This window comes from Bacillus sp. ISL-47 (assembly GCF_018613175.1).
Taxonomy (GTDB): domain Bacteria; phylum Bacillota; class Bacilli; order Bacillales; family Cytobacillaceae; genus Cytobacillus.
This window is the reverse complement of sequence record NZ_JAGGQS010000039.1, coordinates 1-57671: the sequence shown is the minus strand read 5'-3', so window position 1 is coordinate 57671 and position 57671 is coordinate 1. Positions and strand designations below refer to the sequence as shown.

At 35.8% G+C, this 57671-nt stretch carries 45 protein-coding genes and 1 pseudogene (1 of these 46 running past the window's edge); 10 read left to right on the top strand and 36 right to left on the bottom strand.

Features of this window, described 5'->3' with window-relative positions; all coding sequences use genetic code 11:
- Window positions 1-689 carry the 3' portion of a FadR/GntR family transcriptional regulator gene (locus J7I93_RS13735; RefSeq protein WP_214726429.1) on the top strand. Its footprint begins 7 nt before the window's first position, so 689 of the gene's 696 nt are visible here — the last part of the coding sequence; its start codon lies beyond the left edge, outside the window; the stop codon is at window positions 687-689.
- A gap of 260 nt (window positions 690-949) precedes the next feature.
- Here the strand turns inward: J7I93_RS13735 and J7I93_RS13730 are convergent, their stop codons facing one another.
- Window positions 950-1762, bottom strand: coding sequence for a uracil-DNA glycosylase family protein (locus tag J7I93_RS13730; RefSeq protein ID WP_214726428.1), 813 nt, complete (start codon window positions 1760-1762; stop codon window positions 950-952).
- A 145-nt stretch (window positions 1763-1907) separates the two neighbouring features.
- On the opposite strand from J7I93_RS13730, the gene J7I93_RS13725 reads away from it, so the two are divergent.
- Window positions 1908-2276 carry a hypothetical protein gene (locus tag J7I93_RS13725; protein ID WP_214726427.1) on the top strand — a complete coding sequence of 123 codons (369 nt, stop codon included), beginning with the start codon at window positions 1908-1910 and terminating at the stop codon, window positions 2274-2276.
- Between the two features lie 112 nt (window positions 2277-2388).
- Here J7I93_RS13725 and J7I93_RS13720 read toward each other — a convergent pair whose 3' ends face one another.
- From J7I93_RS13720 to J7I93_RS13700, 5 genes and pseudogenes are all read right to left on the bottom strand, one after another.
- Window positions 2389-2676 carry a hypothetical protein gene (locus J7I93_RS13720; protein WP_214726426.1) on the bottom strand — a complete coding sequence of 96 codons (288 nt, stop codon included), beginning with the start codon at window positions 2674-2676 and terminating at the stop codon, window positions 2389-2391.
- Window positions 2669-3073, bottom strand: a complete 405-nt coding sequence (locus J7I93_RS13715) for a hypothetical protein (RefSeq protein WP_214726425.1) — start codon at window positions 3071-3073, stop codon at window positions 2669-2671. Before J7I93_RS13715 ends, J7I93_RS13720 begins: the two co-directional genes overlap by 8 nt.
- Entirely contained in the window at window positions 3070-4053 is a 984-nt protein-coding gene (locus J7I93_RS13710) for a hypothetical protein (RefSeq protein WP_214726424.1), read from the bottom strand. Before J7I93_RS13710 ends, J7I93_RS13715 begins: the two co-directional genes overlap by 4 nt.
- Before the next feature lie 327 nt (window positions 4054-4380).
- Window positions 4381-5829, bottom strand: a pseudogene (locus J7I93_RS13705) (YifB family Mg chelatase-like AAA ATPase).
- A 44-nt stretch (window positions 5830-5873) separates the two neighbouring features.
- Complete coding sequence (locus J7I93_RS13700; protein WP_214726423.1) at window positions 5874-6464, bottom strand: transposase; 591 nt, start codon at window positions 6462-6464, stop codon at window positions 5874-5876.
- Window positions 6465-6706: 242 nt separating this feature from the next.
- Here J7I93_RS13700 and J7I93_RS13695 point away from each other — a divergent pair, with 242 nt between their 5' ends.
- The 3 genes from J7I93_RS13695 (at window position 6707) to J7I93_RS13685 (ending at window position 9387) form a co-directional block, all read left to right on the top strand.
- Complete coding sequence (locus J7I93_RS13695) at window positions 6707-7714, top strand: DUF3231 family protein (RefSeq protein ID WP_214726422.1); 1008 nt, start codon at window positions 6707-6709, stop codon at window positions 7712-7714.
- Window positions 7715-7724: 10 nt separating this feature from the next.
- Window positions 7725-8204 (top strand): hypothetical protein, encoded by a 480-nt coding sequence (locus tag J7I93_RS13690; RefSeq protein ID WP_214726421.1) that lies wholly within the window; start codon window positions 7725-7727, stop codon window positions 8202-8204.
- Between the two features lie 592 nt (window positions 8205-8796).
- Window positions 8797-9387: a hypothetical protein gene (locus J7I93_RS13685; protein WP_214726420.1), complete on the top strand. Its 591-nt coding sequence runs from the start codon at window positions 8797-8799 to the stop codon at window positions 9385-9387.
- 190 nt (window positions 9388-9577) lie between these two features.
- Here the strand turns inward: J7I93_RS13685 and J7I93_RS13680 are convergent, their stop codons facing one another.
- Entirely contained in the window at window positions 9578-10129 is a 552-nt protein-coding gene (locus J7I93_RS13680; protein WP_214726419.1) for a DUF7713 domain-containing protein, read from the bottom strand.
- Between the two features lie 948 nt (window positions 10130-11077).
- Between J7I93_RS13680 and J7I93_RS13675 the strand changes: the two genes are divergently transcribed.
- On the top strand, window positions 11078-13327 hold the full coding sequence (locus J7I93_RS13675) for a P-loop NTPase fold protein (protein ID WP_214726418.1): 2250 nt from the start codon (window positions 11078-11080) through the stop codon (window positions 13325-13327).
- 417 nt (window positions 13328-13744) lie between these two features.
- Here the strand turns inward: J7I93_RS13675 and J7I93_RS25540 are convergent, their stop codons facing one another.
- The 3 genes from J7I93_RS25540 to istA (J7I93_RS13665) all read right to left on the bottom strand — a co-directional run bounded on the left by J7I93_RS25540 (window position 13745) and on the right by istA (J7I93_RS13665) (window position 16408).
- Complete coding sequence (locus J7I93_RS25540; protein WP_353050273.1) at window positions 13745-13969, bottom strand: DUF6037 family protein; 225 nt, start codon at window positions 13967-13969, stop codon at window positions 13745-13747.
- Between the two features lie 218 nt (window positions 13970-14187).
- Entirely contained in the window at window positions 14188-14907 is a 720-nt protein-coding gene (gene istB / locus J7I93_RS13670) for an IS21-like element helper ATPase IstB (RefSeq protein ID WP_214726417.1), read from the bottom strand.
- Entirely contained in the window at window positions 14900-16408 is a 1509-nt protein-coding gene (istA, locus tag J7I93_RS13665) for an IS21 family transposase (RefSeq protein ID WP_214726416.1), read from the bottom strand. Before istA (J7I93_RS13665) ends, istB (J7I93_RS13670) begins: the two co-directional genes overlap by 8 nt.
- A 196-nt stretch (window positions 16409-16604) precedes the next feature.
- Between istA (J7I93_RS13665) and istB (J7I93_RS13660) the strand changes: the two genes are divergently transcribed.
- Window positions 16605-17312 carry an IS21-like element helper ATPase IstB gene (istB, locus tag J7I93_RS13660; RefSeq protein ID WP_214726415.1) on the top strand — a complete coding sequence of 236 codons (708 nt, stop codon included), beginning with the start codon at window positions 16605-16607 and terminating at the stop codon, window positions 17310-17312.
- Between the two features lie 580 nt (window positions 17313-17892).
- Here istB (J7I93_RS13660) and J7I93_RS13655 read toward each other — a convergent pair.
- From J7I93_RS13655 to J7I93_RS13550, 22 genes are all read right to left on the bottom strand, one after another.
- Window positions 17893-18207, bottom strand: coding sequence for a transposase (locus J7I93_RS13655; protein ID WP_214988083.1), 315 nt, complete (start codon window positions 18205-18207; stop codon window positions 17893-17895).
- 292 nt (window positions 18208-18499) lie between these two features.
- On the bottom strand, window positions 18500-19273 hold the full coding sequence (gene istB / locus J7I93_RS13650; protein ID WP_214726414.1) for an IS21-like element helper ATPase IstB: 774 nt from the start codon (window positions 19271-19273) through the stop codon (window positions 18500-18502).
- The gene (gene istA, locus J7I93_RS13645) at window positions 19270-20802 is read right to left on the bottom strand and encodes an IS21 family transposase (RefSeq protein WP_214726452.1); all 1533 of its coding nucleotides are present in this window, start codon (window positions 20800-20802) and stop codon (window positions 19270-19272) included. The genes istB (J7I93_RS13650) and istA (J7I93_RS13645) overlap by 4 nt, the downstream gene beginning before the upstream one ends.
- A 417-nt stretch (window positions 20803-21219) precedes the next feature.
- Entirely contained in the window at window positions 21220-22200 is a 981-nt protein-coding gene (gene galE / locus J7I93_RS13640) for a UDP-glucose 4-epimerase GalE (RefSeq protein WP_214726413.1), read from the bottom strand.
- A 130-nt stretch (window positions 22201-22330) separates the two neighbouring features.
- On the bottom strand, window positions 22331-23422 hold the full coding sequence (locus J7I93_RS13635) for an acyltransferase family protein (RefSeq protein WP_214726412.1): 1092 nt from the start codon (window positions 23420-23422) through the stop codon (window positions 22331-22333).
- Window positions 23423-23636: 214 nt separating this feature from the next.
- Window positions 23637-24932, bottom strand: a complete 1296-nt coding sequence (locus tag J7I93_RS13630; RefSeq protein WP_214726411.1) for an O-antigen ligase family protein — start codon at window positions 24930-24932, stop codon at window positions 23637-23639.
- A gap of 227 nt (window positions 24933-25159) precedes the next feature.
- On the bottom strand, window positions 25160-26437 hold the full coding sequence (locus tag J7I93_RS13625; protein WP_214726451.1) for a lipopolysaccharide biosynthesis protein: 1278 nt from the start codon (window positions 26435-26437) through the stop codon (window positions 25160-25162).
- A 79-nt stretch (window positions 26438-26516) separates the two neighbouring features.
- The gene (locus J7I93_RS13620) at window positions 26517-27497 is read right to left on the bottom strand and encodes a glycosyltransferase family 2 protein (RefSeq protein ID WP_214726410.1); all 981 of its coding nucleotides are present in this window, start codon (window positions 27495-27497) and stop codon (window positions 26517-26519) included.
- 12 nt (window positions 27498-27509) lie between these two features.
- Window positions 27510-28514: a glycosyltransferase family protein gene (locus tag J7I93_RS13615; protein ID WP_214726409.1), complete on the bottom strand. Its 1005-nt coding sequence runs from the start codon at window positions 28512-28514 to the stop codon at window positions 27510-27512.
- A 77-nt stretch (window positions 28515-28591) separates the two neighbouring features.
- The gene (locus J7I93_RS13610; protein ID WP_251025837.1) at window positions 28592-29032 is read right to left on the bottom strand and encodes a serine O-acetyltransferase; all 441 of its coding nucleotides are present in this window, start codon (window positions 29030-29032) and stop codon (window positions 28592-28594) included.
- Window positions 29033-29176: 144 nt separating this feature from the next.
- On the bottom strand, window positions 29177-30193 hold the full coding sequence (locus J7I93_RS13605) for a glycosyltransferase (protein WP_214726408.1): 1017 nt from the start codon (window positions 30191-30193) through the stop codon (window positions 29177-29179).
- Window positions 30194-30215: 22 nt separating this feature from the next.
- Entirely contained in the window at window positions 30216-31622 is a 1407-nt protein-coding gene (locus J7I93_RS13600; protein ID WP_214726407.1) for a phenylacetate--CoA ligase family protein, read from the bottom strand.
- Window positions 31623-31854: 232 nt separating this feature from the next.
- Window positions 31855-33075 carry a nucleotide sugar dehydrogenase gene (locus J7I93_RS13595; RefSeq protein ID WP_214726406.1) on the bottom strand — a complete coding sequence of 407 codons (1221 nt, stop codon included), beginning with the start codon at window positions 33073-33075 and terminating at the stop codon, window positions 31855-31857.
- A gap of 22 nt (window positions 33076-33097) precedes the next feature.
- Window positions 33098-33955 (bottom strand): NAD-dependent epimerase/dehydratase family protein, encoded by an 858-nt coding sequence (locus tag J7I93_RS13590; RefSeq protein ID WP_214726405.1) that lies wholly within the window; start codon window positions 33953-33955, stop codon window positions 33098-33100.
- A 13-nt stretch (window positions 33956-33968) separates the two neighbouring features.
- Entirely contained in the window at window positions 33969-35186 is a 1218-nt protein-coding gene (locus J7I93_RS13585) for a glycosyltransferase family 4 protein (protein ID WP_214726404.1), read from the bottom strand.
- Window positions 35183-36961 (bottom strand): heparinase II/III family protein, encoded by a 1779-nt coding sequence (locus J7I93_RS13580; RefSeq protein ID WP_214726403.1) that lies wholly within the window; start codon window positions 36959-36961, stop codon window positions 35183-35185. The genes J7I93_RS13585 and J7I93_RS13580 overlap by 4 nt, the downstream gene beginning before the upstream one ends.
- A 34-nt stretch (window positions 36962-36995) precedes the next feature.
- The gene (locus J7I93_RS13575) at window positions 36996-37622 is read right to left on the bottom strand and encodes a sugar transferase (RefSeq protein ID WP_214726402.1); all 627 of its coding nucleotides are present in this window, start codon (window positions 37620-37622) and stop codon (window positions 36996-36998) included.
- A 190-nt stretch (window positions 37623-37812) separates the two neighbouring features.
- Window positions 37813-38691, bottom strand: a complete 879-nt coding sequence (gene galU / locus J7I93_RS13570; protein WP_214726401.1) for a UTP--glucose-1-phosphate uridylyltransferase GalU — start codon at window positions 38689-38691, stop codon at window positions 37813-37815.
- Window positions 38692-38704: 13 nt separating this feature from the next.
- A complete protein-coding gene (locus J7I93_RS13565; RefSeq protein WP_214726400.1) occupies window positions 38705-40525 on the bottom strand; it encodes a polysaccharide biosynthesis protein in 1821 nt (606 codons plus the stop codon).
- Between the two features lie 363 nt (window positions 40526-40888).
- A complete protein-coding gene (locus J7I93_RS13560; RefSeq protein WP_214726399.1) occupies window positions 40889-41653 on the bottom strand; it encodes a tyrosine-protein phosphatase in 765 nt (254 codons plus the stop codon).
- Between the two features lie 98 nt (window positions 41654-41751).
- On the bottom strand, window positions 41752-42456 hold the full coding sequence (locus J7I93_RS13555; protein ID WP_214726398.1) for a CpsD/CapB family tyrosine-protein kinase: 705 nt from the start codon (window positions 42454-42456) through the stop codon (window positions 41752-41754).
- On the bottom strand, window positions 42449-43195 hold the full coding sequence (locus J7I93_RS13550; protein ID WP_214726397.1) for a YveK family protein: 747 nt from the start codon (window positions 43193-43195) through the stop codon (window positions 42449-42451). The genes J7I93_RS13555 and J7I93_RS13550 overlap by 8 nt, the downstream gene beginning before the upstream one ends.
- 622 nt (window positions 43196-43817) lie before the next feature.
- Between J7I93_RS13550 and J7I93_RS13545 the strand changes: the two genes are divergently transcribed.
- Window positions 43818-44597, top strand: a complete 780-nt coding sequence (locus J7I93_RS13545) for an SGNH/GDSL hydrolase family protein (RefSeq protein ID WP_214726396.1) — start codon at window positions 43818-43820, stop codon at window positions 44595-44597.
- A gap of 37 nt (window positions 44598-44634) precedes the next feature.
- Here the strand turns inward: J7I93_RS13545 and J7I93_RS13540 are convergent, their stop codons facing one another.
- Both J7I93_RS13540 and J7I93_RS13535 read right to left on the bottom strand, forming a co-directional pair.
- Window positions 44635-48561 (bottom strand): S-layer homology domain-containing protein, encoded by a 3927-nt coding sequence (locus tag J7I93_RS13540; protein WP_214726395.1) that lies wholly within the window; start codon window positions 48559-48561, stop codon window positions 44635-44637.
- Between the two features lie 288 nt (window positions 48562-48849).
- Entirely contained in the window at window positions 48850-51651 is a 2802-nt protein-coding gene (locus J7I93_RS13535; RefSeq protein ID WP_214726394.1) for an S-layer homology domain-containing protein, read from the bottom strand.
- Window positions 51652-52156: 505 nt separating this feature from the next.
- Here J7I93_RS13535 and J7I93_RS13530 point away from each other — a divergent pair.
- On the top strand, window positions 52157-53164 hold the full coding sequence (locus tag J7I93_RS13530) for a C40 family peptidase (RefSeq protein ID WP_214726393.1): 1008 nt from the start codon (window positions 52157-52159) through the stop codon (window positions 53162-53164).
- Window positions 53165-53196: 32 nt separating this feature from the next.
- On the opposite strand, the gene J7I93_RS13525 is transcribed toward J7I93_RS13530, so the two are convergent.
- Complete coding sequence (locus tag J7I93_RS13525) at window positions 53197-54876, bottom strand: S8 family peptidase (RefSeq protein ID WP_214726392.1); 1680 nt, start codon at window positions 54874-54876, stop codon at window positions 53197-53199.
- A 54-nt stretch (window positions 54877-54930) separates the two neighbouring features.
- Window positions 54931-56307 (bottom strand): N-acetylmuramoyl-L-alanine amidase, encoded by a 1377-nt coding sequence (locus J7I93_RS13520; RefSeq protein WP_214726391.1) that lies wholly within the window; start codon window positions 56305-56307, stop codon window positions 54931-54933.
- 338 nt (window positions 56308-56645) lie between these two features.
- Between J7I93_RS13520 and J7I93_RS13515 the strand changes: the two genes are divergently transcribed.
- Window positions 56646-57653, top strand: coding sequence for an LCP family protein (locus J7I93_RS13515; RefSeq protein ID WP_214726390.1), 1008 nt, complete (start codon window positions 56646-56648; stop codon window positions 57651-57653).
- Window positions 57654-57671: the final 18 nt, after the last annotated feature.

Here is a 57671-nt window from a genome sequence, read left to right as displayed (position 1 = left end):
TTAATCGGGTTCAATATAACAGATTATACGAACAGGTTTTAGAACAAATTGAAAATCAAATCGAATCAGGTGATTTAAAGCTCGGTGACCGGCTGCCAACTGAAAGAGAATTATCTAATAAAATAGGTGTTAGCAGAGGTACTTTAAGAGAGGCATTTCGGATTCTTGAGGAACAAGGAATAATTGAAACGAAACCAGGCGGGGGCAGATACTTAAGGAACATCCAAACGAATGCGTATACGAAAATGAATAATTCCATCATTTCGGAACTGCAGAAAGCTGCAATCATTGACCTCTTGGAAATTCGAGAAATACTAGAGCTCAAAATGGTTGAACTTGCCTGCGAACGAATAACAAAAGAAGAAATTGATCAATTAGAAAAGGGACTAAATGAAAATCAAGAAAATCGGTCATTGGATTATGATTTTCATATTGAGCTTGCACGGGCATCTAAAAACATCGTGATTGTTAACTTTATGAAGCTAAATATCAATATCATTAAAGAAGCCAGGAAAATGAGTTTCAATAATACAACGAATTTTACATCAGCTATACAAGAACATCGTGAGATATTAGATGCTGTCAAAAACGGGGATAAAAACCTTGCTAAAGAAAAGTTATTAATGCATCTTTCCAAAATAAGAGTGAGAATGAATCAGGAAGAAGTTAATCTGCCACAGGAATTTTAGGAATTATTCTATAAATAATCTACCTGATATTGGGGACAGAGTGGGACAGAGGGACAGGTTCACTGTCCCAGTCCTACCTCAAATCTTAATGGGACAAGGGACCTGTCCCCGTGTCCTCTTGATGGGACAAGGGACCTGTCCCCGTGTCCCACCCAACCACGATTCTATATTTTAAGTACATGATATCAGAAAGTGCTATAAAGGGAAGGATTTACTTATTACTAAACCTTTTAAACTCCCTAGAAATGATAAAATAGATTCTAGATTTTAGAAAAGCACCACTCGATCGATTCGATAAGTAACTTCTCCCTTATAGAGGCTTTATTGGCTTTTCCTAAACATCTATTTGTATTGTAAAACCAGCTAGGGTGATAGAGATGAATATTTTTTATTGTTGTTGTTTGTCCATTCGGGTATTTGTAATCAAAGTCATAAACCTTTCCATGTTCTTTTATGGAAGTCCTGCAGAATTGCTGATAGTATTCTAAGTCGTATTCATATAATAAGGTTCTTAATGCTGGACCTTGTTTAACTAGTCTGCCTGGCCCTTTCATTTCAACTAATGTATTTAGTGCTTTATTTGCCCAGTTCCCAAAAGAAACGATTAGTTTTAAATTAGTTAAACGATCTAATTCCTGTTTTAGAATAGTATCACTACAAAGCTCTGTGCAGCTAAAGCCGTTCATATTCCTGTAATCTTCAATTTCCTTTTTATCTCCTCTGCATTTCACTGCATCTGTTATATAGATTTCTTTCATTATGTCAGTACCAAGACGATTTGGATAATTTCCTATGTATCCTTTATGATGCAAAGTTTTACATAGCTCTCTAAAGATTAGATAATAATTGCTAGGCCAAGGGTCAAAATTCTTTCTATGTTCCAAAGTAACCTGCTCAGGTGTCATTCTATTTAATTCTTCTAATTTTTCTTCAGTATCTATTTCGCCTCCAGGGCTTTCAAATAGAAACATTACTTTCAAGTCTTCTTTGTTTTCAGAGGTATCATAAAACACCTTTTGTTGACCATTATTTAGTTTACATTCACCACATTTAAAAACTCTCTCAGCTATCAAAGCCAGTCCCCCTGCCTTTAAAGTATTGAGTATTATTATATGGGCCAAAATTCCCTTTAGAATTTACTGACAGGATTTTTTTTAATAGCAAAATATCTGACTTCCTAGAATATACATATTAAAAATATCAACTGGAGGAGATTTTGTGCCAAAGCGTTGGACTGAAAAAGAGGAAAGATACCTTCAAAAAGTAATACCTGATTACCGAAAGAGTATTCTAAAAAAGAACCTCAAAGAAGCTAAATCTACTACTTTAAAGTTGGCGAAAGAAATTCACCAAGATAACCCAGTCATTCAGAATCGTACAGTCAATGCCATTTATGAACGTCTTCCATATCTGGAGAATCTTCTTGCTGGTGTTTTTGAGAAGCGTCATTATGCTAGTAAGGATCAGAGGTTATATAACACGCTTCCTAGAGAAAGCAAATGTATAACTCCCAATCTATGTAATACTAGACATCCTTATAATGGAGCAATGAAAGAGTATCTCAAAAGAACAAAGAGAGACACTTAAATGAAGAAAAGGCCTTTGCAAAGGATGATTGCGAAGGCCACGGTAATACCTAAAATAAATGTTTTTCCCCTGTCTTAAGAGGACTGAGATCCACCCAGCCCCCTTCAAAAACTCATTTAATTGTCTTTAACAGCTCCTGGATCCTCAAAGCATCTCCCGCTTCTGTTGCCTTTTTAAATTCATGCTGCCATTGCTCCAATTTATTTCTATTATCCTGTTCCTTCTGGTGCAGCTTCTGCCGGATCGATTCCTGCTTTTCTTTTTCTTCCTGAAGGAGCAGCTCCTTCATCCCTTTGATTCTGGATCGCTTCTCTTCTTCTTTTTCTAAAACCTCATGGTACTCGTCGCTCGCTTGTGTTAATTTTTCTTTGATTTGCTTGTTCACTTCTTCCCTATTCATGCTTACCGCTCGCCATTTTAAGTTCCGCATTCTCGGAGTATAAGAATTTTATCATGTCCGTAATGGTTTGTAACATTTGAATATCACCGTTGGAGATGGCGATTTTCATTCCTTCTTGGAGGCTTTTGTACAAATCCATCCGCTCTGTATGTTTGACCTTCAAAAAGTCCTGAAAGTTTGCACGGTCATTTTGCAGTCTTTTTAATCCGACCTCCAGCATAGATTGGATGTGTTCTCTTTGTGTTTTTTCCTGTTCCTTTGCAATCGAATAGTCTTTCATAGCTGTTATCACCTGGCCGATTACTTCTACTCCACTTCCTGCAAGCATCGCAGCTTCAGGTGATAAACTGGCTTTAGCTTTAGGAATAACGGTGGTTAATGGCTTTAAATTACTCATATGTTTTCTCCTCCAATTTGGTCCAGCATATTTTCAAACTCAGTTTCATATTGATTTAAAGTTTTGTGTAGCTGCTCAGCTTTTTTGCTAACCTTTCCTTCCTTCGTGACAAGCTGAATCAAAGAAACAGTATAAATAGCTGACACAAGCAAGTATGATATTTCCATTTTGGACTGTAGTGATGGATCTTCTTTTGGAACTTGATTTAAATCATCAAGCATTCCCTTTAACAACTGACTGTACATGGAAAGAAGCGTTTCGCCTTCTTTGATTTTCCGATTCACTTCAGTTAGTTCCATTTTTTTAACCTTCATTTTTTCGACAGCTAAGAATGCTTTTTGAGAATACCTTTCTGCTTCTTCCAGATAGGCATCGGCTTGCTCCACCCGCTTTCTTTGCTGCTTCATTTTGTAAATGGCAGTAGGGATTGTTAACAAAGGACTCGTTATAAGAATGGGGAAAGGCATCTCAGATTCTCGAGATGGTCCTGTTGGTCTCTCTCCTAATCTTGAATTGGTGCTATTAATAATCTGATCCCCTTGCTTTTGCAACTCTTTTATTTCTGCTAGAGACAGAAACTGAAGTTTATTAAACTGCTTATATTTTTCGGACGAGAACTTGTCAAAATCAATCTGGTTGCTTTCAAGCATGTTCAACCATTCCGAAACTTCCTTTTGCTGAACAGATAATTTCAAGAGGTTAAAGGCTTCTACCTTTTTGGATGTTTGTTTTGCCTTTGATTGAAACGATTTTATTTCTCTTTCAATACGATCTTCTGCTTCACTAATAAGATCATATGCCATCTCGTTCTTTTGAAAAGATGTTTTGTAATCACTATTTTTCTTAATCACCATCTCTTTGAAGCCATCAGTTGTAAGCTCTCGAAACTCGTCACCTGCATCCCGAAAGATCTCGTTAAATTCTCTTCCACTGTCGACGAGTATATCCCCTAATTCCTTAAGTGTTCTGAAGAAACCCATGTTTCATCTCCTATTACTTTTTGTATAGAGCATCTATTGCACCAATAGTCTCTTTCATCTCTTTACGAAAAGTTACCGGTTCAGACGCCTAAACTGTCATCTAGATTAGTTAGCTACTCTTCTTATAGGAAAATAATAACATATAATGCAATCATAGGGTGTTTCTTTAGACCTAAAACATTTATAAATAAAATAACCCCCAACGCAATAGCATCGGCAGTTATTTATTGTAAAACATTTTATATTCAAGAAGCATGCTATAAAAATGCTTACAGTCACGGAGTTAAATGGTAATTTGCAACATTCTAAAATAGTACTTGATATTAATTAACTGCCATTCACCTTTATTCCAACTACATCCTTCCTCTCCACCAAACTATTCAACTTCACTGCCTCCCATATACTTTGATCAGTAATCCCTACACTCCCCTTCAAATCCGAAATGGTTCGTGCCAACCGAATAATTTTAATTTGGGTGCGATTACTCCAGTTTTTTTTATAGGAGAACAGCTGCAGCGTTCGCTGCTGTTCAGCTGTTAAGGGACTTGTTTTCAATAAAGTGTCATAGGATACTCTGCCGTTGCCTATCTCTCTTCTATACCGGTCATACTGCATTTCTCTGGCTGCTTCTACTCTTTTTCTTATGGCAGATGAGGACTCTTCTTTTCTTGTATGAACAGATTTCAGGTTAACAGGTGACAATGATAAATTGATATCAAATCGGTCTTTCAGTGGACCTGATAGCTTATTTTGATAGGCAGCGATTTGTTTAGGGCTACAGGTACAATAATGAGTATTTGAACCTGCATAACCGCATGGACATGGGTTCATGGCTCCAATCAGAATGAAAGAGGCTGGATAAGTTACGGTTGCCTGTGTCCGGCTAATGCTGACTTTTCCGCTCTCTAAAGGCTGTCGAAGCATATCAAGTGTTTTCTTAGTAAATTCTGCAATTTCATCAAGGAATAACACACCGCGATGGGCCAGCGATATCTCGCCTTGGATATTGTCCTCCTCCAACAATTGAAACACCAGACGCAGAATGATGAGGATTCCGGAAGGGCGGAATATCAGTATACTCCCATGAACTTCCGCTTAACTGGTACAAACTAATCATTTCTAACTGTGCTTCTTTCGAAAGAGGAGGCATAATGGATGGGAAACTTTCTGCCAAGAGGCTTTTACCGCAGCCTGGAGGCCCCGTCATAAACACATGATGTTCTCCTGCGGCTGCTATCTCTAAAGCATATTTGGCATAAGAATGGCCCACTATTTCTTTAAAATCAGTAGAGTAAATTTGGTTATCGACTACCTTGGTTTTAGGAAACAATGGGATTGATCCTTGCCCGTTAAGGTGGAGGATAACCTCATTCAATGATGATATATAAACAATCTCCAATTCTTTAAATTCTAAAGCGGGTAGCCTTTCATCAAAAGGCATATATAACTTTTTCAAGCCCAGTTTTTTAGCCGCCAGTACAGCTGGCAGCATCCCTTCCACCGGCTGGACTCGTCCATCCAATGAAAGGGCTCCGACGAAGCCAGTATGATCGGGGATGTTAACTTTTAGTTCCTTAAAACTGATTAACACACTAATCGCCATGGCTAAATCAACATTGGGCCATTTTTCTTTAATTCTGCTGGTGATAAATGAATAATAATCTTTTGACTGGAGAGTGAATACCCCAATGAATGTAAAGCAGCTGCGACCCGTTCTTTTGATTCTTTCACAGAGGCATCAGGCAACCCAACAATAACAATTGAATCAACCCCCACTACTGCTTTGACTTCCACATGAACTAAATATCCCTCCATTCCTCTTAATCCAATACTAACTGCTCTGGCACACATAGCTGCCCCTCCTCATTCTTTTTCTTGTTTTTTTCAACAAATTTTCTATATTGCTCTTCAACAGGTTCTCGGAAAAAGGACAAAGTTTTACTGTGGTCAACATGAGGATTAAACGGAAGAAGATTTACATATGAGGCATAACTGCTCCACCGGTAATCCTCCAAGTGAGAGACCATTTTGGCCTCCAACGGATTACGATGGATATAGCGACTTACTTCCAGAAAATAAGCATCTGTTTCAATTAATTTTGCTCCATAGCGCCCCTGAAAAACATGGCCGTCTGTTCTTAAACGCTGATTAAGGTATACTGCATATCTGGAATGCATTTCTTTCATGATATATTGAATATGATGATGAGTGGTTTCAAGCTGAAGATGAAGGTGGTTGGTCATTAAGCAGTAGGAGTGTAAAACAAAAGGCATCATGCTGCGGACATCTTCCAAAATGGCCAAATACGTTTGAAAATCCACTTGGTCATGAAAAATCGCTGCTCTGCGATTTCCTCTGGCAACAATATGATACATCGCACCAGGAAACCAAATCCGAAGTGGCCTTGGCATTATATAACCTCCTTAAAATATTTAGGAACACATGTTCGTTAAAATGATTTTAAACCATCTTTCATTAGCCGTCAATATCCTACATAAAAAACTAGCTCAGCAACGCCAAGCTAGTCTTTAACGCTTCACTGTATGTGGGGTCGGGCACCGGATTTTTAGGAGTATTTACCCTAAAAAAACACTGAATTACTTTGCGGTTTTATGTTCATCCTAAAATAAAGATAATTTTAGGAGGAATACTTATGCCAGAAAAACCTGCAATTACGTCATCAGAACTAGGAGTATTATGGCTTACATATCAAGAAAAAACAATGATTTTACGAATGTTAGAGTATTTTATAGCGAAAGCAGATGACGAAAAAGCCAAGGATATTATGGCTAATTTGCATGAAGAACTTGAAATATATGTTGGTAAAATAGTTCAGATATTTGAAGAGGAAGGTGCTGTTATACCAGTTGGATATACAGCACAAGATGTAAATAAGGATGTCCCAAAGCTATATGATAATGGTTTTGACATTATGTTTGTTCGTCTTTTAAAAGAAATCAGTATGGGTTTACATTCATTAAATGTAACAATGACGTTTCGAGAAGATATTAATATACTTTTTGAAGACCTTACTGCTCTCACCCAAAAGTATTTCAGGATATGCTCTCAATATTTGTTGGAAAAAGGATTACTTGTTAGAACACCTTATGTATCGATGCCAAAATCAGTTGAGTTTATTAAAAATAATAGTTATTTAGGTGGGATAGCTCTTAATCCATTTAGTCAAAAAAGAACATTGAATACGGTAGAGGTCGCTCACCTTCATAAAGCTATTGAATCAAATCTTTCAGGATTGCAGATGATCTTAGGTTTTGGTCAGTGTGCTAATGATACTGAGGTGAAAAAGTTCTTTAATGAAGGTGCAGAGCTTGCTAAAGGTATTATAAAAGAAATAAGTGAAGTCATGATTCAAACAAATCTTTCAATTCCTCAAACCCCAGGAGGGAATGCGACTAATTCAACAGTGGCTCCATTTTCTGATAAGCTAATGATGTATTGTACAAGTCTTTTTTGTAGTTTTTCATTGGGAAGCAATTCACTCGGAACTGCTTTTAGTTTACGAAATGACTTGCCCGCCAAAAATACGATTTTTATGAAAGATATTTTTGAATATGCTCATAAGGGTGCGAAAATCATGATTAAAAATGGTTGGATGGAAGAGCCACCTCAAATGGAGGACCGTAAACAAAAGATGAATTGAGTGATATGGGGTGAGCTGTTATAAGAAACCTAAAAAACATGAGGCTTTACTATGGAGCATAGCATTACCAGGGTTTGGTCAGTTCTTAAATAGAAGGTTATTTAAAGGGAGTATATTAATTCTTTTAGAATTTCTTGTAAATGTACTAAGTAACTTCAACTTAGCGATTATCTATTCATTTACAGGAGAAATACAAAAAGCCATTGATGTTACAAATTTTCAATGGCTTATGTTCTATCCTTGTTTGTATATGTTTGCCATGTGGGATGCATATAGGGATGCAGAAGGAGAAATAAATCCATATTCGTATATCCCCTTTGTATTTGGTGCTTTTTTTATAACAATTGGGTTGATTTTTTCAACAAAACTAAAAATAATGGGTGTCGTATTCGGTCCAGTAATTCTACCTATACTTTCTTTAGTACCAGGTCTAACGATAGGATTTATCATTTATCACATTGTTCTAACAATGAACTATAGAAGACACTAAAAGGTTACTTCTGTTTTTCAACTAAGAGAGCTTTAAATGATTTAAAAGGCTTCCTTTGTTGCGCTGTACAACGATACTATTCAATAGAAAAATTGTCTTCACAATCGGGCTCATTGCGGAAGACCATAAGCCCAATTCCTCGGTAAAAATAAGGAGGATTAGGCCTTTTCACTTTCAAATTCTTGACGTTTTTCTATTGGTAAACACGTTGGCAGCAAGTGGTAAATTTCGTGTCAACTGCTGGTAAAAAACATGGCAGAGATGGTACATTCTTGTGGCTGTAATCATCAAACTTCACGGAACCCGAGGTCAGGCCCCCTTTCTTCCAAATAAAAGGGTAAAAACTTTGCAAAAAATAAAATGCAGAGTCCTGCACTCTTATTTATTTTGAGTGGGGCTGGGAAAACTATTTATCTACACTTTATCACTTATCGATGTAGGGTCAGGCACCTGATTTCTGTGAAGATCCCGTCATAATATTAGTAAAAGTCACAGACAATAGTGGAAATTAAATAGATGTCCAATACTTTTCTATTTCACTAACATATTATTTTACAAGGTGATTTTAATAATTTTTATGAGGGTGATTTATATGCTTAAGGATGACCAGCCTTGTCAGAGATGTTGTCCGCAAACAACTGATCCAAAATCAGGAATAAAAATATGCATCTGTCCTCGCGGACCAAGAGGGCCGCAAGGTATTCAAGGACCTCAAGGGCTGCCGGGACCAGGATCCACTTACTTTTTTAATCAAGAAAGAGGAGACCTATCCATTCCACCCGGTGTCATCACTTATACACCTTTGATTGAGGTTGAAGTAATGACAACAGCGCCGGGTGAAAGAGTTAAGATAGATTCAATGTTCGAAACAATTATTATTACAGGATTATTAGATAGATATAGTTATATTGAATTCTTCAGACTTGTAAGAGAAGGCCCTACAGGCTCTTTTAATATATTGACTGATACTGTATTAGTTGAAACAAATAAGGTGAAAATTTCTGGAGATGGGTCTAGAATAACTTCTTTCCCAAGCATAACCTGGACAGATACACCTCCGAATCCAGGGGTGAATACTTATCGTATTGAGATGATTCGCGGGTCATTAGATGAAAGAAATATCGCTAGTGTTACAGTACAGGACAGATCCATAACTGCAATTGTATTTCCTCCATCACCGTAACTTTCTTACCTCAACGCAGCCCTTGTTTTAAACATTGTACGACTTAGAAACTCGTTAAACAATAAATAAAATATTATTGTGGACTGCAAAATAATAGTGCAGAACTTTGCAAAGGAAAAATACAGAGTCTTGCACTTTTATACATATTGAAGTGGAGCTATGTACCGTGTGTGGGGTCAGGCGCCGTAATTCAATCTGTCATATCAAAGAATTTCATTTGAATTTGAAAACCTTCATAACTCTTTACCATCTCACCTAATTGTTCCCATGTATAAGGCTGTCCATCTATCACAATCATGGGTACAGACGAGCTCATCTCATCGTGATCAATACGACCAACTACCTCATCATCAATGATTGAGTGATATTTTTGACCATTCGGAAATTCTCCAACCTTTATAAATCGTTTAGATACACCACGCTTTACCTTATCAATCAGTTTCTGAAATAACTCGGATTGATTACACTCTAGCTCACCATCAACAGCAAACTGGTAACCATATTCTATATCCGCTACAGCCTCTAAGAATATGCCATTTGGATAAAGCCGCCGTTGGACCGTAAAGTTTCTTCTAGTCCCAGAATAATCGTTAACGGCTATCTCTTCAGGCATAGCCTCTAGCATAACTCCCATCTCTGCAGAAACCATATCGTTAAAACAATCACCACAAAGCCGCTCCTGCCAATCATCTGTTAATATAATTGTAGCTACTTTATCCTGACAACGATCACACATATTCATTCTTATCACCCATACTTCGACTATTTTGTTTTTACGCTTACTTTATTATTACATAATTTAAATCGAAGTACATACTTACATAAAAGATGCCGTCTAGCAAGATTCACTTACAATGCAATAAAGATTTTTCGACATGTTTCAGGGAGTCACTGTGACTATACCTTTTTGGAAGTAGAGACAAGAATTGACGAATGAGCATTTGTCGCCCTATACTTTTATTGTTCAATTGGAAAAACTCCTTTCAGAAGACTTGTTTGTTTAAGGAAACAAAACAAGGTCAACATCTTCTACAATAGGAGTTTTTTATTGCTTGTAAATACATTTCGTTGAAAATATGGAATTTTTTAAAGTAGTGCAAGACCAGTATGTCAGACCCCTTCTACCTAAGAAGATCTAAAGTCCTGGGTCTTTAAATGGCAGGATCGGCTCAAAATGGTGTCACAAGTTGAGAAAATTTATTGCAAAGGGTTCATTTCATTGGCAATATTCATGTACAAATTAAATGCCTTAACACAATGATTAACTAATAGCTCAATAGCCAAATAGAAAAGCAAAGAGAACTTTTCCCAAAACTAGGTTCTCTTTGCAGAAGTAGCCCCTATCACTTTAACACTGCACCGTATGTGGGGTCAGGTACTCATTTTTTAACAATCGTTCTATATCATGCTATGAAACTGGAGGCTGCTTACGGCCATTAGCCTTTATCCCTGTGCCAGCTTTCCTTTCTACCAAGCTGTTCAACTTCGCTTCTTCCCATTGAGGGCTGCAATTGTCCCACGTCCATTCGAAAATAGGAACAGTTAATTTTATTTCCATAAATGTATAGGGTACAGGCATCAATTTTTATATACAAGTCACCAATAATTAGATAAATATGGTAAACTCATATTGTTAGCTTTTTCTATTAATATATTTATCTCTTATTTCTTTAAACTCGAGGAGTTAATAATGAAAATATTAGTTAATCATTCAAAACTACATGGGGTTCCATTTCACAAAGATGTACATAATGAAATGTTTTATTTTGAAAAAGACAAAGTAGAACAGATAAAAAATGAAGTCTTATGTGGGGATGGTTCCAGTATTCTTATCTCTGGATACAGGGGTGCGGGCAAAACATCTTTTATAAATAAGGTTGAAGAGCAGATTACTAATGAACCTAACAAAAAGAAACAGATTCACTTTGTAAAGTTAAACCTAACGAAATTCAACGGCTATCCCTATTTAATAAGAAAAATCATTCGCGCGGTTTATGAGTCTATACCTGCGGAAGATTTAAAAGATTTAAGTAAAAAAGATCCCGATTTAGCCACTAAGCTAGGGTTGTTGTATGAAAGAACTTTTAATGATGTAACTGCTATCAACAACTTTGAGCTTTCAAATCAGACTAAAAGTACATTAAAGAGCACCTTTAACGCAAAAAAGCTAACTATCCTATTCTTTTCCATCATTGTGACTGCTTTAAACTTAATCTTTGATTTTAGTCAATTCCTCTTAAATAAAGAAGTTTTTTCAAAAATAATTAATTGGATTACTTTTATAGGAGTAAGTATATGGGGAGCTGTGGAGGCTTTCAAATTTGATTTAAGCTGGAGTAAGGAACAAATAAATAAACATGTTCTTAATAGACAAAGTCTCTATGATGAAGAAATAGCAGAACACCGTTTGACAGAAATCTTGAAAGAACTTAACGAAAAAGATATAAAGTTTGTTATTGTTCTTGATGAATTAGATAAGATTGATATACTTGGTGTTGAAAATATTATTAGTGAATTAAAGTTCTTAATGCTGAGCGGTTTAGCCTCTTTTATTATAATTGCCGGCCAGCAATTATACTATAAATATGATCATTCTCCGGTTGAGGATGATTCAATTCTCTCCAGTTTATTTTCTAATATCATACATATCCCACTTTCAGATGCTGAAACATTCAAAAAGATAGCTGGCGAGATAATTACTGATAAAGATACGTTAGTTAATGACACGGTTTCTAACTACATCTCTGCCTTAACCCTTATATCAAATCGTTTACCAAGAAGGTTTATTAACCTTTTGCGCCAAGAAATAAAATGGGATGGAAATAATAATCCTTATCTTGAAATAACGGATCAAGATGAAAAAAATATTGTACTGGCTAGATGTCTAGAGGTTATTGAAAAAATAGAGAGTAATGAATTAGAAGAAAGCTATGATAAATACAGCGATGGTATAAAGGATTTTTTCTCTTTTCAATTGCATCGATGGCTGCAGATAATAATAAAAAAGAGAGATGTACCATTTACATTAGAAGATATAATGGGTACGGATCAAAACGATTTACCCCCTTATCTTTCACGGTATACCACGCTTCTTACAGATCTGGCAGAACTTCTGAAGGACAGATTATTAGAGGCTAATGTGCTGTCACAGATTACTCAGCCAGCAGGAGAAGAATCCGATAAATATTTATTTACTTATGAGATAACAATACAAGAAAATCACCAAAATCCGAATAGTTATAACTCAAAATTCATTAATAATATTAATAATATTAAACAGCTAATAAATCATTTATCTCATTATATGAATAGTATTGAAGTTACGGACTCGATGGAAGACAAAGTAAAAAAATTAGTTGAAAATCAATACTTAAGCCAAAACTGGACAAAAAATATTAAAAGATTAAATAGCCTTCAGTTAATTAGCGAGAAACTTAGCAGCAACATCTCGTTATCAGCTGAAGAGGTTAACATTTTACAAGAATCAAATATACAATCCAGCCGTTTTGAATCAGAGCTTTTAGAGAGCTACTATTACTATTTAACTAGAAGAGTATTTGAACACTCCAATTATAAAGTTACAAAATATTATTCAATCTCCTCTACTAAAAAAAACCGGTTTTATGCTGACTTTTTTATGTTAAATAGCCAAGAAACAAAACCCGATATTCTTTTTGAAGTAAAACTTAGTCTAAGAAGTATGAATACAAGTATCTATTCAAGGCTAATTGATAATTTAAGAGAGTACAATCAATTATCTAAAAAGGAAAATTACTTAGTAATCATTATAAATGAATCAAATATGGAATTAGATAGAATATACCAAAGACTTTCTAATACAATTAAAGATCCTGAAATAATGAAGTACGTAAAAGTTTACATAGCTCAAGACTACTCTCCGGAATCTTTCAAAGCATTTATTAATGAAAATATAAATTAAAACTTAAATTAGTTCGCTTAAAACTATTGCCTGTACAAACTCAATAAACAAAGAGAATCTAAATTCATTATATGTTAATCCATACATTTAACAATAGGGTTAGGTTCTCTTTGCTGAACATACTTGTATTATCCAATGACCTGTGTTCTCGACTTGGCTTAGATATTTTACCTTTGCTTTCAGCAGGTCCCATCCTCCACACTCGATTTAGTCCCTTTAATCATTCCACGCTTCTAAACACCAGCAAGAAAAAGGCGGAATACACGTTATATAAAATGGAAATGTTATCCTCGATCTTTAGAATCCATGGTTCTCGATAACATTAATTTGTAAATGGAATCAGACCACTCTCTTTTAATGTGGGGACAGTCCCCTTCTTTTAATCTTTTTCAGCCACCGATATAAAAACTTTATAAGTTAAAATGTTATTTCCTCTCTTTTTTTGTCTGTGTAGAAGACGCTAATATTTTTATCTTTTATTTCCTCGTATAAATCAGGGTATAGCAATCTCGTTTTCTCCTTATTTTCTAGGGAGCAAGATTTATTAAGATGAGGATAGTTATCCCAATTTCTGATTTCTTTAATGTAAACCTTATCTTTTTCCTCAAACTGATAAATTGCTGCGATAGTGTTTCTACTAATATTTGATTGGCTTGTTTATGGCATCATAAAACCTCTTTCAAATAACGTTAAGAAATGTATGTTCGTTAAGTTTTTTTATATCCCCTCTCACCATTCGTCAATATCCTACATAAAAAAAACTAGCTCAGCAACGCCAAGCTAGTCTTTAATGCTGTTTTTGGCAAGCAAAAAATGCACGAAACGGCAGTTAAAAATGTAGCCACCTGCCAACAGTATATCTAGTTCTGTAATAAAGACTCTTTATAGCGATGACTATCGCCATTGAAAACTACCAGATGAGAATGATGGATCAGTCGGTCAATGACTGCTTCCGTTAAGATGGGATCGCCAAAGACATGGTTCCATTGACCGAACTGAAGAATAGTGGTGATAATGATGCTTTTTGCCTCATAGCACATTGAAATAACTTGGAATAATAACTCTCCACCTTGTTTATGTAGAGGAATGTAACCTAGTTCATCGAGAATTAATAAATCCAGCTTTTCTAGTTGCTTGAATAATTTTGGCAGAGTGCCTTTTTCATTCGCCTCAAGAAGTCGATTTACTAATCCTGCCACTGTGTAGAACTTTACCGATTTGCCAAACTTATGTATGGCATTCAAGCCGATTAGCGTAGCTAGATAGGTTTTGCCGACTCCTACTCCTCCGTAGAAAATAACATTCTCTTGCTTTTCCATGAACTCTCCATTTAAAAGGTTCTCCTTTGTCATTCCTGGCGGAACCTGAACCTCATTCCAATCAAACGGTTTTCCTTTCACCGTTGGAAGGGTAGCCTGGGTTAACAGGAGATTTAGCCTGCGCTCTTCACGCTGCCGGATTTCGGCTTCAAAAAGTTTGAGTAAATACTCTTGATTACTCGAAGCTTCTACTTCATCAAAATGCTCTTTGATCCAACTTAGCTTTAACCGTTTAGCATAAGATTTTATTTGGTCATTCATTATGCTGCACCTCTTTGTGGAGTTGATCATAATGATCTAAGCCTCGCGTTGCTTCCGGCAGTTGAGGCAACGACCTTTTTGAGCTTAGTTCACTTCTGATTCCACGACCGTTAATAAGTTGATAGAATACTTGTTTAATGGCATCCACGGAGGGATGTCCATGTTCAGAAGCGATGACCAAGGCTTTGGTAATAACGCTGAAATCGTGATCCTTTAAGATTATCGATAATAGTTTCAGTGCCTCCGGCTTTTCAGTTACAGTACAGGATCCGAAATAGTTCTTCCACTCTTCCGGAAGCTGGTCATAAAAACTAGTATATTTAAGTGCCGTAGGCCGTTTGGCCATCAAGTTTAGGTACGGCTGCCATTTCATGGACTTTCTATATTGGCCATATAGACGGGAATGGCTTACTACAAGTTGATGGTCATCGTTCAAAATATCCACCCTGCTATATGATATTTTTACGAGTACCTTGTTAAGTGCATATCTTGGTGAAGTCGAATATAGATTAAGGTCCAGCTTAATATATCCGTATTTATCGGCTTTCAGGGTCTCGTACCTGACACATTCGTATTCTTTTACCGGCAATAGGAGGAAGGCATCCTTATCCTCCTCGAAGAGTTCCTCAATCTTCCACTCCTTTTGGTAATGCTTCCTTTTACGGTCCTTTTCTGCCTTTCCCCATAGCTCTTTATTCAACTCATCCAGTTCGATGACATGAAGTCCGGGGAGGAGGAAGTTATTCCTGATATACTTGACCATTGCTTCTACATGCCCTTTTTCATTCCCGCTATTAGGATTACAGAACTCACACTCGAAACCGTAGTGCAGAACGAAGTTCTGGAATTCATCGGTTAATTGCCGTTCACCATTTGGCAGTATTTTCTTCACCGCCGGGGAAAGGTTGTCAAACCGTATGGTTTTCGGCACTCCGCCCATATGATGAAAAACTCTCTTCATCCCCTCAAGAAAGCACTCCCTATTTTGGGAAGGAAATACTTGAAAATAAAAAGCATTACTGAAAGGGAAGGACAATACAAGGTATGGCAAGACAATCTCTTCTCCTCCGTAAACAAAAGGAGCTTCTCCAAAATCCACCTGGGCAGTACCTGGTTTAGCTTCGAGTGGAAGAGCTGGATCATTTGCCTCATTTAGGAAAGCCTTCTTTCTAGTGGAAACATAATCCCTGACCGTACGGTCGGAACCTTTAAAATCATGATGCTCCTTTAATAATTCCCACATTCTCTTGGCTGTCCTACGAAACTTCTTTTTCTTTTTTTGATCTTCCTTGATCCAATCATCGAGTATGGCTTTCACTGGTCCTAACACCGGAGCTGTCCTAGTCAGTTTCTTAATAGGCTTTTCGTTGAAGTCGTCCATATCTGCATACTTCTTAACGGTTCTGGGTTCTCTCCCCATTATTTTAGCCACACATGAATATCCGCAGCCTTTAAAGTTAACTTCATGTCTGATATAATTAATTTCGGCCACCGCCAACATCTCCTTAATACCTCCTGCACGTTTTGTACCCAACAGGAAGTGTATGTGTATTTGGGAATGTTGACAAGTGGCTTTTTTTAATTTGTGCAGGCCCCTATGGGTCTGCACAAATTAAATGCCATAACCTACAATTTTATGATGCCATAAACACTTTAATGCTTCACCGTTTGTGGGGTCAGGCACCTTTTTTCATGAGATGCGGTTAAACGCCATGGCAGAACAATTCAACGAACAACTCCGGAATGAGCAGTTCAAAGAGTTATCTTTTGAGGACCGCTTTGGACTGATGGTAGATATTGAATGGTCACGCCGTAAAAACAATAAGCTAAATCGACTTATCAAGGGGGCTAACTTCCGTTATCCCAATGCCTGTGTTGAAGATATAGAATATCACGCAGACCGAAGGCTTGATAAAACACAAATTCTAAGACTCGCTTCATCCGAATATATCCAAGGGAAACACAATCTTATCATCAAGGGAGCTTCCGGAAACGGAAAGTCTTACCTCGCGTGCGCCTTTGGGATCGCTGCCTGCCGCCAATTTTATACAGTCAAATATGTTCGTCTTCCCGATCTTTTGGAAGAATTAGCTGTGGCCAGAGGCGAAGGAATCTATCAAAAAGTCATGAAGTCTTACCGAAAGGTTGACCTTCTCATTTTAGATGAATGGCTCCTTACTTCACTTAGGGAAAATGAAGCCCGAGATCTCCTGGAAATCATAGAATCCCGTCATCAGGTGGCATCCACCATTTTCTGTTCTCAGTTCGATACACAGGGCTGGTACGAAAAAATAGGGGAAGCTACTTTGGCTGATGCAATATTGGACCGGATTATCCACGATTCCTACAACATTTTCATCGATGGTGAAGTCTCAATGAGAGAACGACATGGAATAAAGGGATAGGATTAACCTCTTGGGAATACCATAAAAAATAACCTCCTACCAATCCAGATTGGGTAGGAGGCCTTGGAATTATTCATCGGTTAGAAAGTTAAAAAATCCGATTTGGAAAGCAGTTGATAATTTTCTGTTCTAACTCATTGTTTTTTAGCTTTAACTCAGCTACTTTCTTCTTGTAATCTAGTGATTTTGGTTTATTCATCTATCCCATCTTCATAAGCAGTCCCCAAAACCCTAAGCCATTCACTGAAATTATACATATCCCATTCAGCTAAACTAGCCTTTTTATTCTTCATAGCGAGTCCCACAGGATTAGTATCCATCCAATTACGGAGCAATTCCTCATCGCACTTAACCTCGTGTAAGGGAAAAAACCGGTTGCTTTCTGGACGGTGACCAAATAATGTCCCCTTCCCCAAAACTATTTATTTAAATGTAGTATATCTGTGATTAGGAGGATAGGCAAAAGGAGGTGGCTCTCAATGTGGCTATGGTGGCTCTATTTTTTGTCATAAGTGGCTCTGAAATTTGGCAATAGTGGCACTTTTTGATGGCAATATTCAGTGATCGCTCTGGCTCAATTTCATATTGACAAAAACACCTGAAAAACATGGCCGTCTGTTCTTAAACGCTGATTAAGGTATACTGCATAACGGGAGTGCATTTCTTTCATGATATACTGAATGTGGTGATTAAGAGTTTCTAGCTGAAGGTGTAAGTGGTTGGTCATGAGGCAATAGGAATGTAAAATAAAAGGCATCATACTCCGGACATCTTCCAAAATGCCCAAATACGTTTGAAAATCCACATGATCATGAAAAATCGCTGCTCTGCGATTTCCTCTGGCAACAATATGATATATTGCACCCGGATACCAAATCCGATGTGGCCTTGGCATTATACCTCCCCCTTTAAAATAAAGTAAAGGAACATATGTTCTATACATAAATATTAAATCACCTCTCATCATCCGTCAATATCCTATACAAAAAAACTAGCTTATCAATGCCAAGTCTTTAACACTTCAGCGTATGTGGGGTCAGGCACCTTTTTTCCCGAGGAAAATCGAAGGCGGAAAACGAAATGGGCCTCGCGTTAATGGCGGTGAATTTAAGAAAATTCACTGCCAATGTAACCGTCAAGTAGAAATCAACAGTTTTTAGTAAATAAGATTAAACAGTTTTCATCAATTAAGATTCAACACTCTGATTATCAAATAATGCTTTTCTGTATTTCATTCTGATACTGTCCTGTTCTTCGCTGAAAGTCAAAATTTCGCTCCGATGAAGGAGTCGGTCTAGTATGGCTGTCGTAAGTGTCGTATCCCCAAGGAACTTTCCCCATTCTCCAGGACCTTTATTAGATGTAAGGATAAATGCAGCTTTGTCATACATCTCATATATAAATTGGAAGAATAAATGGGCATCTTGTGGTTCATAAGCCATATACATGACATCATCGATGATAATCAGATCAGATTTAATAATACGGTTGTACCTTGTTTTAGATTTACTGATATACTCTCTTGATTTCAATACATAAATTAAACGATCCATTGATATAAAAGAAACCTGGTATCCACGCTCAATAGCGTGGATACCTAAGGCAGTTGATAGATGGGTCTTGCCGACACCCGTTGGTCCCATCATAATTAAGGTAAAATACTCATCGACCCATGATAATTGTTTTAAAATATTCAGCTGTTTTTCTCCAATCGCTGTCTGTTCCTCAAGTCGAAAGTTCTCAAATGTTAAAGCTTCTGGAAACTCAGCCCACTTCATTAATCTTTCACTGTTTTTTCTTTCCCTACAACGCATTTCATGGCTAAGAAACTCATGGATAAATTCATGATAGGTCCATCCCTTTGCTTCAGCTTCCCTTAAAAGAGAGGGTAATTCCTTGGCTGTCTCAGCCAGACGTAAGGTTCGACATTTATCCTGAAGTGATTCGTAAGGTTGGCTCATTGGTTTGCTCCTCCCTGAAGGACACTTAAATAAATGTCTTCTCTTCGTTCGGGGGCAACTAAAGTCTTATATTTCTCATTCAGGATTCCAGTTTCTTTATGTTTCTTTCGGCTCTGGATTTCTAAAGTGATGGCAATATCCCTAAGATCATTTGCACTAGTCAAGCGCAAGCGTCTCATTTCACTAAGTGCCTCATCAATGAAAGATGGATATTTCAAAATGACAGATTGAACAACTTTAAGTTGATCTACCATATGGCGTGGATATTGATTAGAGAGAATTTCAATTAGCCAATTTGCAGCTTGTTTATCGATTAACATTTCTTTGATTTGCTGTATTAATTGATCCCGTTTAGATTGTTCACGTTCCCGATGGGAAGGGTCTGAAATAACAGCACCACTTCCTTGTGCAATTTTATGTTTTGCTAGTGGTTGCCCAGTTTGCTGCAGTCGTATGTATAGATACTCAGTATCTGTCTCGACATAAGCTATATTGGGAGCTCCTTTTCGGTAAGTACCACGAGGTACGCTGTACCTGTTCCCATCAAACCGGATAACATTGTCTTTGTTTATAGTTCTTGTTATACTGGTATCTAAGATATCTTCAAAAATGTAAGTACCGGAGACCGGTTGTAGGTGTGGCTTTTCCAGGGCGAACACCTCGACAGGTCTCTTTTTCGTATTATGATGTACCTTGTAATTTCCTGTTCTCTTTAACCAACTCATACTAGATTCCTGCCAATCTAGTAGATTATCGAAAGTGCGGTTCTTCGCAAAATTATTCTTTACGTATTTCACTACCTGCTCTATTTTTCCTTTGGACTCTGGATCAGATTTTCTGCATAGGTAGACCTTAAACTTTCTTGTCTGTTGATATTTAGTGAATTCCACTGTCATGATAAGGTCACCAGCGTTTTCACTAACAGCGAGTAATCGATCTTGGTCATAGACGATTTCAATAGACATGCCCCCATAAAAACGAAAGGCATTCTCATGCATTCTAATAAGGTCTGATGCTCGAAACGGTCGGTCTAGCCATTCTACATATTTGTATCTAGAATGGGCCAAAACGAATCCAATAAAGTAGAGCCGTTTAAATGTTCCATTCGTTGTAGCGACCTTTACTTGACCAAAATCTACTTGTAACTGTTGACCCATCGGAAGATCGGGTACTGTACTATAACTTCTCTCAGATACCATTTTGGGGATATGATACGCTTCACGTAGCTCATTGACATAGTTCCTCACAGTTCCTTCTGAAACAGAACTAACGTCTAATTTCTCCCCCAACCAGTCCAATACTTGAGCTCCTGATAAGTCAGGGTGTTCCTTTAACCATTCAATGATTTTCTCTCGAAAGGGATCTAGCTTTTTACTTCTGCTTTGTAATGATATAGCAAACGAGTAAAACTCTTCTGGTGACATCTTTCCATATTCTATTACTCTATTCCTAGAAATCTTTAATTTTCTAGCTATCGCGCTATTTGTAAAACCCTCGCTGCGAAGCCTATGAACCTCGTTGTAAATCATCAATCTTTCCACTCCTGTTTGTTCCTCACTTTCCATAGACTGCTTTAAGTATATAGAAAGCGGATCAATTAAGATAAACTGTTGATTCTTATTTGTTGAAATCTGTTTATCTAAATTTGTGGAAAACTGTTGATTCTAGTTTATCGTTTACAGCCAACCACTAAGATAACAGAATGTCATACTCCTAAAAATAGAAAAAGGTGAATTTGAGCAAGCTCAAATTCACCTTTTTCATTATTAGAAGCTAGCTATGTCCCAGCCTCTTTTTGTTATGAAATTCCCCACACTCTACTACTCCACCGTACCCGGAGTAAGGCACACTGGCATTTATGCTACCCTTAGAATATTAATATTTATCTAAGACTAATTAATATCACTTTAAATTATAACTTAAGAGCGTTATGGAGCTGTTTATACTTAATATCCATTAGGATTATTCTTATGCCAATTCCATGCATCCATAATAATTTTCTCTAATGAACTGAACTTTGGCTCCCAACCTAATAATCTTCTAGCCTTTTCTGATGACGCAATTAATACCGCCGGATCACCGGCTCTTCTCTCTTTTAGGATAGATGGTATAGGGTTGTCTGTAATTTCTCTTGCCACATTGATAACTTCTTTTACCGAGTAACCATTCCCATTACCCAGATTAAATATTTCACTTGAATTATTATCTCTTAAATACTGTAAAGATAAATAATGAGCAGAAGCTAAGTCCATGACATGGATGTAATCCCTTACGCATGTTCCGTCCTCCGTAGGATAGTCCTCCCCAAAAATAAATATTTTATCTCTTTTGCCTAGAGGTACTTCTAGAATAAGCGGAATTAGATGGGTTTCAGGATTATGGTCTTCACCAATTTCTCCACTTTCATGTGAACCTGCTGCGTTAAAATACCGTAAAGATACATATTTTACTCCATAGGCTTTATCAAACCATTTCATCATTTTCTCCATAGCAAGCTTTGTTTCACCATAGGTATTAGTTGGAATGGTTTCATCCTCTTCAAGAATAGGAATATTTTTTGGCTCACCATAGGTGGCTGCAGAAGATGAAAATACAATCTTAGCTACATTGTTTTCTTTCATGACATCTAATAGACACATCATTCCATAAACATTGTTGTGATAATATTCAAAAGGCTTTTGCATACTTTCTCCAACTAAGGAGTTAGCAGCAAAATGAATGACAGCATGAATAGTATGGGTTTTGAAGACTTTATCTAAAGCTACTCTATCTCTAAGATCAACCTGATAGAAATATTCTATGTTTACTGATTTCCTATGTCCACTCTGCAAATTATCTACTACCACAACTTTTTCATTTTGTTCCAAAAAATATTTAACAGTATGAGAGCCAATGTATCCTGCTCCTCCTGTAATTAATATTGCCATATCAATTCCCCCTTTTTATCTTAATTAAAAAATCTATTATGCTATTCCTTTTAGTATCTTACTTGCAAAAAGCTAATATAAATGTTTAATGGTTTCTCTTAGGGGATAGATGCTACTTGATAGTAACTAACTAAGCAACTTTTGTTGCTGACCCAGATTTTAGGGGGGGTCTTTGTTTTAAAATGTTCTTATTTAAAAAATTTATAAGAGGTTTCTCAATTACAATATGAAACATTACTCCCAAAATAATTGCTATAATAAAGGTACATGTAATGGTTATAAAATCATTAAATGGGTTAATGCTTTCTAATTTAGATAATACTTTAAATAGCAAAAGTAAAATATAAAAATGAGTTAAATAAATTGAATATGAAGCATCGCCCAACACTAATAAAAACTTGGGAACTTTAATTTTATTAGATTTTTCGACGTTAACTGTTGCTAATACAATGAGAGAAAAAGAAATGCCAAAAACTAAGATAGCTAGTGTCGTATACCTTATTAGGTCATCTTGATAAACAAAATACCAACCTGAAATAAATCCAATAATCCCCATTAAAATTAAACTTTTATTATACTTAACTTTATAATTTAAGAATATATATCCAACTATACAACCAAATATAAACTCCAGATTATAATTACTGAAAACAAAGTTTAAAAAAATTTTTTTCTCCAAATTAATAATTCCAACCGAATTTGAAACTATTCCAATAATCCACATTGATGCTATAACTACGGAATATTTAGGTTTCAGAAAGATCAATAGACTAAACATTATATAAAAAAATATTTCATGTTCTAAGGTCCATCCAACACTTATGATAGGAGCATGTTCCTGTGGGAATAGTAAGAATGACTTTATAATTACGTCTATACTTGTCTCATAGCCGACTCCCCAATTTGGGACAATAAAAAACAAAAATAGTAAGAACGTCGTCATAATACCATATATTGGGTAAACCCTAATGAACCTCTTAAGAATAAAAGTTTTCATTTTGGTTTTTATACCAATATCCTTAGAATGTACATAATAAATAATAAACCCACTTAATATAAAGAAGAAATCTACACCAATCCACCCTACTTTAAAGATACCATTTAAATATTCATAATTTAAATATTCTTCTCCTGTATAAGCACCATGATGTATTAAGACTAGTAAAGCTGCAATCCCTCTAAAAACCTGGATTAATGAAAATTTTATTTGAATTTCTTTCATCTTCCTCCGCCTTTATTCTATTTAGTTTGCATTTATTACAAAATTATGGATTCCAATAAGTTCGTAAAACTGGTTAGATAGTTGGATATCCATTAATTACCATGAACATAAGGGATAGAACTTTAAATTTAATTCTTTCTCACAATACATAAAAATTATTTGTCGGTATTATCTTTTGCCAGATTAATAATCATTCAAGACTTAACTACATCTTCTAGACCTGCCTACCTTTTATATAAACAGCATTAAATAACCCCATATACATCCAGAATATAGTTGCAAAACTAATATTAATAAATAAATGAGAACCACCTAATGCATCAAATAAAAAGGCAAGTAGAATTATAAAGGCAGTTTTTCTTAAAATTTTATCTTTAATATAAGAAAATCTTCTAAATAAATTAAAAAATAAGATTAAGGTAATTATTAGACCAACAATTCCTAATTCACTTAATATAAGAACATACATATTATGAGGGTCAATTAAACCACCAATACCATCAACAGTAATATAGCTGTTTTCATATTTTCTTTCAAAGAACCTACCTATCCCTGATCCGAATATAGGAAATTGAGTAAAAATATATATCCCAAGGTTACTTGATTCAATTCTCATTTTTGCGGAATTACCAGAAAAGTTTAACTCTTCCAAAATCCTCGTTAAATCGAATGTTAGGTATGCATAAACCACAGCTACAATAATTAAAAGTATAGCTAATAATTTCCTTCCTAATTTTTTTCGATTTGTACTGATAAAAAAAACATAATAAAAAATTATAAAGATCATACATATTGAAGCTGCTCTTGATAATAGCATAAAGGTAGCAACAATTATAACCATAATTGCTGTTCCTGATATAATCCTCCACTTTTTTTCGAAACTAGTCATATACATGTAAAAGCATAATGGCAATGTTAAATTAAAATAATAACTAACGGCGATACTCGAACCTAACATCATGGGTGCTCTTACCTGAGTATTATTTTGATATATGTCTCCCTCATTACCTACTAAATTCATAAAAAAGGTAAAATTAGTTGAAACCAAAATAGTAAGTATTGCATATATTAAGCAAATAACAATAAAAAATTTAATGAGAAAAGCTATATGTTCACTTTTACATCTTGAAATAGGAAAGAAAATAAGCATCGGGACAATGAATAACAATCCAGCATAAAAAAATTGTTCTAAGGAATTAGTATGAAAACCACCAATGGCGATAATAAAAATATACATAAAAATTAAAATTAAAAATTTTATATTATATTTATAAATCCTATCATAGAAATTGAACCTTTTATTTAAGAAGATTAATAAGCATAAAAGTGGTAATAGCCAAATTTCATTAGTAGTGCTCATGCCTTCAATAGAAAAAGAAAAAAGAGCTTTTACCCTACTAAATGCAAATAATGAGTATATATAAATAAAGATTATAATCCAAAGAAAAAAAGGCGCTTCTTTCAGTGTTCCGCCTTTTGTTATATTTAATTTAGTATATTGTGTATCCAAATTTATGTGCCTCTTTTCTAACTTATTCCTAATATGCTATGTCTCATAGTTAAATTACAATAAGCAGTTTTTATTGATTTTTCCTTAAGACATATATTTCTTTTGAAATTAAAATAGAGAACATTTTACCGTTGTTTTAAAAAAAATAAAAAGGAAAAATAGCACATATTTGTGACTTCCCCTTAAAATAGAAATCTATGTTTTTTATGCTGCAAATTAGAATTTTTCTAATACTCTTTAATTTTACTATTTAAAACCATATGTGCATATAAATATGAAATCAAATATACAAATGACATAGTAATTGTATAAATACCTATCGACCAATATGAATTTAGTGTCAATCCTTCAGAAACACCAAAGACTATTAAAACTAAGAAAACTCTTAATCCATCCAAGATAAGGGACTCTTTTTGTTTATCATAAATATTAAATATCCTAGTAATGGGTGTAAAAATAAGTCTAGTGAATACTAAAAAAGTAATTATCCTAGCAAATTCACCAGCTTTATACCAACTCTCACCGAAAATTAAAGCAAATAAATTAGGACCAAATAAAAACATCACAATTAATGGGAATAACCCAATTAAAACTGATTTTTTTAGAAGTTTTATCGAAAGATCTTTTAATCTTCGGGGGTCACTTCTACCTATCCTGGACGCCTCTCCATAAAATACATCTGCTATAGAATTACCAATTAAACTCATTGGAATATTTACAATGGTATTAGCCAATCCATATAATCCAATTACTCCACTTCCATAAATTGATGTCATAAATAGTACAGGTAGTTGTAGTCCGACGATATTCAAAAATTGACCAGGGGCAGAATATATAGGAAATCTTTTGTATCTCTTAGCACACCATATTATAGACTTTAAGTTTACAGCACTAATTAGTTGTTTTTCCTTATTTATGAAGGGTTTTGACAAAGTAGTGATACCTGCTCCCTGTCCAAAAATCCTTCCTATAATAAGTCCTATTGGACCTAATTTCAACAGGCCCAAACTAATATTAATTAAATTTTGAAAAATAGATTGGCTTATTTTAGTAGCTGAAATAGATTTATAATCTTGTCTTCTATACGACCACTGAGTAAAGATATTGTAAATTCCTATAAAAAATACACCTAAAGGAATTAAAAACTTATATTCTATTAGAACGTCTCCATTTAAAAGTCCTAAAATTACATCACCAAACAAAAAAAGGATTACAGTTAGTAATAAAGTAACAACAAATAAAGTAATTAAACTTAAACCTAATAAATTTACTGCTTTTTTATCATCAGCAGCAATAGGTATCCCCATTTCATACTTAAGCGAAGCAATGACCGCAATTACAGTTAATAAAGAAGTATAAACTGTTAATATTCCATACTCATCCGGGGGATAAATTCTAGTAATTATAGGGGATAAGCTAATACTTATTATTTGAGCAAAAGCAGTACTACCTGTAATTAACAATACATTTTTAATAAAACTACCTTTAAATAAATTTTTTATCATAATCAAGTTAGTTCACCTATTTATACAACAAATAATTAAACATTTTTGAAATTAGTTGAGTTGGTCTTAATAACTAATTTTATTTCACTATAAAAACATGTTTAGCGTATAACTTATAATAGATCCTAGTAAATAGATAATAAACTATAACACCTTTGCTTAATAGACTGACCGCAACTTTCTCTTTAGTGGTTAAAAGTTCTTTATTAAATTGTCCAATAGGAACATTTGACATTCTTATAACTTCTTTTATAAAATCAATTCTTTTCATTCTAACTCCATAATTAGCCAAATACAAAATCATTTTTTGGTACTTTTTTTTGTAATCATTTTCAAATTTTTGATATAATTTTTTTTCAATTAAATAATCTTTTAATAACTTTAAAATAAATAGTAAATCAATAAATTTTTGAGAAAATGAATTTGTTATTGACCCTTCTCTATCTCTTGAAGTTATAAGAGCTTCATTTAAAAAAGTGACTTTTTTTGCTAACAAAAACCAAATTGAAACAGTAAATAAATCCTCATTTGTTTTTCCTACTGGAAAAAATACTTTGCTTTTTTTGATTAGTGAGGTTTTATACATTTTCCCCCAACAAGTATGTGATATTTCACTATTTAACATTAATCTAAACGACTCATCACCTTTAAAGTAACCAGAAAGATTATAAGACATCTTTTTTGTTTCATTTGGATAGCTTATATAGTAATCACAAACAACTATATCTGATTTCCCCTCTGATATTTTTGTATACATTTTTTCTATAAAATGCTCTTCAATCCAATCATCAGAATCAAGAAAAACTAGAAAGTCACCAGTACAATTCTCAATTCCTTTATTTCTAGTAAAACTTTGACCCGAGTTTTGATGTGAGAATACTTTTATCCTACTATCTTTATTTTTATAACGTGTAATTATATCTAAAGAATTATCAATTGAGCCATCATTAATCAATAATATTTCTAGATTTTTATAAGTTTGGCTTAAAATACTTGTAATAGTTTTATCGAGATAAACTTCACTATTATATATAGGAACAATAATACTAACTAATTGCATATTTAACCTTCCTTATTGAAGTTTCTTTAATTTATATACTGCATTTTTTATTTCCACTTCGGCATCAAGTTCTCTTATTGTAAATTGACTCATTTCTTTTTTTATCTGTATTCTATCCTCAAGTGACTTTTTTATAAAGGAGTCTAACTCAATAATTACTTCCTTTGAGAAAGTATTATCAAGTTGAAATACAAATCTTTTATTTTTTAGGATATTAGAATAATCTCCAATATTTTTAGTCATAATAATTGGTAATTGTGCACTTAAATAATCACAAACTTTAAAGGGTGAGGAACATTCATTTACTATATTGGAATCTCTTAGAATTACTCCAGCAGTACATTGAGAAATCCTGTTAATTAAGTCATTATAATTATCATAGCTTTCGAAAGATATATTACTAACATTCTTAAAGATAGTTTTAGCAGTACTCATATTTTCCTTATTCGTACATATTAAAAATGAAATTTCTTTATTTTCAATGTTAAGTTGTTCAAATAAATTTTTTATTTCATTTATTTTTTGCCATTTTGCTAAGCCACCAACATATACAACTTCCATTTTATTATAATTATTTTTTTTGAATTTATAACTCTCACTAGTTAAATAATTATGAACTACACTAATTTTATTTTGGTTAATCCTATATTTTTTTATATAATGATTTTTATGATTTTCTGATACAACTATAATATGTTTAGAAAAACTGGCCACAATTAGCTCTATTATGCTTAAAGCAATATATCTTAACTTAGATTTATTCCTATAGAAACTTTCTTCAGGAGCTACCCCTCTTGATCGATAAATTATTTTTACATTTTTTTTAAAAAAGTATTTAAAGAAAACATCAAAAAATTCCATGGTTCCTACAAAAATATATGTTATCTCTGATAAGTCAATAGTAATTTCTTTTGCATTTGATACGATCTTAATTTTATCCTTAATTTTAATAAAGTAATCTATAAATGGCTTATTTTGCCTTGAATTTAATTTATCTTTATAGTATATATAAAACATGATTATACTTTTGCCCCCTAATACACATTACATAATGCTCATTTTCTTCTTCAGGAAAAAATGAAAATAGTAGTATCCTAAATATAATCTTGTATATTTATGTTTTCTTTTATTATTTTCGCTGGGACACCTGCTACTACACATCTATCTGGTATATCTTTAACAACTACGGCATTAGCCCCAACCATTACTCCATTTCCAATCTTAACATCTCCAAGGATTTTAGACCCAGTCGATAAGTAGACGTTGTCACCAATAATCGGAACTCCAATTTTACGAGACTTACCTCCTATTGTTACATTACTTCCAATAATACAATTAGCTCCAATAATAGCTCGGTTATGGATCACACAGGCAATTCCACCATAGGCAAATTTTGTGTTTTTACCTATAGTTGCAGAATAAGGAATATGTGAGTTAAATACTAGAAAATTTAAAATCCAACTTATTTTTGGTACAAATGGAATTTTCCTCTTATAACACCAGTTTCCTAGCCGATAAATATCAATTGCGTTCATATCATTTCACCTCAACGTTTACAATTTGACCTTACTAAAGTTATTTTCCTATAAAAAAATAACCATATATCCCAATCCTATTTGGACTTAGATTATATAAAAGAAATGAATAAAAAAAAACTCAATTAACTCCTAAGAAAATTTTCATTTGAACATATTAACTATATCCTTAATGTGATTTTCAATTAAATAACCCTCACTGGAAACCTTTGAATCATGTTGCATTTGAATTAACCACCTTCTATCTTTGTATAGACTTTCAATTACATTAGCTAATTCAAACGAGGTGTTTTCTTTAAGTACAATTCCCGTTTTACTATCCTCAATAATTTCGGCATTATAATTCAAATCACTTACTACCGCTGGTAACCCAGCAATCTTAGATTCGACTAAAATACCAGGCACACCCTCAGCTTTCCATCTCGTAGGAAATAATAACAAATCATATTCTTGTAATTTTTTATAAACATTATCCTTATCTGCACGAAATACACCACAATAATTAATTTGACCTGACTTTTTAAGTGCAGCTTCAAACTCAAGTTTATACTTTTCTTCTATATGTCCAAAGAAGTCTATTGTAAAATTTATACCTCGCTTCTTAAGCAAATTAGCTGTTTCAATAACTATATCAGCACCCTTATCCTTTGATATCAGGGAGAAAAAGAGACATTTTATCTTTTGATTACTCTTAATATTTATATCTAATTTTTCTTTAGGCCGTACTCTACAATTTGGAAATACAGATACATTTTTTAAATTTACGTCAGTTAATTCAGACTTCATCCCTTCAGTTTCAACGTATACCTGTTTGTATTTACTTACCCATTTTAAGTACTTTGGATCATTTGCAATAATATTTGAACTCATGCCTCCCATTAGAATTAGCAATGAGCGACTTAAAGCTTTACGATTTACATAATATAAAATCGCTGTGAAGATTCTTCGAGATTTACTTGCTGAGCCAATAACAAAAGCACTTGAAGGGTTTAACAATCTCATAAATAGTTTTAGTATTTCTATTAAGTTCATTTTCTTTATATTACCTAAATCTATTTTTTCTATATCAACATACTGTTCGAGATTATCATAAAGCATTTTGTTTTTAATGGTTACCCCTCCATATGGCGGAGGAAAACTCCCTAAATAAATAAGTTTCATTACAAAACCTCTCTTTAAACATTTATACTTTCAATTGCTGATTGACAATTGTATACTTACCATTTTTTTTCAAAGGTATTTGATCTACTAATTCAATTTTATAGTTAATTTTCCCTTGTGTTTTTTCATTAAGTTGCTTTAATATTTTCGTCTCATCAACAGCATTAAAGCCTATTCTTGGAAGAATTTTAATTACAACTTCACCAACTGTATCTTGATAAAATTGATACCTTAAAATTTTATCAAAAACATCAGAATGCATGTTAATTGCTGTAAGTGATACCAGAGCCCCGTCACGATTAACTAATATATCTTGCTTCCATCTACCATGAACTCCGGCTATACGCTTATGTGGTCGACCACAATTACAGGTGACCTTTTGTGACCAACTAGCCATGTCTCCAGTTTTATATCGCAACATTGGCATACCTTTGTTACAGAACCCTGTTGAAACTAACTCCCCAGTACTATCATCATTAATGGTCTGGCCATTCCTATCGACGATTTCCGCAAAACCATAGAGTGGCTCGATGTGATATTCATTGCTATACTCACACTCTCCCGCCATTACTAATCTTTCAGAATGCCCATAAAAAGAAAACACCCTTGAATTTAGGATTAGCTCAATGTACTCACGCTGAGCAACTAAAACATTCTCACTAACTGCAAGAATCGCTTTAAATTGATGTCGCAATCCTCCAGGCCTTTTTTCGATATATTTGCAAAGAATATTTATTGCTGACATATATCCATGTACAAATTCTGGTTTATACTTTTCTATTGCCTGACAATACTGTTCTAAATTTTCCTCACAGAGATCAAAAATATTACAACTTAATTCACGTCTAAAAGCATCATATTGCCAATTTTCACCTTTGTTTTTCTGTGCCCAAAATGTTTTCCCTCTAAAAAGAAGTCTTGAACTATCCGGTCTATAACCAACTCTTTCCCAAAGATTCAAGGTGTATGCCCATTCTTTCATAGTACTATCAGAATCAACATAGAATCCAACCGGATTCCCAGTGGAACCTGAGGTGGTAATATACTGTAAACTTTTCCTATCAATATTTGTTGCTATTAATTCTTCCCTATGTTTTATCAGCAATTCTTTTGTTAAAAACGGTATTTTCTTTATATCCCTAACATCTTTAAAGGAAGAAACTAAAATTCCATGTTCATCAAAAAGATTATGATAATAAGGAACATTCTCATAAGCATGTCTAACCAAATTTACAAATTGAATGTTTACTAATTCTTCAATTCTACTATCACTTAATAACTCTAATTCCTTCAAGTACCTTCTTTGTGTTTCGAATACTCTTCCATAGCGTTTTGTTTCTGGTATAAGATAATAAAAGGGAGCAAAAGAATTAGTTAACCATAGAGGAATATTTGTGTATATTTTTTTTACAGTATTAATGACTGACATAACTCTCACTCCTTGATGTAGGATTTTTGCATTAAAAAAAGATTTTAATAGGTCGATTCATTCGCTATCCTACTAACATGCAAACCAATTACATTTATATTACATGATTGGATTGGAAAGTTTATCATTATAAGTTTGCTACAAGCTTGCTCATAAGGGTAATATTCTTACTGTAGTTTATTAACAAGCATGGCAACCTTAGCAATCACAATTGTTTTTACTAACTAACTCTTTATAACTTATATGAGCCTTCAAACTTACAAATATTTTTCGTATCAAGAACAAGCTTGTCCTTAATAAGACCCATATTGCTTTTAATATGATCATGTCCAACCATAACAACGAGAATTTCTATCTCATTTAAAAAGTCTTCAAAATTCATAAATTGATGATCTACAATTCTTGTTTTTACAAATGGATCATAGACTTTAACACCAAAGGCCAAGTGCTCATCCATTCTTTCTAATAATTGAAGTGTAGGACTTTCCCTAGTATCATCAACGTTTTCTTTATAAGCTAAGCCATATAGACCAACCTTTGATATGTCCTTAATGCCATGTTCTCTCATAATATCTCTGATTCGTCCTAATACATGCCTAGGCATAGAGTCATTTATTTTTCGAGCTGTTAATATAAGATTTGTCAAATCTGGATAATCGCCTACTAAGAACCAAGGATCAACAGAAATACAATGCCCCCCTACACCAGGACCAGGCTGTAATATATTTACTCGTGGGTGTTTATTTGCGATCTTAATAATTTCATATACATCCATATCATCTGTACGACAAATTTTAGCTAACTCATTTGCAAATGCGATATTAATATCTCTATACGTATTTTCAACAACCTTAGACATTTCTGCCGATCGAATATCTGTCACCACGATCTCCGCTTTACAGAAATTCGTATATAAGCCTTTAACTTTCTCACCAATTTCAGGGCTATCAGCACCTATTGTTCTTGAGTTATACTCAAGTTCATAAATCATATTCCCTGGAATAATTCTTTCAGGAGCATGTAAAAGATGAATATCTTCACCTATAACATATCCTCTTGTTTCTATTTCTGTACGAATATATTTATCAATTGTACCAGGAGAGATTGTTGATTCGATAATTAATGATGCGCCTTTTTCACATACATCAAGAACGCTATTTACTGCTGAAATAACATACTTCGGATCAAGCTTTTTACTATCTTTGATGTATGGTGTTGGAACTGCAATAATATAAGTGTGTGTCTTTTGATATTCTGTTGAAAATTCAATTCCATTGGAAAGAGCTTCTTGGAAAAGTTGTTCTAATCCTTCTTCTTCAAAGGTAAGTTTCCCCTCAGCTAATGAGCTAACTAGGCTATTATTTTTATCAGTTCCCACTACTTTTATCCCGTTTTTTGCAAACATTAGAGCTGTGGGTAATCCTATATATCCAAGTCCTACAATATTAATCATATTAATACCTTCCTTCGAACGATTAATTTCCTTCTATTTCAAGTTTTATTCCCTCTTCGAAACTTAATGGATTATATCCTAAATCTTTCTTAGCATCCTCAAATGAGAAATCTTTATTTTCATTAAGCCTTAACACCTGTTCCGCTTTTAATTTAGGTTTCTTGGCTATCTTTTCATATGTTTTTAATAAGTTGTAGCTCAGTTTCATTGGTATATGAACCTTAACCACTTTTTTACCTAATGCATTACCTGTAACATCAACAACTTCATTATAAGTAAGAGGTGCAGCACCTGAAACATTATAGGCCTTCTTAATACTTATATCCTTTTCATAAGCATTGATGATAACATTAGCTAGGTCTTTTACATATACTGGTTGTTGCAGATAATTCCCTGAACCCAATACAGGTAGTACTGGTAGTCTTTTTAAATACTTTACTAACCTCCACATATTACGATCTTTTGATGTACCGTAAATCATCGTTGGCCGTATAATTGTATAATCTAGGCTACTTTCTTTAATAAGTTTTTCTGCCGCTAACCTGATCCCTTTGCTATCAGGATTTAACTTGGTAAAAATACCAGTAGTACTAACAAAAATAGAACGTTTCACTCCTGCCTTTTCACACGCACTTACTATATTGGGGGCATGTCCAAATCCAAGGGAAGCAATATTAATCAGGGCATTCTTTCCCTTTAACGCAACACAAATTGATTCATAGTCATCTAATTCTCCATATACATAGCTAACATTCAATCGTTTAATCTTATCAAGATTGCTAGTTTTTCTAACAAGACAAGTTATTTCATGACCTCTTTGTACTAGTTCTTCTAAAACAAACTCTCCTAGAAAACCTGTAGCCCCTGTTAATAATATCATACAAAATCTCCTTCTATGCTTCACTTATAATTCTTAGGTATTCTTCTGCAAGCTTCTTTCTTGAATAGTTTTTTTCAACAAAAGCTGGACCATTATCCTGGAGTTTTTTATTTAAAACCTTATCGTTCTTAATCTTAATAATAGCTTGTATTATTTCTTCTGAATTATCTGGTTTAACTACTTCAGCTGCTTGTGATTCATTCAAAATATCTGCAGCTTCACCTTCTAAGCTAGCAACAATCGGAACACCACACGCCATGATTTCGAACATTTTGGATGGAATAAATGTCTTAAACAATTCTATGTTCTTCAAAGGAATCAAGGATATATCAGAGGTGTTATAAAATTCCGGGATCATTTCTTTTGGCTGTGAATCAATAAATGTAACATTACTAATATCCTGCTCACTTACAATGTTCTTTAATTTATCTTTTTCCGCACCTTCTCCAACAAATAAAAAGTGGATATCCTTCTCTTTCTCTAAAGCTTTTGCAACTTTTAGGATTACACCTAAATTTTGAGATATACCATGCGCGCCTACATAAGATATAACAAATTTGTTTTCCAATTTATATTTTTTTAAGATAGCTTTGTTTTTTTCCTTAGGGTAGAACATTTCTTGATTTACCCCGTTTGTTATAACATGTACCTTTTTGGCATCTATTCCTCTACTCACAACATTCTCTTTGAATGACTTCGTTACCATTATTAACTTCTTACTCTTTCTATAAAAATACAGTTCCATCTTTTCTAATATATTTGTTACGATACCCTTTTTCATAACCCCTAATTCGATCATGGCAGCGGGCCATAAATCTCTAATTTCAAGTATAAATGGTGCCCTTTTTCTTAAACTGAACCAATACCCAGAAAAAATTGAAAAAAAAGTAGGGGAGCTAGTTATAATTACATCTGGTTTTTGTATTTTTCTCATTGAGATAAGGACAGAAGAAAACATGAAGGAAATATGGCCAAGTGTTTTCTTTATAAAGCCTTTATTAGGAGTTGCATATACATAGTTTCTATGTACATGAATACCATTCATCAATTCATGCATATACTTCTTCCCCTGATATTCCTCCGGTATAATTCCTGTTGGATGATTTGGAAAGCATGTAACAATATGCACTTCATTTCCTAGATCAACCCAATGCTTAGCCATTTCATAAATTCTTGCCGATGGTGCTCCTATTTCAGGTGGAAAATAGTGACTTAGAACAACTATCTTCATAAAAAATCTCCTAATTCTTCAAATTTAATAACTAGATCTCTATCGCTTATTAATTTTACTTCATTTTTCGATTCTATTATTTCTGTTTTATTCGTGCTAAAGTCTATTAAGTAACCAAAGTATTTACTGGTCCTATCTTTGTGCAGTATTAAATGTTGGTTTCCTTCTTTAACATTGAATTGATCAGAATACCAACCCTCTTCTATCTCAACTTTACTAACACCTAATGGAGTAAGTTTGATAGATTCTTCACCTTTTACAGCATGAGCAATATTCTCATCAATATCTACATTTGTTCCCGGAACAAAATGTAAGTAACTCTTTATCCTATCATTTACGTGATTGACATAATCTAAGACAATAATCTTATCATCATTTATATAGCCAATAACCCTTTTATGCTGTGCACCAAAATGAGTATCATAAGAACCCGCATAGAATTCAATATTTTTATATCTAAATTGTGCTCGGCTCACTTTCTTTATGCGTTTAGCTACCCTAAAACTTCCCCAGAACTGTGATTGTTCTTTATCTGATATAGATACGGTATTGTGGGCTTTGGTGCTTCTAAATAAATCTCTCCATTCGCCACTTTCATATCGATATGTTCCAGAGTTTATAATGAAAGGTGAACCTCCCATTGAAAGCTCAAAACTTAAAGCATCACAATGCCCATGTGCTGGTAAATATGATGGACAAATATCACCCGTATCAAAAATCAATTTCTTGGTTTTATCTTCGATGATATAAAACCCGCTTTTTTCAAAACTAGATCTTCTTTCAGGATTCAACTTAAAGTGCTTATTAGAAGCCTCTAAAAGACATTTAAAGTCTTTACTCACTTCATCAGCACTATCATTAAAAGCTGGTGTTTTCCCAAAGTTATTTTCAAAGCTATAAGTTACATCAATCATCTTCTGGATATATTTGATTAAATGATTATAAATTTCGTCATCTTTAAGCCAGTAAGATATTTTCAATAAATCTTCTAGTATTATCTTGTGATACATAGGGCTTAATTCAAAATGCATTCCATCATCGAGAATTTGTTCCTCAAGTTGCTTCAAAAGTTCTTTCTTAAAGTTATTTTTAACCCCTGTATCCTTGAAAAAAATACTTCCTACTATAAGTGCTTTTATATTTTCAAAATAATGATTTCCTAAAACATCCTTTTCCAAATTACCTTGTAAATATTTGTATTGCAGATATAAGGAGGTTTTCAATTTTTCATCAAAATCTTTATCTAATGAAATACTCTCTTTAAAGATTTGGTAAGTTGAAATCCAATTCGTAATTCTTAATGAAATGGTATAAGGATGCCATCCATCACCGAAAGGAAATGGATTATTATCAATCCATTTAGCTATTAATTCTCTATATTTATCATAGTATTTCTTTTGTTCATTCCCCTTGGAAAACTCATAGGCTAGACTGAACAAATACTCGAAATAATGTAGATTGTATCTCCATAGATGCTGTAATTCTTTGTTATTCCAAGCATTAGATAGATCAACTTGATTAGATAAATTTATAAAGGTAAAATTATTAGTCATAATGCCATCTATATCAAATCTATCTAAATAATCTTTATTAAAGTCTAATTCAGGTATAATATAATTGAAGCCTTCCTCAATCGTTAATTCAGGAGGTTCATTTATTGAAAGTAACTTTCTTTTATAAAGTTCTCGTTTTAATCTATTAAACAATCTATAAAAAATCTGTGAAGGTTTAAGATATTTAATTGTGTTAATATACAGTGTGCTTTTATTCTCCATCTGAAATTACCTTTTCTTTCAATGTATTAATTGCTTATTTACTTTTTGTAGCGGCAACCTCATCCTTACCTAATTTTCCGGTGCCACCTTCGACAACACCATCACTTTTAACAACACTTAGGATTGTTCCGAAAAAACACTTAACATCCATTATTAATCCTATCTTTTCAACATACTCTCCATCCAATTTGGCTTTAACTTCAATTGGAAGCTCATCTCTTCCGTTAATTTGAGCCCATCCAGTCAATCCTGGTGGAACATCATTAGCATTATACTTATCACGTTCTGCAATCAAATCATACTGATTCCAAAGAGCTGGCCTCGGACCGATAATGCTCATCTGCCCAACAAATATATTCCAAATTTGAGGTAATTCATCTAAACTTGTTTTTCTCAAAAACTTACCGACCTTAGTAATATATTGTTCTGGATTTTTCAATAGGTGAGTTGGTGTATCATTAGGAGTATCAACTCTCATGGTTCGGAATTTCAATATATTAAAATGAGTCTTATTGATCCCTACACGCTTCTGTTTAAAAAGTATAGGCCCCTGTGATTCTAGTTTTATTGCTATAATCAATATGATAAAAATTGGCGATAATACAATTAGTCCAATTAAAGAAAGAACAATATCAATCAATCTTTTTATTTTCAAATACATTTTGGCCCACTCCTTGAGAGTAAATTTTAGTATCTTAGGACTTGACTGGATTATTTCAGTGCTCCCACTCCATAATCCAACCAACTACTAACCTACTAATTTCATTCATCAAAAATTTTGTTATTAACCTATACAAAAGAGAGCCCCGCCCACAATTTAAATTTATGAACAGGGTCCAGAATTCACTTTTTTACTTAACCGTTCTTTTATCCATAACTTCCTCAAGGTAATTAAGCAAGTCAGATCTCAAGCTATCATTTTGCAATGCCATTTCAATCGTAGTCTTTATAAAACCAAACTTCTCTCCAACATCATACCGGACACCTTCGAAGTCATAAGCAAACACACGCTGTATTTGGTTAAGTTTTTGAATAGCATCGGTCAGTTGGATTTCCCCACCTGCACCTAGTTCCTGCTGTTCCAAGAACATGAATATTTCAGGATTTAATATATAGCGTCCCATTATTGCTAAATTAGACGGTGCTGTTCCTTGCTTTGGCTTTTCTACAAAGTTATTTACTTGGTAACGGCGACCAACTTGAGCTATCGGGTCAATAATTCCATAGCGATGGGTTTCTTCTTCTGATACAGTTTGAACCCCAATAACGGATGAAAGTGTTGATTCATATTCATCCATTAACTGACGCAAGCAAGGAGTATCACTCTGAACAATATCATCCCCGAGCAGCACAGCAAACGGCTCATCCCCAATAAATTTCCTAGCACACCACACTGCATGTCCAAGCCCTTTAGGCTCCTTTTGCCTTATATAGTGAATATCCACTTTCGAAGGTTCTTTTACCTTCTCAAGCAGATCAAACTTCTGCTTTTGGATTAGATTTTCTTCAAGCTCAAATGAATAATCAAAATGATCCTCAATTGCCCGCTTCCCTTTACCTGTAACAATAATAATATCCTCAATTCCAGATGCAACAGCCTCTTCAACTATATATTGAATAGTTGGCTTATCCACAATCGGCAGCATTTCCTTGGGCATTGCCTTTGTAGCAGGCAAAAATCTAGTCCCTAAACCAGCAGCAGGAATAATCGCTTTCCGTACTTTTTTCATTCAATTCTCCCCCTCATTCAGCCATTACTAGAATATTGTTCTTTCTTTTATTAGCCAAATTCAATACAAACTCACTAATCTCACTAGAAGTCATGCCATCAAACCGCTCAATCAAATAATGAACTTCCTCTTCCTGCTCCAAAACAGCCTTCCCAATAAAGATCTTCGGAAACACCGCTTCCTTATGAACCTCTTTTTCATTAAGAAGCTCCTCATACATCTTCTCCCCAGGACGTATACCTGAGAATCGAATACCAATTTCCTCTTCCGAATAACCCGAAAGGGTGATTAAGTTCTTCGCCAAATCAACAATCTTAACCGGCTCACCCATATCAAGCACAAAGATCTCTCCGCCACGAGCAAGAGCACCCGCTTGCATCACAAGCCTCGAAGCCTCCGGTATTGTCATAAAATATCTAGTCATATCCGGGTGCGTAACCGTTACCGGTCCGCCTGCCTGGATTTGCTTTTTAAACAGCGGAATCACACTTCCCCGGCTGCCCAGCACATTTCCGAATCGAACTGCGACAAATTTAGTCTCACTATGCTTATCCAACTCCTGAATAACCATCTCCGCAATCCGCTTCGTAGACCCCATCACATTCGTTGGGTTAACCGCCTTATCAGAAGAAACCAAAACAAATGTCCCAACACCGAAGGTGTCCGCCGCCTCCGCGACGTTTTTGGTGCCTAAAACATTGTTCTTCACAGCCTCTTTCGGATTATACTCCATCAAAGGCACATGCTTATGAGCCGCAGCATGATACACAACATCTGGTTTATGGTCTTCGATCACCTCAAAAATCCGGGCTCTATCCTGGACATCAGCAATAATCGGCATAATTTCCAATTCACCTTTATACTCATTCCGCAGCTCCATATCTATTAGATATATCGAGTTCTCTCCATGCCCTAATAGAAGCAGCTTTTTCGGCTGAAACTTGCATACCTGGCGGCAGATTTCAGACCCAATAGATCCGCCTGCCCCTGTCACTAAAACGGTCTTCCCAGTCAGCTTTTCTGAAATACTATCAATATCCAGCTTAACTGGCTCCCGGCCCAGAAGGTCTTCCACCTGTACATCGCGGAACTGGTTAACGGAAACTTTACCTAGCATGACATCCTCAATCATCGGCATAATAACTGTCTTAGCTTTCGTGCCGGAACATTCCTCAAAAATTCGCTTCATTTCTTCCTTATTAAGAGACGGAATGGCAATGATTATTTTGTCAATTCTTAATGTTTCAACAGTCTTTGCAACGCGTTTAGAATCTCCCACAACGGGTAGACCAAGTATATGTAATTTATACTTTTTTGGGTCATCATCTATAAACGCAACTGGTTTAATTTCAGCATCAACGTTTTTCAAAAGATGTCTTGCGAGCATAGTGCCTGCAGCACCTGCTCCTATAATTAACGCTCGCTTTTGTTCAACGGTTCCTTTAATGTATCGATCCCGGTACACCCTCCAGGAAAAACGGGATCCGCCGATTAATAGCACATGCATCATCCACGCCAGCATAAGTGCCCTGAAGTAAATATCCCCAATTAAGAGTTGCTGCATAAGACCTGTTGTCATGATTGATAGACTCACAGCCTTAACAATCGCTACAAGCTCACCTACACTCGCATATTCCCATGCCTTGTTGTAAAGCCGGTACATAGATGCAAATAAATGATGGCTGAACAGCAGCGTAATCGCACTAATCAGAACGAATTCTGATTCAAACCAAGCCAGCGTCGGGTGGAGTGTCATCACACTCACATAAATAGCCGATAAAACAATCAATGAATCCAATAAAACCAAAAATGTCAGCCGCTTTTGATACGTCAACCAAAAGTCCCCCTTTAAAAATAATTATCCGTGAAAAACACCACTTTTTACCTAGTGGAGTATATTTTGACAAAAATAAATACCTAATGAAAATACACATGTCTGAACATATACCTTTTCATTAAGTATTCAACTTACGTAGTAGTAGAGGCATTTAACCTGCCCTCACATTATGCTTTTGGCACTTGGCCTAAGGAGAAAGTCTCCCCCCACAGCATAATCGAGTATCTCCATTGATAACGGCTAGGAGACATCGCCTAATTCTTTATTGCCTTATTGTTATTTTAAGCCATAGCCTAGTCAAAAAATTGAAATGGTTAGGCTGAAATTATTCCATGGGATATAGCACGACTAAATTTCTTCTTAAAAAATCCCCAGAAACTTCTTCCTCTTAACCGGTTCCGGCACTTCCCTCATCACATTACTATTTTCTACTAAAAGTTCAGCATTCTCTGTAAAAAGATAAACCATATCAGGCCCATACTTTGAATCAATCAGATCAAAGGCTTCTGCCATTTTGAAAGTTCTATTTTTCACGTTATGAGCATCGGATGCGATAAAGTGAGTTAGATTTGATTCAATTAACTGCTGGGAAAATGCTTTAATCTTTTTTCCAAAATAACCACACAAGCTTGATGCTGTCACCTGTGTTAATGTACCTTTTTTCACAAACTTATATAACAAATCAGGGTGCTCAATAAATTGGGAATTCCGCTCGGGATGAACAATAATCGGTGTTAATCCCTTCAATTGAATATCGAACAACAGCTGCTCTGTGTATCTTGGCACATGACCTGAAGGAAGTTCTACGAATACATACTGTGAATCTGCTAAAGTTAGGATCTTTCCAGATTCATATTCTTCAATAAATTCTCCGAAAATACGGGTTTCCTGCCCCGGAATAACCTTTAGGGCTATACCTTGATCTGCAAGTGCCAAATTCACATCTGCAACCTGTTCTATTATTTCTGATTTAATATTTTCATATTGCCCGTTTTTATGGTGAGGTGTAGCGATAATTGTGTCGATCCCTTCCTCAACAGCTTTTTGGGCCATTGATAAGGTTTCACTCATATGCTTTGAGCCGTCATCAATACCCGGCAAAATATGACAATGTATGTCAATCATCGCTAACACCTCTTCCAATAAACTGCTAAATATATAGGTCTTTTTAAGCTTAAACTATTACTTTAATAGGGTAAAGAGGTGGTTTTTGTCGAAAAAGGTCACTTCTTACCGTAATAGTAGTAGTACTGAGATTCTTCCATCTTTTTGCTGTTTAAAACAACGCCAAGGAATTTACTTTTTGTAGAAAGGAGAAGATCTTTCGCCTTAGCCGCCTGTTCGATTTCCGTATCTCCGCTTCTGACAACCAGCATACTGCCTTCACACTGATTAGCCAATATTTGCGCATCGGCTACTGCCAAAACTGGCGGTGTATCAAACAGTACCAGGTCAAACTCTTTATAAGCTTCTTCGAGAAATTCTAGCATGGACTTTGACCCTAGCAACTCAGCTGGGTTGGGCGGAATTGGGCCGCTGGACATCACGTAAAGGTTAGGCACCTTTGTTTCTGAATAGGCACTGTCAAGTGACGTACGTTTTGTTAAAACGTTTGTTAGTCCAGTAATATTATTAAGATCAAAAGTATAATGGACAGTTGGCTTTCGTAAATCTGCATCTACCAGTAATACCTTTTTATCTTGACCGGCAAATACAACTGCCAGGTTAGAAACCGTAGTAGACTTCCCTTCACCAGGTCCAGACGAGGTGACCAGCAGCGACTTCATTTCCTTATCAACTGATGAGAACTGTATATTTGTCCTTACAGTCCGGAATTGTTCTGATACCGGGGCTTTCGGTTCCGTTATGGTTATTAAGCTGCGTTTGTTGCTATTCCTTAACACTTTTTTTTGTCTTCTATTAAACAACGTTCTCACCTCTTGCCCGCTTCACACCATCAACCGACCTGTTTGCGCTTCTTTGGCCCTTCGGTTCTTCAATAATCGAGATAACACCAAGCAGAGGAACACCAAGATGCTTTTCAATGTCCTGTTCATCTTTAAGTGTGTTATCAAAGTACTCAAGCAGGAACGCTAAGCCAACTCCGATCATTAAACCAACAACCATTGCAATCGCAATATTTAATAGAGGCTGTGGTTTTACCGGTGACATGTTTTCTTTCACTTCAGCTTTTGCAAGAATACTCACGTTATCAATGTTCATGATTTTCTTTATTTCACTGTGAAAAACATTTGCTGTGGTGTTTGCAATATCAGCTGCACGCTGCGGATCTGTGTCCTCTACTGTAATCCCCACTACCTGAGAATCCTTTTGGCTTCCTACTGTTATCTTATTATTCAATTGATCAGTCGTTAATTCTAAATTTAACTCCTTAATAACCAAATCCAAAATAGCAGGACTCTTTATGATTACATTATAGGTATTGATTAACTGCAAATTGGTTTGGATTTCACCTGGGTTGTATACAGGCTGTTCATTTTTGGCTTGGTTGACAAGAAGCTGTGTCGAAGTTTGGTAGACGGGAGTTAAAAAGTAAAAGCTAATGATTGCACTGGTTAAAACAGCAGCAAGAGTTATGGAAAGGATGAGCATGGCTCTTTTCCTTAACGTTCCCAGTAATTCTTTTAAACTAATTGTTTCCTCCATGGTTTCCTCCTGAATAAAAGTGGGTAAAAGCTGATAGTATTATAGCACAAAATTGCTCGATTATTGGTCAAATTTGTCATTATATATAAGAATTAGGCTACAAAATATACCCTATCCCTTATTTAACAATAGTTTTACAAAAATTAGAAGATTATTTCATCCATTGGAATAAATTACATTGGATTGAACTGGTACTATTTCCAAAATGAATCAATTGTCTAGTGCTAATATTAAAATATCATTTTTAAATTTAGTTTTTAAGAGCACAACGCTTTAAACTATAACAATTTCGTTACATATTTTAAAGACCTAAAACAAATCCATTATTTTCTGACCACAAAATTATATGTAATATTAATTTATAATTCCGTCTCAGCTACTAATACATACGCCTTCTTATACCTTGTTCCCCATATTACACTTTCCAAACCCAATTCTTCCATATTATACAAAATGAGATTTTAGACCTATCATTTTTACTTCATTATATATACTTTTTTTCTCTCTAAGATATAAGTATCATGGAGTTTTCTGTCAAATGCTGTTGTTTTTTTTACTGGAACTTGTCATAATTTATAATAGAACTAGTTTCATTTATTCTATTTATATAGGAGGCAATAAATTGAAGGCATTCTTTACTACTATATTAGCCATTGGCTGTGTAGTAATTTTAATATTAGGTAATTTGCACTGGAAGGAAAAAACCGCAGTTATTAAACCAGAGGCAGCCGAAAGCAAAACAGAAGTGGCAGACCAGGAAACCAATACTGCATCTGCCGGGATTTTAAAACTTGCTGCTAACTGGCCAAAAGAGAGTCAAGAGCTGCTAAAGAAGCGAATTGAAGAAAAAAAGCCGCTTAAGATACACATTGTTGGCTCTGAAGCATTAGGAGAAGGCGCTAATTCATGGCCAGAGCTGCTAAAAGCGGAGTTAATGGAAGCTTATGGTGAATCTACTATCGATGTGAAAATCAGCAGCCATGACCTCAATTCGTTGGAATATATAAATGAAGATACACAACAAGAATTAATAGCAGAAAAAGCGGATCTTGTCATTCTTGAGCCTTTCACATTAAAAGATAATGGAGTTGTAACCATAGAAGACTCCTTGTTAAATGTAGATACTATCATTAGTGATACTAAGGATTCCAATCCTAACTTAACGTTTATCCTGCAGCCGCCTCACCCGCTGTACAACGCAACATTTTATCCGGTACAAGTGGAAAACTTAAAACAATTCGCTGAACAAAATAACATCACCTACCTCGATCACTGGACTGCATGGCCAGATCAAACTAGCCAGGAAATGAAGGAATACTTATCAAGCAATAATAGCCAGCCAAGTGAAAAAGGACATGAAGTTTGGGCGGAGTATTTGGTGGAATATTTTATTAGCAAATAAACAGAAGAAGCTGACCAGAGTGGTCAGCTTCTTCTGTTTATTCAGCTATAGTTACATTTATTTTTTTGTCTGGAATTAGGAAAGGTGTATCTTTCAAAGAGAAAGTGATTTCTAATTGCCCGGTTGCTCCCGGGAAAATATCATTAACCGACAGCACCCCATAGCGCCAGATATTGTCCACCTTTTTCGACTTAACCGTGCCGCTGGCATCTTTAATAGAAACTTCTCCGCCATACTCCAAATAAGAATAATCATGGTAGAAATACAGATCCTGCAGTACATGACCAAACTCATTTATAATATTAATGTTGAAATAACTATAAAGTGGGGCTGTTGGATTAATAACAGTTAATGCTGGCTGATGCTTTTCGACATTAAATTCAAAGTGCGGTGTAGAAGTGATCTCTGCATTCTCAGCCAACTGCTCATCTGAGATTCGAACTTGATAACGCCATTGTTCACCATCTCTTTCTGGATGGTTAGCATAATATCCAACAGTTAATCCATCGTATTTATTGGTTAATTTTAAGGATGAATTGACCTCTCTCTCCTCTTCTTCATAACGATGGAAATAACGCAGCCTTGAATCGTTTGGCCTATACTGATGAGGCTTCAGATTCCAACCCGTAAAGTTTTCATAGTTTAATGTAACGCTTTCCATATCACTTTCCGGGAAGATAACAGGATTATCCCCTTCAGTTACTTGAATATCTTTCTTTAAAATGTATTCGTGTTCATCATCATATCCGTAAACTTCAATAGTATAGTCCCCTATTGGAAGATTGGTTGTTTGGGCAATTTCATTTGTTTCCACCCATTGATCCTCAAGGTTCTCATCCGTTCTGGTAGCAACTAGTCCAGCTAGATTAAAGTCACCCCCTGCAGAAGGAATACTAACGTTCACCTTACCCGTGGTTTCACTCACTGGTGTTAGTGTAATTTCACTTTCATCAAGGAATTGATCAATCGTGAAGGTTCCAGTATAAATATGCTTGTTTGTTGCTACTGTATAGTAAACCTTATCGACTTCATTCAGGTTTACAGAATGATGGTTAAGCACAAGGACTTCCATTGTTCTCCAATTATCTTCCTCACGGCCTCCAATGGACCATCCAGTTTCCGAATAATATGAAGCATTACCCTCAGTTTCAAGCACTTTGAAGTTTGAGAAATCAGTAAACCTTTCTTCTGGATCTGTTAAGTTAAAACTGACTAGCCCTTCAATTGTGGAAGAATCCGGATCAAAGAAAGGAAGCTCAATATACGCTTCTTGGAAAGCCACATGTGCTTCCTCCAGCTTTTGAACTTCGGCATTAACCTGAGCTTCCGTTAACCCTGTCAGAAAAGCTGTTTTTACTTCTTCAACGATCGTTTTAAACGCATTATATGCATCTTCAGGTACGTGTCCATGTGTTTCGCCAATAGCAGTACGTGCTAATAACTGTTCCATAGCCCGAAGCTTATTGCGCAGGGAAGTAGTATCCAGGAAGATTCTTGATTTACCAAATTGAGTTAATGCTTCAGCTAATTGTACTGATTCTGAGTCAATATTGGATTGCTTCATTGCCAGATCGCCTGATGAATTCTTAATTTCCTGCAGTTTTGATCCAGCATTTGTTTTCGCTTGTGACAGAGCATCAATTGCAGACTGCGGGAACTGCCCATCAAGATCGCCTGGCTCAGCTGCTTCTGTAAAGTTTCCGGCTACGTGAATATAACGCTCCAAGTCTACTGTGTCTAATACCTCTGCAAAATTAAGAGTCGATGCAGTCTGTGCCCGCATCGTGGAGACCTGGAATGACACATCCGTATTTACTGTTACGATAACTCCAGATCGCTTTTCAGGATTCGTGATTGTTGCTCCACTGCCTAGATTTACAGTTGCATTTTGGCGGACAATCATATTTTCAATATGATCTGTAAGATTAATAGTCGCATTTTCTGCATTAACAATAACTGTTGCTACTGTTAATGAAATAGTAACAGGCTGCGTTGTGTCTACCCTTACAATCCCGCTAATTTCGCCATCTCCATCAAGAACAACAGAGCCACCTTGCAAATAAATATCTCCAGATAAATCAGTCGTACCTAACAAGTTAATCTCACTAACATCATGACTAAAAACATGCTTGGTTGTTGAAGCATCGAGAATATTTTCTAATGTAATCGATTGGATATCCTCTCCATATACGATTTCATTGATAGTCCCATTTTTCAAAGTAACATTATCTGCGGCAACAGTAACTTTAACTAGTGTACTGTTTTGTAAATTGACCGTTACATTATCAGTGTCGACTGTTACAGGAAGTGAATAATTTAACGGAAGACTAAAGCTGCCCTTTATTACCACTTCTTCCACTGTAATTACATTCTCGGCATGTTCTGCAGCTGCCGTATTGCTTACATATGCAATTGTTCCATCTTCATTCTCCGAATAGCCAGTTAATTCAACCGTTAAAGTATATTTAACGACTCTATTGTAACCCTCAACAACACCTTCGTACTCAAAAGTACCGATATCATTTGTGAAAGCTTTTCCACTCCAGGTAATCTGCTTATCCGCTTGAGTGTTATCACTCATCCTTGCGCTAACAGTAGCCGGCAATACAACTTCGTCACCCAAGGATACTGTTTCTACCATATCCTCGATATTTATGATCCTTATCGGATCTTCACCAGCTTCATCATCGGGTTGTTCTGTTGATGGTGGGGTATATGTAACTTCTCCTCCACCCCCGGTGGTTGTTCCGCCAGGATTCTGAACTCCTGCCTTCACATTTAACTTTCTTGGGTTGATGTCCAATTTAACACCATCTGCATTCACATTCGCTTCTTCAATAGTTCCATTTCCTTTTACAGCTGCTTTCTTATTAATTGTCAAAATTTTTACAGAGGCACCCGAAGGCAAATTAATTGTAACGTCGCTAGAGTTAATTACTACAGATTCAAATTCTCCATCAAAAATAACAATAGAACTTTCTGGTGCTTCAACAGAGATGTTATTAAAGCCTTTACCTGTTAGCTTGCTTTCCTCCAGTTTTGCACCAGATTTAACAGTTACCTCTATTACACTTGTTGTACCAGTAACTACAACACGGACCTTATCATTCTCTTTATCAACAATTAACTTATTTAAAGTGGAATTGTTAACGTGAATACTATTCTCTCCACCGCCATAAACTCTGGTTGTTCCTTCAACTACTACATTATTAAAGTTTACATCGCCTTCACCTACACTTGCTGCTACAAGGAGGTCCCCTTTAATAACCAGGTTTTGCAAAACAACTCCATCAGTAGTCACTTTGACATCACCTTTTATAGTTTCAGAACCACTTTTCGGGCCATAAACTCCTGCTTTATCATATGTAATCGTTTCAGAAGGCACACGGTTTAAGGTAACAATAGACTCCGCACGAGTAATTGCCTTCTTAGGCTCAAACTTAGCGCCAGGGAAACCTTCCATTAAACCTTTAGAAGCAACTGCTCCAATACTGCCTTTACTCCACTCAGGAATACTATCCTTAAAAACTTCAGCATCTCCTGTATTCTCTGGCAGATCTAGAATTCTTGCTAGAATTACTGCTGCCTCTTGTCTAGTAATAGGACTTTTTGGCCTCATCGTACCATCATCAAATCCGTCAATGTAACCAGCTTCCATTGCCACCGAAATGGCATCTGCATACCAATCGTCAGCCTTCACATCCGGAAAGCCAACTGTAGCCTTTTCAGTATAATCAAACTTGCGATTTACTATAGTTATAAACTCCGCTCTAGTAATTGTTCCATTCGGACGGAAAGTCCCATTCGGGTAACCCTCCACAAGTCCCTCTTCAATTGAAGATTCAATTTGTTCCTCCGCCCAGTGACCCTTGATGTCTGATAGTTTTTCTGCCATAACTGGCGTGTAAGTAGAAAAAACTAAAAGAAACACGAGGATCAAGCTGGTGAATTTCTTAAAATTCATTAAGCACACTCCCTTCATACTAAGTATTTCACTAAGTTAATAGTTCTTTATTACTATACTAAAAATACCAATGAAATAAAAGGAAGTTTTACATAAAATTGGATATTTTTTAAAAGTATCTGTTCTAAAATTTTTTATATTTATACAAAGAGATAAATTTATATATTTAAACAACTTTATAGCGTAAAAGGTCTCCAAATGTCCTAATTAAAAGAATATTAATACTAGCAAGAATACAATTTTAATACAAAAAAGGATGACTCAAAAATGAGTCATCCTTTTTATTATTTACTTTGTTAAAGTTACGTCTACGATAACTGGTTCAGCTAAAAGATTAGCTTCTTTAGTTTTTAGGCTATCTTCACGAGTCTCATCTTCCATATAAATTGCATCAATTACAAGTTGGAACGTAGCTTTGCTTCCGCTAGTAACTGATAATTTACCCGCATCATTAGAAAGATTAGAAGATGCATTTACAATACGGTATTCGAAATCTACACCTTGAGTATCATCAAATGCATACTCGATTACATCAGTTGCGTAATCTGGAGCTGTAATGCCGTAAACATTTGCACCTTGAGTTAAGGCAGCATTAGACTTGCTTAATACACTTACAATAGGCTTGTTGTACTTATATCCATCTTCATTAACACGCACTCCAAAAGCAAAACCTTCGCTATCAACAAGCAACTCGCTTTCAGAAGCTTTCCCAAATACTAACTCATTAACAGTCACTGATGAATCATTTACATCAACAACAACTGGAGAAGTGCTAACTTTTGCTGACTTCTGGATATCTTTTGTATTTGTAAAGTCAACTGTGAATTCACCATCTGGATCAGTTGAACCTACTGTGTACTCCAACTTGAAAGATCCATTATAGTTTAGAAGGTTTTCTGCTTTGCTTGCTTCATCGAATCCAACAGTGTTATCAGAAACTTCACCGATCCAGTGATCAACATTTGCTGGTAATGAGCCTACAAATTCGAATGTTGTTTCTTCTGTTACATCATCAATTTTAGTGCCCTTAGAATCTAAGGAATACACTTTGAATGACACTTCATGAGTATCTTCTGATTCTGCATCTAAAGATCCTACTTGTTCAACAGCATATTTAGCGTGAACAGCATTTGTATCTTTAATGGCAACATTTACAGTTTTAGTAGTAGTTGCAGATGTTGCACCAGCTTTAAAGTAAGAAATTGTTACTTTTACGTTTTGCGCTTTAACATTATTTTTTGTTTGGATTTGAATATCCCCATCTTCATCAACAGCAAAAGTAACAGCGTCACTTTGTGTAGAAACAACTAGCTTATCGCCTTCTTGAGCTAGGTCACCAGTTGTTAAAGTCTGCTTTGCAGTTGGTAGAAGTTCTGTAGATGCTCCAGTGAAATCAACAGCAGTTACATCCCCATCTTGGTCTATCCAACCGATATCAATAGTTTTTTGGTCTACATCTTCTTCAAAGTCTGTCCCATTAACAGAGTTAGCTTTGATAAGTTGACCTGAAACTGGAGCTACTGCTAAATCAGCATAAGCATTGTTAGCTTTTACTACATCAAAACTAACAACTTCTTTAAAGCCATTAGAGTGTGTGATCTCTAGTTTGGCTTCACCAACTTTTAAACCTTTAACGCTTAGTGTACCATCAGTGTTAACATCCACTACATCAATTACAGTAGGAGTTAAATTTTTAACTTTATAGCTGTCTTGTAAATCTAAGAAATCATCTTCAGGATTTCCTTTTGCATCCTTTGTATAAACATATAAAGAATCTGTTTCATTGACAGCTAATTTTGTATCAACAGATGTACGTTGAGCATGTACAGCATTTTTTCTTTCTGTGAATGCTGCCTTAACCATATCTGTGTTTAAAGCAACAGGAGTTACAGTGATAGTTTCGTAGTCACCAGTAATAACTTCACCAGTGTACATAGTAACCGTTACACGTACATTAGCTGATGTTTCATTATTTAAGACTTTACCGTTCTCGTCTAAGACACCTGCAACAGAAACATCAATTCCTGTGATCTTATAAAGATCAGCACTAATAGTCTTACCAGCTTCATCCTTAACTACAACAGCACTCTTCACATTTTGGCCAGGCTCAAATGTACGCTTAGACAATGTTGGCTTTCCTACTTTAGCAATTTCATACTTTAAAGTAGTTTTTAAAGAACCTTCAGCTGCAAGTCCTTTAGCACTGACAATTCCAGTAGCAGTAACAGTATATTCGTAACCGTCTACAAGACTAGAGTTTAATGTTAGAGTAACACTCTTTTTATCAGAGCTTAACTCTGCTTTAGTTACAGCTTTATCACCAGTTAATGAGAAATTAGTATGGTCAACATCCTTAATTTCTGTGTTGAAAGTTACAACAACTTTGTTATCAGCAACTGCTGCAGAAGAAACAACTTCAGGAGCAACATATTTCTTTTCTACTTCAACACGTACACCTTCAACTTCTGCACGGTGTACAAACACAGCAGTTTGCGCACGAGTTACGTCTTGTTGAGTACCGAATTTACCACCTGGTAAACCTTCAACAATACCAAGGCTTACAAGAGTGTTAATTGTATCTGCACCCCAGCTAGTGTTGTCTGAGAAGTCAGTAATAACTGCATCTTCGTCAAACTCAAGACCGTAAGCAGTTGCAATCATTTTCGCCATTTCTTGACGAGTGATGCTGTCGTTTACTTTGAAAGTACCATCAGTGTAACCATTGATTACATCTTTAGTTTGGTTTTCGATAGCAGCAACATACTTAGAAGCCCAGTGGTTAGTTGGGATATCTTTGAAGCTTGCTTTTGCGTCTTCATCAATTTCAAGTCCTAGAGAGATAGCAAGGATCTTTGCTGCTTCACCACGAGTGATGCTTGCAGATGGATCGAAGTTGCCATCTGGACGCCCTTCAAGAGCACCTTTTCCTACAAGATATGAAATTGCGTCTTTTGCCCAGTGACTATCAGAAACGTCTGGGAAAGATACTTCTGCTGCGAATCCAGCTGCTGGAGCAACTGCAGTAGCAACCATAGCTGCTGTTAAAGAAGTTGCTAAAAATTTACGGTGATTTTTAGATTGGTAAGCCATAAATCACATTTCCTCCCTTTATATATCTTAGTTTTTCACCAGCTTTAGAGCCCCATAGATCACCAGATTGCCATTCTTTAAGAACACTTCTTCCGGATTTATGTATTTTTATTTCCCTACAGCTCTCTAATACTAGTAAAACAAGTGTTAAACACAAGTTAATCAAACAATACAGGATTTAGTATAATTGACAACAATATCCTAGTCAATATTTTTCTTTATTGGATAATCTTTCATTGCTTGGATTAACTTACTTGTTAATCTAATTTTAACCAATAATAGAAAAAATTCAACAGGAAACTATTACTAATTTATCATGTATTGTCATAATTACTCAAGTACTAAGAAGAAATATTTAGGTATTTTTACAGATTTATAGGTTTTTGTGTAATTAAACCATGGAATATGAACTATTTTGTTACATAAATGTAAAATTCAAAAAACAAGCTGAGTGGTACAATCAGTTTAGATAAATTACGGGTTAAAATGTATGAGGAGGCGAAATATGTTAAAAAGATTACTATTTTGCCTGGCAGTTGCTCTTTTAGCTTTTTCCGGTTTTACAACTAGTGGACAAGCTAAGGCAGAAACTTCAGGTGAACAGGTTGTAAGACTGGCGAAGGATTATATCGGAGTACCATATAAATTCGGGGGCACCACACCATCCGGTTTCGATTGTTCAGGTTATATAGGATATGTTTTTAACAAGGTCGACGTAAAGCTTCCAAGGACTGCAGCAGAACAGGCTAAGGCAGGTACAGCTGTTAAAAAAGCCGATCTTAAGGCTGGGGATATTGTTTATTTTAAAGATACATATAAATCAGGTGTTTCTCACGCTGGTATATACATAGGAAGTAATCAATTTATTTCAGCAACAAGTTCCAAAGGAGTAAAGATTGATTCTATCAATGATCCCTATTATTGGGGCAGCCGTTATGCAGGCGCACGCCGAGTGCTTGAGGAAGTTAAGGTAGCAGAGCTTGCTCCAGGAGAATACCATGATGTTCCTAAAACCTATTGGGCAGTAACGCCTATTGCTACACTTAGTAAACAAGGCATTATCAACGGATATGATGGGGGACTATTCCTTCCTGAAAGAACCATTAAGCGTTCGGAAGCAGCTAAAATGCTGAGTGAAACTTTTAATCTTACATACTCAGGAAGTTCAAGTTCTTCCTATAGTGATGTATCATCATCCCATTGGGCATATAAATATATCATGGCCGCAACTGAAAAGAACTACTTTGGCGGATATGACGGCAATAAATTTAAGCCGGATGAACCTATTAGCCGCGCGGAAATTGCTGCATTATTTGTACGGGTATTCAAGCTTCAGAACAATGGTCAAACCGCTTCATACTCTGATTTAGATGCAGAGCATTGGGCATACGATGCGATTCAAAAACTTTCAGTTAATCAAATTACTGGCGGATATACAGATCAAACCTTCCGCGCATCTAACCAAACTTCACGTGCGGAATTCTCTACATTCCTATACCGCGCATTGGATTAATAAAAAGGAAGCAGCAAACGCTGCTTCCTTTTTTACTTTTCTTCTATTATTCTATAACTCTCGTCCAGTGCCCTTGCTAAGAATACGGCAAACTCTGCTCTGGAGATGCTTTCAGCTGGTTTAAACGTTCCATCTGGATAGCCGTTCGTGATTCCTGCAGTGAGAATGGAATGAACGCTCTCGAAGTAATATTTTTCACTCATAACGTCCGTAAATAATTTTGAGTAGTCCGCTTGATATCCGTAGGCTCTTTTCAGAATGACCGCCACATCCGCTCTTGTGATTGGTGATTTCGGCTTAAAGGTATCATCGGGGAAGCCTCCCACTAATTTGGCATCTGTAGCGCTTTTGATATAGCCGGATGCAAAATTGTTTTCAGGTACATCCGAAAAGACGGTTTTGCTTAGCTCACCTGGGAGATCCATTGCTTTTCCGATCATTGTTACCGCTTCTGCCCTTGTAACCGGATTTTGCGGCACAAAGCTGCCATCTGGATAGCCGGTTATAATGTCATTTTCATATAGGAACTCGATTTCTTTTGCATACCAGGCACTATTTTTAATATCCGGGAAAGAACTGACGAATGCTTCCCCTTTTACCTCAAACGGCGGCTGTACCAGGCCATAGCCGTAACTATTGTCCTTGCCTTTTATACCAAGGTCGACAGCGGATTGCTGCATAAGCGTTCTAATTTGCGCATTCGTAAATTCAGGGTACGCCTGTTTATATAATGCGGCAATGCCTGCTACAAACGGGGAGGCCATGGATGTGCCATCTGCATAGGTATAATCCTTATAGACTCCATCTATATAACCGGAGTATGTACTGAGGATTTTTTCACCCGGGGCAACCAATTCAAGTGATTCTCCATAATAAGCAAAGGATGATTTCTGGTTATTTCTATTAATGGATCCTACTCCAATCACTGTCGGGTATCGCGCTGGGAATAACACATCCTGGCTGCCTGTCAGAGGAGTTAAGGAATTTCCAGAAGCGGCGACAATGATTATGTCCTGATTATACGCCTTTTGCAGTGTCTGGCTTAATAAATAGGAGCCTTGTGGGGATGTGACGCTTAAATTGATAATATCCATCTTTCGTTCCATGGCCCAATCGATAGCAGCGATGATATCGGAAATATTGCCTTCGCCTTTACTGTCTAAAGCCTTAATCGCATAAATGTCAGCTTCTGGGGCAACACCGACAACTCCGATGCTATTGTCCTGCGCGCCAATGATGCCTGCTACATGAGTGCCATGTCCCATGTCATCACTATAGGAATCGCTGCCTTCGACAAAAGATACTCCGCCTGCTACCTTTAAGTCCGGGTGATTGGTGCGGATGCCTGTGTCAATGACTCCGACTTTAATGCCTTCTCCAGTCCACCCCCATTTTTTCGATAAAGGGGCGTTGACTTTTACATAACCCCAGTCAGATATTTGAGAGCTTGTTTTCACAACCGAATCTGGATCCAGTCTTAACACATTCTGTTTTTCGAGAAGCTCTTCTTTCTTTTGGGAGGGGATTGTCACAGATGCAGCAGAAAGCTCATCAAAGATATGGTGGATTTCTGTTGTGTGTTCCTTAAGAAGGGCTTCATCTACCTCTCCTTCAAAGGTAATGATGACTCGTTCTGTCAGCTCTTCCCCTTCCACTTGAAATGGGACGATTAAGAGGAGTAGAAAAAGAGATACATAGATTATTCTTTTCATAGGGTAGAATCCTCTCTATTTAAAAATAAGAAACGGACCTCAGTCCGTTTCTCTTTAGTTCTTCCAATTATAATAATCTACGATTCCTAAAGCAATGGCTTCAGCCGCTTTATTTCGATAGTAATCTGATGACAGCTTTTGAGCATCTCCTGCATTTGTCAGGAACCCTAACTCAACCAATACGGATGGAAGCGGGTTTTTATTGATAACGTGGAACCCGGCTTCTTTAATTCCCCTGTCATTTGTTCCAAGAGCTTTATGAAGCCTTTCCTGGATAAAGCCAGCTAGCTTTTTGCTATTTTCCGCACGTGTGTTTAGAGCAGCTGTACTATAGTACGTTTCAGTCCCGTTCGGAGAGCTGCTTGTATTCGCATTTCCATGAATGCTGACAAACGAGTCTGCTTTTGCTTTAACCGCATAATCGATCCGCCCCTGCAGTGAAACAAATGTATCGTTCGTGCGGGTCATGACAACCTGGATGCCTTTGTCTTCTAAGATCTTCCTTACTTTTAAGCCAACTGATAGATTCAATTCTTTTTCATAAATGCCGTTCGCTATTGCCCCTGGATCACTTCCTCCATGACCTGGATCAATCGCAATAATTTTCTTCGCATTCGGAACGGTTAAATACCCGCTATGTACAAAGCCTGTTAAGCTTCCTGAAGAGGCATATACCCAATCGCCATGAGAATAATAGGTTGTTACTTTCGTGCCAAGAGGCAATGCGCCGATTACTGAAAACTCAGTGCCTGGACCGCTGCGTACATTTAGGGAATCCGCTGTTACGACCATTGTTTCCTTTGGAACCAACTCAGCTGATGATACCCTGAAAGTCGGATTGACCGCCCTGGCAACCAATAACGAGAATTCCATTCGGTTGATCGGATTCAGCGGCTTATAGCTTCCAGTTGGATAGCCGTTCGCAATGCCTGCTGTTACGACAGCATTAATGGCATTGTATTGTGCACCGCTTTTGGCAACATCCGAGAAAAATACATTACTTGTAGCGGATAGGTTAAATGCCCTTTTAAGAAGATAGGCCATTTCCCCTCTCGTAATCTTCTCTTTCGGCTTGAACGTATCATCTTCATAGCCTGTAAGAATATTAGCTTCAACTGCTGACTGTATATAACCTGAAGCGTACGAGTCTGCTTTCACATCCGGAAAGGACGTGGAACGCTTCGTCCCATCAAGCTTAAGAGCCCGGCCAATCATGGTAGCCGCTTCTTCCCTTGTAACATCAAGCTCCGGCCTGAAGGTTTGATTAGGATAACCCGTGACAATATTGCGGTCAACTAAATAATTTATTTCCGAGGAGTACTTGGAAGGGATGTCTTTCAGGTAAGCTGCAAGCCCCGTTCCGCCCATCGAAATCACCATAACACAAGCTGCGACAAGAATCGTTACTCCTAGGAAAATACGTTTGTACATTGCTGCTTTGATTCCTCCTGCAATCTTTTGTAGATTTTGTCATATTATAACATAATAGGTTAAATATATGTCGTTTTTTTCAAATTACTTTATTTGATTTTTGTAAAATTTTGTGATATACACTAGAATACTGTCTAAATCAGGTGAATTAGTAACACTATTGTTAATGATTTGTTATTGATATTTTCATAGCGGGTATGTAAAAATAAGTTTTATGCAGGAAATTTTAAAGTGGTCTATAACTGGTCTAGGTACCTGGCACCCATACCACTGCCTATACCACTATCTTTGCCACCACCCTAACCACTTTTACTACCTTATAAAGAGGAGAAAACTTAATGTCTAATAGATCAAGAGAAGGTATTTCTTTTAATAATAGAAGAAGAAAGCTGCGCAAGAGGCGGGTTGCCATGGTTATTTTGATTCCACTTATGCTTTTGGCTACTGCTGCTGCAGCTTTTGGAACACATTTTTATGGTGAGGTTAAGAGAACAGCAAATGCTTCATTTGAAGAAATCGAGGGCCGTGAGAAATCACCGCATCGTGAAGAAGCGGTTAAAATAAATAAAGATAACTTCTCAATCTTAATTATCGGTGTGGATGATAGCGCCAAGCGTGATTTCGGGGAGAATTCCCGGTCCGATGCTCTTCTGCTACTGACTGTTAACCAAGAAGACCATACAGCGAAATTATTGAGTATCCCGCGTGATTCTTATGTTTATATTCCTGAAGTTGATTATGAGACAAGAATCAATCATGCCCATGCCTTCGGCGGGCCTAAAGCAACCATTGAAACAGTGGAAAACCTTTTTGAAATTCCTGTCGATTATTATGCACGCGTGAATTTCCAGGCATTTATGGAAGTGATCGACGCTCTTGGCGGAATTGAAGTGGATGTTCCATTTTCATTCTCTGAACAGGATTCCGAGGACAGAGCAGGTGCGATCAGCCTGGAACCTGGATTGCAGACCTTGAATGGTGAAGAGGCACTTGCCCTTGCCCGTACAAGAAAGATCGATAATGACATCGAACGCGGTAAACGCCAGCAGGAAATCATTAAATCCGTGATCCGCAAAGCAGCTTCCGTTGATTCTTTTACTAAATACGATGATGTATTTGACGCCATTGGATCTAATATGAAAACGAACCTTTCATTCGGTGAAATGAAGTATTTGGTTCAATTTGCTATTAAAGATCGGCTTACGATCGAATCTAAAACGCTTGAAGGACAGGATTCTACTCTTGGGGGAGCGTACTATTATCAGCTTGATCCGGAAGCATTGGAATTATTGAAAACAGACTTGCAAAGCCATCTGGAGATTCATGATGGTCCTATAGAGCAGTAATCGAGTAGGAGGGGGTGA

Excerpts from the sequence above, each read along its gene's own strand:
- J7I93_RS13700 (WP_214726423.1), bottom strand. The coding sequence starts at position 6,464 with ATGCCAAGGCCACTTCGGATTTGGTTTCCTGGTGCGATGTATCATATT.
- J7I93_RS13635 (WP_214726412.1), bottom strand. The coding sequence starts at position 23,422 with ATGAAAGAAATTCAAATAAAATTTTCATTAATCCAGGTTTTTAGAGGG.
- J7I93_RS13515 (WP_214726390.1), top strand. The coding sequence starts at position 56,646 with ATGTCTAATAGATCAAGAGAAGGTATTTCTTTTAATAATAGAAGAAGA.
- istB (WP_214726415.1), top strand. The coding sequence starts at position 16,605 with ATGCGGTTAAACGCCATGGCAGAACAATTCAACGAACAACTCCGGAAT.
- J7I93_RS13695 (WP_214726422.1), top strand. The coding sequence starts at position 6,707 with ATGCCAGAAAAACCTGCAATTACGTCATCAGAACTAGGAGTATTATGG.
- J7I93_RS13550 (WP_214726397.1), bottom strand. The coding sequence starts at position 43,195 with ATGGAGGAAACAATTAGTTTAAAAGAATTACTGGGAACGTTAAGGAAA.
- J7I93_RS13520 (WP_214726391.1), bottom strand. The coding sequence starts at position 56,307 with ATGTACAAACGTATTTTCCTAGGAGTAACGATTCTTGTCGCAGCTTGT.
- J7I93_RS13710 (WP_214726424.1), bottom strand. The coding sequence starts at position 4,053 with ATGGGTTTCTTCAGAACACTTAAGGAATTAGGGGATATACTCGTCGAC.
- J7I93_RS13715 (WP_214726425.1), bottom strand. The coding sequence starts at position 3,073 with ATGAGTAATTTAAAGCCATTAACCACCGTTATTCCTAAAGCTAAAGCC.
- J7I93_RS13680 (WP_214726419.1), bottom strand. The coding sequence starts at position 10,129 with ATGAATATGTGTGATCGTTGTCAGGATAAAGTAGCTACAATTATATTA.
- J7I93_RS13620 (WP_214726410.1), bottom strand. The coding sequence starts at position 27,497 with ATGCAATTAGTTAGTATTATTGTTCCTATATATAATAGTGAAGTTTAT.
- istA (WP_214726416.1), bottom strand. The coding sequence starts at position 16,408 with ATGTTGGCGGTGGCCGAAATTAATTATATCAGACATGAAGTTAACTTT.
- J7I93_RS13655 (WP_214988083.1), bottom strand. The coding sequence starts at position 18,207 with ATGCCAAGGCCACATCGGATTTGGTATCCGGGTGCAATATATCATATT.
- J7I93_RS13540 (WP_214726395.1), bottom strand. The coding sequence starts at position 48,561 with ATGAATTTTAAGAAATTCACCAGCTTGATCCTCGTGTTTCTTTTAGTT.
- J7I93_RS13560 (WP_214726399.1), bottom strand. The coding sequence starts at position 41,653 with ATGATTGACATACATTGTCATATTTTGCCGGGTATTGATGACGGCTCA.
- J7I93_RS13615 (WP_214726409.1), bottom strand. The coding sequence starts at position 28,514 with ATGTTTTATATATACTATAAAGATAAATTAAATTCAAGGCAAAATAAG.
- J7I93_RS13585 (WP_214726404.1), bottom strand. The coding sequence starts at position 35,186 with ATGAAGATAGTTGTTCTAAGTCACTATTTTCCACCTGAAATAGGAGCA.
- J7I93_RS13625 (WP_214726451.1), bottom strand. The coding sequence starts at position 26,437 with ATGATAAAAAATTTATTTAAAGGTAGTTTTATTAAAAATGTATTGTTA.
- J7I93_RS13580 (WP_214726403.1), bottom strand. The coding sequence starts at position 36,961 with ATGGAGAATAAAAGCACACTGTATATTAACACAATTAAATATCTTAAA.
- J7I93_RS13535 (WP_214726394.1), bottom strand. The coding sequence starts at position 51,651 with ATGGCTTACCAATCTAAAAATCACCGTAAATTTTTAGCAACTTCTTTA.
- J7I93_RS13530 (WP_214726393.1), top strand. The coding sequence starts at position 52,157 with ATGTTAAAAAGATTACTATTTTGCCTGGCAGTTGCTCTTTTAGCTTTT.
- J7I93_RS13675 (WP_214726418.1), top strand. The coding sequence starts at position 11,078 with ATGAAAATATTAGTTAATCATTCAAAACTACATGGGGTTCCATTTCAC.
- J7I93_RS13590 (WP_214726405.1), bottom strand. The coding sequence starts at position 33,955 with ATGATATTATTAACAGGGGCTACAGGTTTTCTAGGAGAGTTTGTTTTA.
- J7I93_RS13610 (WP_251025837.1), bottom strand. The coding sequence starts at position 29,032 with ATGAACGCAATTGATATTTATCGGCTAGGAAACTGGTGTTATAAGAGG.
- galE (WP_214726413.1), bottom strand. The coding sequence starts at position 22,200 with ATGGCAATATTAATTACAGGAGGAGCAGGATACATTGGCTCTCATACT.
- J7I93_RS13605 (WP_214726408.1), bottom strand. The coding sequence starts at position 30,193 with ATGAAACTTATTTATTTAGGGAGTTTTCCTCCGCCATATGGAGGGGTA.
- J7I93_RS13685 (WP_214726420.1), top strand. The coding sequence starts at position 8,797 with ATGCTTAAGGATGACCAGCCTTGTCAGAGATGTTGTCCGCAAACAACT.
- J7I93_RS13720 (WP_214726426.1), bottom strand. The coding sequence starts at position 2,676 with ATGAATAGGGAAGAAGTGAACAAGCAAATCAAAGAAAAATTAACACAA.
- J7I93_RS13525 (WP_214726392.1), bottom strand. The coding sequence starts at position 54,876 with ATGAAAAGAATAATCTATGTATCTCTTTTTCTACTCCTCTTAATCGTC.
- J7I93_RS13595 (WP_214726406.1), bottom strand. The coding sequence starts at position 33,075 with ATGATTAATATTGTAGGACTTGGATATATAGGATTACCCACAGCTCTA.
- istA (WP_214726452.1), bottom strand. The coding sequence starts at position 20,802 with ATGATTTACAACGAGGTTCATAGGCTTCGCAGCGAGGGTTTTACAAAT.
- istB (WP_214726414.1), bottom strand. The coding sequence starts at position 19,273 with ATGAGCCAACCTTACGAATCACTTCAGGATAAATGTCGAACCTTACGT.
- J7I93_RS13575 (WP_214726402.1), bottom strand. The coding sequence starts at position 37,622 with ATGTATTTGAAAATAAAAAGATTGATTGATATTGTTCTTTCTTTAATT.
- istB (WP_214726417.1), bottom strand. The coding sequence starts at position 14,907 with ATGAATGACCAAATAAAATCTTATGCTAAACGGTTAAAGCTAAGTTGG.
- galU (WP_214726401.1), bottom strand. The coding sequence starts at position 38,691 with ATGAAAAAAGTACGGAAAGCGATTATTCCTGCTGCTGGTTTAGGGACT.
- J7I93_RS13600 (WP_214726407.1), bottom strand. The coding sequence starts at position 31,622 with ATGTCAGTCATTAATACTGTAAAAAAAATATACACAAATATTCCTCTA.